40 protein-coding genes are annotated in these 41,342 nt (G+C 65.3%); 14 read left to right on the forward strand and 26 right to left on the reverse strand.

All coding sequences use genetic code 11. From position 1 onward, the window contains the following. From flgH to flgL, 6 genes are all read left to right on the forward strand, one after another. The coding region (gene flgH, locus ACTHNZ_RS09455; protein WP_440542245.1) for a flagellar basal body L-ring protein FlgH at positions 1–668 on the forward strand (668 nt) is incomplete at its 5' end. Continuing rightward, complete coding sequence (locus ACTHNZ_RS09460; protein ID WP_440542278.1) at positions 662–1,840, forward strand: flagellar basal body P-ring protein FlgI; 1,179 nt, start codon at positions 662–664, stop codon at positions 1,838–1,840. The genes flgH and ACTHNZ_RS09460, both read left to right, overlap by 7 nt. A gap of 15 nt (positions 1,841–1,855) precedes the next feature. Next, positions 1,856–2,866 carry a flagellar assembly peptidoglycan hydrolase FlgJ gene (flgJ, locus tag ACTHNZ_RS09465; RefSeq protein WP_440542246.1) on the forward strand — a complete coding sequence of 337 codons (1,011 nt, stop codon included), beginning with the start codon at positions 1,856–1,858 and terminating at the stop codon, positions 2,864–2,866. Positions 2,867–3,280: 414 nt separating this feature from the next. Further along, a complete protein-coding gene (locus ACTHNZ_RS09470) occupies positions 3,281–4,036 on the forward strand; it encodes a flagellar brake protein (RefSeq protein ID WP_440542247.1) in 756 nt (251 codons plus the stop codon). Positions 4,037–4,150: 114 nt separating this feature from the next. Further along, the gene (flgK, locus tag ACTHNZ_RS09475) at positions 4,151–6,148 is read left to right on the forward strand and encodes a flagellar hook-associated protein FlgK (RefSeq protein WP_440542248.1); all 1,998 of its coding nucleotides are present in this window, start codon (positions 4,151–4,153) and stop codon (positions 6,146–6,148) included. A gap of 14 nt (positions 6,149–6,162) precedes the next feature. Further along, on the forward strand, positions 6,163–7,401 hold the full coding sequence (gene flgL, locus ACTHNZ_RS09480) for a flagellar hook-associated protein FlgL (protein ID WP_440542279.1): 1,239 nt from the start codon (positions 6,163–6,165) through the stop codon (positions 7,399–7,401). 229 nt (positions 7,402–7,630) lie between these two features. Here flgL and ACTHNZ_RS09485 read toward each other — a convergent pair whose 3' ends face one another. The 17 genes from ACTHNZ_RS09485 to fliF form a co-directional block, all read right to left on the reverse strand. Further along, positions 7,631–9,115: a hypothetical protein gene (locus tag ACTHNZ_RS09485; protein WP_440542249.1), complete on the reverse strand. Its 1,485-nt coding sequence runs from the start codon at positions 9,113–9,115 to the stop codon at positions 7,631–7,633. 175 nt (positions 9,116–9,290) lie between these two features. Further along, positions 9,291–10,271 carry a hypothetical protein gene (locus tag ACTHNZ_RS09490; RefSeq protein ID WP_440542250.1) on the reverse strand — a complete coding sequence of 327 codons (981 nt, stop codon included), beginning with the start codon at positions 10,269–10,271 and terminating at the stop codon, positions 9,291–9,293. Positions 10,272–10,478: 207 nt separating this feature from the next. Continuing rightward, positions 10,479–11,648: a hypothetical protein gene (locus tag ACTHNZ_RS09495; protein WP_440542251.1), complete on the reverse strand. Its 1,170-nt coding sequence runs from the start codon at positions 11,646–11,648 to the stop codon at positions 10,479–10,481. A 37-nt stretch (positions 11,649–11,685) separates the two neighbouring features. Then, a complete protein-coding gene (locus ACTHNZ_RS09500; protein ID WP_440542252.1) occupies positions 11,686–12,765 on the reverse strand; it encodes a NucA/NucB deoxyribonuclease domain-containing protein in 1,080 nt (359 codons plus the stop codon). A gap of 208 nt (positions 12,766–12,973) precedes the next feature. Then, entirely contained in the window at positions 12,974–13,756 is a 783-nt protein-coding gene (gene fliR, locus ACTHNZ_RS09505; RefSeq protein ID WP_440542253.1) for a flagellar biosynthetic protein FliR, read from the reverse strand. Between the two features lie 53 nt (positions 13,757–13,809). After that, positions 13,810–14,079 carry a flagellar biosynthesis protein FliQ gene (gene fliQ / locus ACTHNZ_RS09510; RefSeq protein WP_440542254.1) on the reverse strand — a complete coding sequence of 90 codons (270 nt, stop codon included), beginning with the start codon at positions 14,077–14,079 and terminating at the stop codon, positions 13,810–13,812. Between the two features lie 66 nt (positions 14,080–14,145). Then, positions 14,146–14,907: a flagellar type III secretion system pore protein FliP gene (gene fliP / locus ACTHNZ_RS09515; protein WP_440542280.1), complete on the reverse strand. Its 762-nt coding sequence runs from the start codon at positions 14,905–14,907 to the stop codon at positions 14,146–14,148. Positions 14,908–14,925: 18 nt separating this feature from the next. After that, positions 14,926–15,519: a flagellar biosynthetic protein FliO gene (gene fliO, locus ACTHNZ_RS09520; protein WP_440542255.1), complete on the reverse strand. Its 594-nt coding sequence runs from the start codon at positions 15,517–15,519 to the stop codon at positions 14,926–14,928. Further along, a complete protein-coding gene (fliN, locus tag ACTHNZ_RS09525) occupies positions 15,516–16,007 on the reverse strand; it encodes a flagellar motor switch protein FliN (protein ID WP_440542256.1) in 492 nt (163 codons plus the stop codon). Before fliN ends, fliO begins: the two co-directional genes overlap by 4 nt. Beyond that, positions 16,000–17,001 carry a flagellar motor switch protein FliM gene (gene fliM, locus ACTHNZ_RS09530; protein WP_440542257.1) on the reverse strand — a complete coding sequence of 334 codons (1,002 nt, stop codon included), beginning with the start codon at positions 16,999–17,001 and terminating at the stop codon, positions 16,000–16,002. The genes fliN and fliM overlap by 8 nt, the downstream gene beginning before the upstream one ends. An 87-nt stretch (positions 17,002–17,088) precedes the next feature. Next, positions 17,089–17,586: a flagellar basal body-associated protein FliL gene (gene fliL / locus ACTHNZ_RS09535; RefSeq protein WP_440542258.1), complete on the reverse strand. Its 498-nt coding sequence runs from the start codon at positions 17,584–17,586 to the stop codon at positions 17,089–17,091. 259 nt (positions 17,587–17,845) lie between these two features. Continuing rightward, positions 17,846–19,378 (reverse strand): flagellar hook-length control protein FliK, encoded by a 1,533-nt coding sequence (locus tag ACTHNZ_RS09540; RefSeq protein WP_440542259.1) that lies wholly within the window; start codon positions 19,376–19,378, stop codon positions 17,846–17,848. 67 nt (positions 19,379–19,445) lie between these two features. Next, positions 19,446–19,898, reverse strand: a complete 453-nt coding sequence (fliJ, locus tag ACTHNZ_RS09545; RefSeq protein ID WP_440542260.1) for a flagellar export protein FliJ — start codon at positions 19,896–19,898, stop codon at positions 19,446–19,448. Between the two features lie 13 nt (positions 19,899–19,911). After that, positions 19,912–21,612 (reverse strand): flagellar protein export ATPase FliI, encoded by a 1,701-nt coding sequence (fliI, locus tag ACTHNZ_RS09550; RefSeq protein ID WP_440542261.1) that lies wholly within the window; start codon positions 21,610–21,612, stop codon positions 19,912–19,914. A 7-nt stretch (positions 21,613–21,619) separates the two neighbouring features. Beyond that, positions 21,620–22,288, reverse strand: a complete 669-nt coding sequence (gene fliH, locus ACTHNZ_RS09555) for a flagellar assembly protein FliH (RefSeq protein ID WP_440542262.1) — start codon at positions 22,286–22,288, stop codon at positions 21,620–21,622. After that, positions 22,281–23,276 (reverse strand): flagellar motor switch protein FliG, encoded by a 996-nt coding sequence (fliG, locus tag ACTHNZ_RS09560; protein WP_440536319.1) that lies wholly within the window; start codon positions 23,274–23,276, stop codon positions 22,281–22,283. Before fliG ends, fliH begins: the two co-directional genes overlap by 8 nt. Continuing rightward, positions 23,266–25,083, reverse strand: a complete 1,818-nt coding sequence (gene fliF, locus ACTHNZ_RS09565) for a flagellar basal-body MS-ring/collar protein FliF (protein WP_440542263.1) — start codon at positions 25,081–25,083, stop codon at positions 23,266–23,268. Before fliF ends, fliG begins: the two co-directional genes overlap by 11 nt. Before the next feature lie 270 nt (positions 25,084–25,353). Here fliF and fliE point away from each other — a divergent pair, with 270 nt between their 5' ends. The 5 genes from fliE to ACTHNZ_RS09590 all read left to right on the forward strand — a co-directional run bounded on the left by fliE (position 25,354) and on the right by ACTHNZ_RS09590 (position 28,747). Beyond that, positions 25,354–25,695 carry a flagellar hook-basal body complex protein FliE gene (gene fliE, locus ACTHNZ_RS09570; RefSeq protein ID WP_440542264.1) on the forward strand — a complete coding sequence of 114 codons (342 nt, stop codon included), beginning with the start codon at positions 25,354–25,356 and terminating at the stop codon, positions 25,693–25,695. A gap of 227 nt (positions 25,696–25,922) precedes the next feature. Beyond that, positions 25,923–26,360 carry a flagellar export chaperone FliS gene (gene fliS / locus ACTHNZ_RS09575; RefSeq protein ID WP_440542265.1) on the forward strand — a complete coding sequence of 146 codons (438 nt, stop codon included), beginning with the start codon at positions 25,923–25,925 and terminating at the stop codon, positions 26,358–26,360. Beyond that, the gene (locus tag ACTHNZ_RS09580) at positions 26,357–26,686 is read left to right on the forward strand and encodes a flagellar protein FliT (RefSeq protein WP_440542266.1); all 330 of its coding nucleotides are present in this window, start codon (positions 26,357–26,359) and stop codon (positions 26,684–26,686) included. The genes fliS and ACTHNZ_RS09580 overlap by 4 nt, the downstream gene beginning before the upstream one ends. A gap of 97 nt (positions 26,687–26,783) precedes the next feature. After that, entirely contained in the window at positions 26,784–28,361 is a 1,578-nt protein-coding gene (fliK, locus tag ACTHNZ_RS09585; RefSeq protein ID WP_440542267.1) for a flagellar hook-length control protein FliK, read from the forward strand. Continuing rightward, positions 28,358–28,747 (forward strand): EscU/YscU/HrcU family type III secretion system export apparatus switch protein, encoded by a 390-nt coding sequence (locus tag ACTHNZ_RS09590; RefSeq protein ID WP_440542268.1) that lies wholly within the window; start codon positions 28,358–28,360, stop codon positions 28,745–28,747. The genes fliK and ACTHNZ_RS09590 overlap by 4 nt, the downstream gene beginning before the upstream one ends. A gap of 98 nt (positions 28,748–28,845) precedes the next feature. Here the strand turns inward: ACTHNZ_RS09590 and ACTHNZ_RS09595 are convergent, their stop codons facing one another. From ACTHNZ_RS09595 to ACTHNZ_RS09630, 8 genes are all read right to left on the reverse strand, one after another. After that, complete coding sequence (locus ACTHNZ_RS09595) at positions 28,846–29,853, reverse strand: XdhC family protein (RefSeq protein WP_440542269.1); 1,008 nt, start codon at positions 29,851–29,853, stop codon at positions 28,846–28,848. Continuing rightward, on the reverse strand, positions 29,826–30,398 hold the full coding sequence (locus ACTHNZ_RS09600; RefSeq protein WP_440542270.1) for a CoxG family protein: 573 nt from the start codon (positions 30,396–30,398) through the stop codon (positions 29,826–29,828). Before ACTHNZ_RS09600 ends, ACTHNZ_RS09595 begins: the two co-directional genes overlap by 28 nt. Positions 30,399–30,652: 254 nt before the next feature. Next, positions 30,653–32,050 (reverse strand): amino acid permease, encoded by a 1,398-nt coding sequence (locus tag ACTHNZ_RS09605; RefSeq protein ID WP_440542271.1) that lies wholly within the window; start codon positions 32,048–32,050, stop codon positions 30,653–30,655. A gap of 154 nt (positions 32,051–32,204) precedes the next feature. After that, entirely contained in the window at positions 32,205–32,864 is a 660-nt protein-coding gene (gene rqpR / locus ACTHNZ_RS09610; RefSeq protein ID WP_440542272.1) for a response regulator transcription factor RqpR, read from the reverse strand. A 4-nt stretch (positions 32,865–32,868) separates the two neighbouring features. Next, entirely contained in the window at positions 32,869–33,849 is a 981-nt protein-coding gene (locus tag ACTHNZ_RS09615) for a sensor histidine kinase (protein WP_440542273.1), read from the reverse strand. 442 nt (positions 33,850–34,291) lie between these two features. Further along, positions 34,292–35,062: a ferredoxin--NADP reductase gene (locus tag ACTHNZ_RS09620; RefSeq protein ID WP_440542281.1), complete on the reverse strand. Its 771-nt coding sequence runs from the start codon at positions 35,060–35,062 to the stop codon at positions 34,292–34,294. Between the two features lie 270 nt (positions 35,063–35,332). Then, positions 35,333–36,142: an endonuclease/exonuclease/phosphatase family protein gene (locus ACTHNZ_RS09625; RefSeq protein ID WP_440542274.1), complete on the reverse strand. Its 810-nt coding sequence runs from the start codon at positions 36,140–36,142 to the stop codon at positions 35,333–35,335. Positions 36,143–36,175: 33 nt separating this feature from the next. Further along, complete coding sequence (locus tag ACTHNZ_RS09630; protein ID WP_440542282.1) at positions 36,176–36,607, reverse strand: hypothetical protein; 432 nt, start codon at positions 36,605–36,607, stop codon at positions 36,176–36,178. A 419-nt stretch (positions 36,608–37,026) separates the two neighbouring features. Here ACTHNZ_RS09630 and ACTHNZ_RS09635 point away from each other — a divergent pair, with 419 nt between their 5' ends. The 3 genes from ACTHNZ_RS09635 (at position 37,027) to ACTHNZ_RS09645 (ending at position 39,910) form a co-directional block, all read left to right on the forward strand. Then, entirely contained in the window at positions 37,027–38,004 is a 978-nt protein-coding gene (locus ACTHNZ_RS09635) for an AAA family ATPase (RefSeq protein WP_440542275.1), read from the forward strand. A gap of 260 nt (positions 38,005–38,264) precedes the next feature. Then, a complete protein-coding gene (locus ACTHNZ_RS09640; RefSeq protein ID WP_440542276.1) occupies positions 38,265–39,371 on the forward strand; it encodes an NAD(P)/FAD-dependent oxidoreductase in 1,107 nt (368 codons plus the stop codon). A gap of 224 nt (positions 39,372–39,595) precedes the next feature. Continuing rightward, the gene (locus ACTHNZ_RS09645) at positions 39,596–39,910 is read left to right on the forward strand and encodes a high-potential iron-sulfur protein (RefSeq protein WP_440542277.1); all 315 of its coding nucleotides are present in this window, start codon (positions 39,596–39,598) and stop codon (positions 39,908–39,910) included. 135 nt (positions 39,911–40,045) lie between these two features. Here ACTHNZ_RS09645 and ACTHNZ_RS09650 read toward each other — a convergent pair whose 3' ends face one another. After that, entirely contained in the window at positions 40,046–40,741 is a 696-nt protein-coding gene (locus ACTHNZ_RS09650) for a dienelactone hydrolase family protein (protein ID WP_440542283.1), read from the reverse strand. Positions 40,742–41,342: the final 601 nt, after the last annotated feature.

Raw genomic sequence — 41,342 nt, forward strand, 5'->3', positions numbered from 1 at the left:
TGACCTATGCGAGTGCGCTCGCAGTGGTGCTGACGGGCTCTTTCGCCGGTTGCGCGCAGCTCGAGCACCGCGAGCCGATCACGCAGCAGCCGATGACGGCCACGCCGCCGGTGCCGCCGCAATTGCAGCCGCCGGGGTCGATCTACAACCCGGGCTATGCCGGCCATCCGCTGTTCGAAGATCAGCGTCCGCGCAACGTCGGCGACATCCTCACGATCGTCATCTCCGAAAACATCAACGCGACCAAATCGTCCGGCGCCAACGCCGGGCGCAACGGCAGCTCGAACATTTCGGTGCCGACGGCGGGGTTCTTCAAGGCGCTGTTCAACCACGTCGATCTGAGCGCGTCGGGCGCGAATGCGTTCAGCGGCTCGGGCGGCGCGAACGCCTCGAATACGTTCAACGGCACGATCACCGTCACGGTGACGAACGTGCTGCCGAACGGCAACCTCGTCGTGAGCGGCGAGAAGCAGATGCTGATCAACCAAGGCAACGAGTTCGTGCGGTTCTCGGGCGTCGTCAATCCGAACACGGTATCGGGCGAGAACACGGTGCTCTCGACGCAGGTCGCGGACGCCCGCATCGAGTACTCGGCGAAGGGCTACATCAACGAAGCGGAAACGATGGGATGGCTCCAGCGTTTCTTCCTCAACATAGCGCCATGGTGATCGCGATGACGGCTTCGATTCACCGCGCCTGGCGCCGCTTGCGCCGCACCGCCGGCCTCGTGCTCGTCGGCTTGCCCGTTCTGCTGGCCTGCGCGGGCACGGCCCACGCGGAGCGGTTGAAGGACCTCGTGCAGATCCAAGGCGTGCGCGACAACCCGCTGATCGGCTATGGCCTCGTCGTCGGCCTCGACGGCACGGGCGACCAGACGACGCAAACGCCGTTCACGACGCAGACGCTGACGAACATGCTGGCCAATCTCGGCATCTCGCTGAACAACGGCCAGGCGAACGGCGGTTCGGCGTCGAACATGCAGCTCAAGAACGTCGCGGCCGTCATGGTCACGGCGACGTTGCCGCCGTTCGAGCGCCCCGGCGAAGCGATCGACGTCACGGTGTCGTCGCTCGGCAATGCCAAGAGCCTGCGCGGCGGCACGCTGCTGCTGACGCCGCTCAAGGGCGCTGACGGCCAAGTCTATGCGCTGGCGCAGGGCAACGTCGCCGTCGGCGGCGCCGGCGCGAGCGCCAACGGCAGCAAAGTGCAGGTCAATCAGCTCGCCGCCGGCCGCATCCCGTCCGGCGCGATCGTCGAGCGCGCGGTGCCGACGCAAGTCGCGCAGGCGGGCGGCACGATGCAGATGGAGCTGAACGATATGGACTACGACACGACGCAGCGCATCGTGGCGGCCGTCAACAATGCGTTCGGCGAAGGCACGGCCATGCCGCTCGACGGGCGCACGATTCAGCTGCATGCACCGACGGACCCGAGCCAGCAGGTCGCCTTCATGGCGCAGCTCGAGAACCTCGACGTGCGTCCGGCCCAGGCGGCTGCGAAGGTCATCCTCAATTCGCGCACGGGCTCGATCGTCATGAACCAGATGGTGACGCTGCAAAGCTGCGCGGTGGCGCACGGCAACTTGTCGGTCGTCGTCAACACGCAGACGGCCGTGAGCCAGCCCGGCGCGTTCTCGAACGGGACGACGGTGGCCACGCGGCAATCGCAGATTCAGCTGAAGCAGGACAACGGCTCGCTCAAGCTCGTGACGGCGGGCGCGAACCTGGCCGACGTGGTGAAGGCACTGAACGCGCTCGGGGCGACGCCGGCCGATCTGATGTCGATCCTGCAAGCCATGAAGGCCGCGGGCGCGTTGCGCGCGGATCTCGAGATCATTTAAGACGAAGGTGCGGCGATGAACCCGAACACCACCTACTCCGGCAAAGTCGATTCCGGCACGGACATTTCGCAGCGCTTCGCGCTCGACGTGCAAGGCTTCGACGCGCTGCGCGCCCAAGCGGGCGCCGATCCGAAGCAGGCGCTGAAGTCCACCGCCCGCCAATTCGACGCCGTGTTCATGCAGATGATGCTCAAGAGCATGCGCGAGGCGACGCCGCAAGACGGCATTCTCGATTCGAACGACAGCAAGCAGTACACCGCGATGCTCGACCAGCAGCTCGCGCAGCAGCTCTCGTCGCGCGGCGTCGGAGTGGCCAATCAGCTCATCACGCAGCTGTCGCGCAACCTCGGCGAAACGGCCGCGGGCGGAGCCGGCGGCGCGGGAACGATTCCCGGGGGCAACGCGATCGGCGGCATGCTCGGCGGCGGCGGGAACAATGCCGGCGACGCGGCGATGCTGGGCGCACTGGCCCGCGCCTACTCGAACGCGCAGGCGAACGGGGCGCTGGGCTCGGGCAAGGGCTACTCGGCGCAAAGCGCGCTGACGCCGCCGCTGCACGGTAAGGGCGAATCGGCGAAAGTCGATGCGTTCGTCGAAAAGCTGGCGGCTCCGGCACAGGCCGCGAGCGCAGCCACGGGCATTCCCGCGCGCTTCATCGTCGGCCAGGCCGCGCTCGAATCGGGCTGGGGCAAGGGCGAAATCAAGAATGCCGATGGCTCGTCGAGCCACAACGTGTTCGGCATCAAGGCGACGCCGGACTGGACCGGCAAGACGGTCGCCGCGGTCACGACCGAATACGTGAACGGCAAGGCGCGCAAGGTCGTCCAGAAATTCCGCGCGTACGGCTCGTATGCCGAGGCGATGACGGATTATGCGAGCATGCTGCGCGACAATCCGCGCTACGCATCGGTGCTGTCGACCTCGCACGACGCGGCCAGCTTCGCGCACGGCATGCAAAAGGCCGGCTACGCGACGGACCCGCACTATGCGAAGAAATTGATTTCGATCATGAAGCAGATGGTTTGACCGGCTTACGCTACGCAGGACTCGCTTTTGCGGGGCAAGCGAATGTGAATGTATTACGGGGAGCGCGGCTGAAGCGCGACGGGGCCAAGCAGAGAAAAGACGGCATGAAGGCCGGCCGCTCGTGAGAGCGGTCGGCCAAGCCGCATTGCAGCAGCACGCCACGATGGACAGAGCCCTATCTGTCGCACCATAATGGCGCAGTCATCGGCAAAGAGTTCGGATATGACGGTTGCCGGCGCGAGCCGATAACCGAGCAGTTGCTCGAAAACCAAAAAAATATTTCGAGAATGCCTCTAAACTTTACACGCCCGATGCCGCTAAATCAGACGAGACCCTGTTCGGATCGCCGAAAGGCGGCCGAAAGCTTTGGCGCCGGCGCGGAGTGCGCGCCGCGCAAGTTTGCATACCGAGCCCATGGATACCAATCAGTCGAATGGCCCGACGGAGGATTCCGCCGAAAGCGATCATGATTTCGGCCGCCGAAATCCGCTGGAAATCGGCGTCCAACTCCGCAATCTGGCCAATCGCGGCGATTTTCTGACCGTCCAGTACAAGGGCGGGCAGCTCGTCACGAAGATTCTCGACGTCGACGTGCGTGCGCGCCGCTTTTCTTTCGACTGGGGCGCGTTGCCCGAGCAGAACAAAGGCATGCTCGCGTCGCCGAGTTGCACGTTCCGCGCATCGCCCGATGGCGTGCGCGTCGAGTTTTCCACGTACACGCCGCAAGAAACCCAATTCGAGGGGTTGCCCGCTTTCGAAGCGTCGTTCCCCGAAGTGCTGTTCTACGTGCAGCGCCGCGAGTATTTTCGCGTCGATGCGCCCGTGCTCGATCCGTATTTCTGCCGCGGCAAGCTGCCCGAGGGCGACACGTTCCGCTTCGAGGTGCACGACCTCTCCCTCGGCGGGATCGGGCTGCGCACGACGGACGAACGTGTCGCCGAGCTGCCGATGGGCGTGATGCTGAGCGACGTCGAAGTGCACCTGAACGGGCATGGCATGCTCTTGCTCGATCTCGAGCTCGTTTCGATGCGGGCAACCGATCTGCCGAACGGCGGCCGCCGCTTCCAGCTCGGCATGCGCTTCGTCGCACTGCCCGGCAGCGCCGAAAACACGCTGCAGCGCCTCATCACTCAACTCGAAATGCGCCGGCGCTCGCTCGTCAAAGCGTAAAAAAATCGGGGCCGGCACATTCGGCCCCCTTCAACTTTTGGCCACGCGGCCGTTATACATGTGTTCCCTCAACGCGGCGGACGAGCCTATGGCGACCGCCCTTCAGGAAGACGCATGTCCAACGATATCTTCAACATCGGCTTGTCCGGGCTCAATGCCGCCCAATGGGGTTTGCAGACGACGAGCCAGAACATCAGCAACGCGTCGACGCCCGGCTATACGGTGGAGAACCCCGTTTATGCCGAGGCCAGCGGCCAATACACGGGCTCGGGCTTTCTCGGCACCGGCGTCGACACCGTCTCGGTGCAGCGCAACTACAGCCGGTACCTGAGCACGCAGCTCAATACGGCCACGTCGACGAACAGCGCACTGTCGGCCAACTATGCGATGGCCTCGCAACTGAGCAATCTCGTGGGCAGCCCGACGTCCGGCATTTCGGCCGCGATCACGTCGTACTTCACCGGCATGCAGAACGTTGCGAACACGCCGAACAGCATCGCCATGCGTCAAACGGCGATCAGCGACGCGCAAACGCTCGCGTCGCAGCTGAACGCCGCCGGTGCGCAGTACGATCAGTTGCGCACGAGCGTCAATCAGCAACTGCAGACGGCGGTCGCCTCGATCAACACCTATTCGTCGCAGATCGCGAACCTGAACAGCCAGATTGCCGCGGCATCCGCGCAAGGCCAGCCGCCGAACCAGCTGCTCGACCAGCGCGATCAAGCCGTGGCCAGCCTATCGCAGCTCGTCGGCGTCTCCGTCGTGCAAAACTCGAGCGGCTACAGCGTCTTCATCGGCAACGGGCAGCCGCTCGTCGTCGCGAGCAACAGCTTTCAACTCGGCACGGCCACGTCTCAGACCGACCCGAGCGAGCTCTCCGTGACCTACAACGGGCTCAAGGGTGCCACGACGCCGCCTCCCGTCGAATATCTGCCGTCCTCGGCGGTGACGGGCGGGACGGTCGGCGGTTTGCTGCAGTTCCGCACGCAGACGCTCGACCCGGCGGAATCGCAATTGGGCGCGATTGCGACGAGCTTCGCCGCGCAAGTGAACGCGCAAAACGCGCTCGGCCTCGATCTGGCCGGCAACAAGGGCGGCAACCTGTTCAAGGTCGGCTCGCCGACCGTCTACTCGAACCTCGCCAACACGGGCAGTGCGGCGCTGTCGGTCAGCTTCGCGAATAGCGCACAGCCGACGAACGACGACTACTCGCTCTCGTTTGCCGGCGGCACCTACACGCTGACCGATACGACGACGGGCACCGTCGTCGGCACGTCGGCCTCGGCCCCGAGCAACACGACGATCGGCGGGCTCGTGCTCAACATCACGTCGGGCTCGATGAACCCGGGCGATTCGTTCACGATCCAGCCCACGCGCGGCGCACTCGATTCGTTCGCGCTGACCACGTCGAACACGTCGGCGATCGCCGCATCGGCGCCGGTCCTGGCTTCGGCGCCGAGCTCGAACACGGGCTCGGGCTCGATCACGCAGGGCACGGTGACGGCCGGCTACCAGATCTCCACCACGACGACGCTGACTTACGACGCATCGACCGGGACGTTGAGCGGCTTCCAGCCGGGCACGACGATCACGGTGGCCGGCTCGCCGCCGACGACGATTCCGATTGCGTCGTCCGCCACGACCGTTCCGTACAACCCGTCACAGGGCGCGACGATGACGATCAACAGCACGACTTCGCCGCCGCCGGCCGGCATCACGAACGCCGTGACCGTCACGCTCACCGGCATTCCGGCAAACGGCGACACGTTCTCGATCGCGCCGAATACGGGGACGTTCGACGGCCGCAATGCGTTGGCGATCTCGAAGCTGGTGTCGAACGCGTCGCTCAACGGCGGCACCTCGACGATGACGGCCGCTTACGCGTCGTACGTCAACAACATCGGCAATGCAGCGGGCCAGCTCAAGGCGGCCAGCACGTCGCAATCGGCGCTCGTGACGCAGATCACGTCGGCGCAGCAGGCCGTGTCGGGTGTGAATCTCGACGAAGAAGCATCGAACTTGTTGCAATATCAGCAGGCTTATCAGGCGAACAGCAAGGTCATCCAGACGGCCGAATCGATGTTCCAGACCCTGATCGGCATCTTCCAATAAGGTGATCAGCGATGATGCGCATCTCGACCTCGCAGTTCTACGATCAGAACATCCAGACGATGGATAACCAGCAGAGCCAGCTGGGGACGTACTACCAGCAGCTCTCGAGCGGCACGGCGCTCACCACGCCCGCGGACAATCCGCTCGGTGCCGCGCAGGCTGTCCAGTTGACGATGGTTTCGGCCACCTACACGCAGTACCAGACGAACCAGAACACGGCGCTTTCGTCGCTGCAGCTCGAGGACAAGACGCTTTCGAGCGTCACGAGCACGATGCAGGCGATTACGTCGGAGATCGTGCGGGCCGGCGACGGCACGCTGAACGACTCCGACCGCGCATCGATCGCGCAGGCGCTCCAAGGCTATCGCAATCAGTTGCTGAACCTCGCGAACACGAGCGACGGTGCCGGCAACTATCTGTTCTCGGGCTTTCAAGCGACGACGCAGCCGTTCACGACGAACCCTGCCGGCGGCGTGAATTACCAGGGCGATAACGGCATTCGCGAAGCGCAGGTGGCGGACACGCGCCAGATCGCGACGAACGACAGCGGCTCGAGCGTGTTCCTGAAGGTGCCGGCGACGGGCACGTCGCCCGTTGCGGCGAGCTCGGTCACGAACACGGGCACGGGCAAGATCGGCGCGCCGTCGATCACGAATCCTGCCATCGCGACGAACGGCGACAACTACACGATCACGTTCGGCGGCACCCCTGCCGCGCCGACCTACACGGTGACCGACAACACGGTGGTGCCGGCGACGACGACGGCCGCCACCGCGTTCAATGCAAGCACGCCGATCGCGCTCGGTAGCGGCATGCAAGTGGCGATCACGGGTGCGCCCGCGCCGGGCGACACGTTCTCGGTCACGCCCGCGACGGCGCCGCAAAACAGCAGCGTCTTCTCGACGCTGGACTCGATCATTTCGGCATTGCAGCAGCCGGCGAGCAACAACCCGACGGCGACCGCGACGCTCGAGAACGCGCTGACGACGGGCATGTCGCGCTTCCAAAACTCGCTGACGAACGTGACCGTCGTGCAGGCATCGGTGGGCGGCCGCGAGCAGGAATTGCAGGCGCTGCAGACGACGACGCAAACGAACGTGACGCAGACGCAGAGCGATCTGTCGAGCCTCACGGGCGTCGACATGGTGTCGGCGATCACGAAGTTCGAGCAGACGCAAAGTGCGTTGCAGGCGGCGCAGCAGACGTTCGTGAAGATTCAGGGCATGTCGCTGTTCCAGTACATCGGGAACTAACGTTGCCTTTCGCTTCCGCTTAAATACCGTTTGACGAAGCCACACGCCCGCAAGGGCGTGCGATAAGGCCGAAGCTCCCACTCTCCTCGGGACTTCGGCCGTTTTTTTGTGATGGCGAAACGTCGTGTGGACGCGGACGAATGCGCGAGCGTTGCGCAGCCGAAGCGGCAACTACGCCGCGTCATTGCATATTGCTCTCGAGTCTCGCGCCTTGAATCCCGGCAGAAACCTACGCTAGCGACAAGTAATCGACGCACTCGCCAGCGGCGATCTGACCTTCGCCGTTGCGAATGGTCACCAACGCATTCGACGTCGCGAAGGCGTTCAGGCTAAGGCCCTCTTGGTCGTCGCTGACTTGAATGACGACGCGACCGCTTTCGTCGGTGTGCGCCACGCCCCAGAGAAAGCGATGCTCCAACGCGTGCCGCGTAATGGGGGATGCCAATGTGCCCTTCTGCCAAACCGGCCCCGGCTGCGCAACGCCTTCCATCGAATCGAGGAGGCGAGGGACGAACAATTGCATGACCGTGGCGACCTCGGGCGTGTGCCCCGGAACGTTGAGCACGATCGCCCTGTCGTAGCTGAACGAACTGTCGTACCGAGCGATTTCTGTCGACGATTCCGAGCGGTAAACGGGGTCACGCCGCTTGCTTATCACCGGAGCCGTGCGATCGTCACCGAGGCCGCAGATGAAGCCGCGGTCTTTCGTGTTGTCGAAATGGACGTGCTCTTGGCCGTGAGCAAAACAGGAAACGGGTCCGCCAAGCCCATTGGCGAGCATCGCCGCGTCCGCGGGCATGCCGACGCCGATCAGCAAGTCGTAGCGGGACATCAGATCGAGCAATTGCTCGCGATAGGCCTCTTGTGCCGCTTGTGGCTCTTGTTGCCCTTCTGTTTCTCGGGCCTCCGTTGCCTCCTGAGTCTTCCGAGTCGTATCCGACGAAACCATAGGACCCAGCGGAGCCAACCATTCGACTGAAGGCGTCGCATATCCCCAGCGCGCGAGCAACGAGCGCGCGTAGCCGCTCATCGAATCCGGCCGCTGCCACGCATGCTCCACGTTGGCGGGCGGCACGGCGTCGTAACTGCTCAACACCACACCTACCCGTGGGCGCCTATACACGGGGACCGTGAACACTCCGGCGGCAATCAGCACGGCGTGTATCTCCGGCGTGATGCGCGTGCCACGGGTGACGAGCGTGGCGCCTCGTGCATAGTCTTCGCCGGGTAATCGCGCGTTGTCGCCTTCGCGCACGGGGGCGGTGACTTTTAGTTTGTCGACTATCGGAACGGTGACTTCATCGGTCACCTCGGGCGGGGTGTAGCGCACTGCGTCGGCGTTTTCGGGCAAGGGGATGCCAGCGTGGACGGCTTGACATTCGCCCGGCCGCAACGGGTTTGCGGCCGGGTCCCCTCCGGTCTTACGATAGCCCGCCCTGCTTTCCTTTTGCAAATGGACGGGGTGGGTACTCGTTGCGCGTACGGTATCGACCGCACGCACTGCATACCCGCGGCGCAGAGAGTACGACACGCGCGGAACGGGCCCGGGTGCTTTCACGTCTTCGGCCGCGACGCGCATGCAGGCCTCCTCGACGGGTATGAGGTCGCTATGAGGATCGCCGCGGGCGGCGCCGCTTAAGTCGTAGTAAGCGTTGTCAAGCCACCGGGGATACCGACGAGGAGAGTGCTCTGAGTTTTTTGAAGAATCTGGCATGGGATGAGAAAGGGTGCGTTTGATGCGATAAGGCGGAAGTCCTCGCTGCTCGGGACGACAGCCGCAGTTTTGTCGATGGTGAAATGTCGCGCGGGGAGGCGGGTAGCGCCGTTAGCATGCCGGGTCCGAAGCGCCGATCGCGCGATGTCATGGGGTAGCGGGTTACCGCAACACGCTACTCGAGCGAGACGTAATCGACGCATTCGCCGGCGGCGACCTGACCGGCGCCGCTGCGGATGGCGACCAATGCGTTCGCTGTCGCGAAGGTGTTCAGGCTCAGGCAGTTTTGATCGTCGCTCACTCCAATGGCGACACGGCCGCTATCATCGATACGTGCGAATGCCCACAGAAATCGATGTTCCAAAGGGTGCCGCGTAATCGGGGACTGCAACGTTCCGACTCGCCAAACTGGACCGGGCTCTGCGACGCCTGCCAATGAATCGAGGGTGCGACGGATGAACAAATGCATAATCGTGGCAACCTCGGGCGTGTGACCTGGGACATTGAGCACGATGGGCCGATCGTAGTAGATATAACTTGCTGATCCTGCGAAGTGACTCAACGTTCCTGGGCGGTAAAACGTGTCCTTGACATGCACTGGAGGCGTCCGGTCGCCACCAATGCGGCATTCGAAGCCGCGTTCGGTCGTGTTATCGAAATGGATGCCGGTTTTGCCCTCGCCAAATGCGACCGATCCGCCTAGACCGGGAGAAAGCATGTAAGAGTCCGCCGGCATACCGACGCCTATCAACAAGTCGTACCGCGGCATTAGATCGAAGAAGCGTTTGATGTATGCCTTGCGCGCCTCGCGAAGGTCACTTGGAGCATTCTTCGAGTGTTCCGGGGCCAACTGTTCCACCGGGGGCGTCACATGCCCCCAGCGCGCGAGCAACGAGCGCACGTATGCGCTCGTTGAATCCGGCCGCTGCCACGCATGCTGGACCTCGCCATGAGGCACCGAATCGAAACTGCTCAATACCACCCCAACGCGCGGACGCCTATATACCGGGACCGTCAATATCCCGGCGGCAGTCAGCATGGCTTGAAGTTGCGGCGTGATGTGCGTGCCCTGAGCGACAAGCGTGGCACCTCGTGCATAGTATTCGCCGCGAAAACGAGAGCCGAGTGCTTTCACATCGTCCGAAGTGACGCGCATGCAGGCGTTCTCGACGGGTATGAACTCGGTGTGGATTTCGCCACGGACGCAATCAACGCTCTGGTCATAAGCCGTAGCAAGCCACGTTGGGCCGTTCGGCTCATAACGCCGAGGAAGCCACGATGGGCGTCGCCGGGAAGCGTTCGATGAGGTTTTCGAAGAGGTTGGCATGGATGAGAGTCGGTTGGAAGCAAGGGCATTCGGCCGTTAGTCAGTGATGTTCACGTCGAGCGAGACGTACTCGACGCATTCGCCGGCGGCGACCTGGCCTCCGCCGCTGCGGATGGCCACCAATGCGTTCGACGTTGCAAAGGTGTTGAGGCTCAGGCTGTTTTGACCGTCGCTGACCCGAATGACGACATGGCCGGTTTCGTCGTTGTGCGCCATTCCCCAGAGAAAGCGATGCTCCAAAGGGTGCCTCGTGATCGGAGACGCCAACGTGCCCGTTCGCCAAACAGGCCCCGGCTGTGCGAGGCCTTCCATCGAATCGAGGATTCGGCGGGCGAACAAATGCATGACCGTGGCAACCTCGGACGTGTGCCCTGGCAAGGTGAGTACGATCGCTCTGTCGTAGTAGGTAGAACTTGTGTGTATCGCCACGCGATTCAACGATCCTGGGTGGTAAATGCGGTGCTTAGCCTGAACGGGAGGCGTTCGGTCATCACCAAGGCCGCACATGAACGCGCGTTCTGCCGTATTGTCGAAGTGGATGCGCTCCTTGCCCCAAGGACAACAGCTAAACGGTCCGCGTGAACCGCTAGAAAGCACCCAGGGATCCGACGGCATACCGACGGAGATCAGCAAGTCATAGCGGGACATCAGATCGCGCACCCGCTCGACGTGGGCCATGTCTGCCTCGCGAATGTCGCCCGGAGACGTGATTTGGGGAATCGGAGTCAACCGTTCCACGGGTGGCGTTACGTACCCCCAGCGTGCGAGCAACGAGCGCACGTAGGCGCTCATCGAATCGGGACGCTGCCAGGCATGCTCCACCTCGGCGGGCGGCGCTACGTCATAACCGCTCAGCACTACCCCCACGCGCGGGCGCCTATACACCGGGACCGTGAGCACACCGGCGGCGGTGAGAACGGCCTGCTCCTGTGGCGTGATGCGTGTGCCCTGCGCGACGACCATGGCGCCGCGTGCGTAGCCTTCATTGCGCAAGCGAGCGCCCGGTGCTTTTACGTCGCCGGCGGTGACGCGCAAGCAGGCGTCTTCGATGGATATGAACTCGCTGTACGTTTCGCCGAGGATGCAGCCACAACTCCTGATGTAATTCGTAGCAAGCCACGGTGGGTCGCTCGGCTCGGAGATTCTGTGAAGCCACGATGCGCGGCGACGGGGAACTTTCGTTGAGGTTTTTGAAGAATTAGACATGCGATGAGAGTCGGTTCTATGCGAAGGCGGTCGGCCGTTAGTCGGTGACGTTCACGTAGAATGTGTCGCCCCCTATCACACGCTGTGACGTGAAAAAGTTGCCGAGGCGGGCGCCGGCTCGCTGATTGTCTTTGGCGTCGATGCGTTTGACCGAAAAGCGCCCTTCAAAGGCACCTTCGTACGTCGAGGCGAACGGGTACTCATCGCAGTTGCACGGACCCGGCGGGTCATCCGGGTCGGTTGTCAGCGTGCATACGGGTTCCTCCGCGTATTGCAATACATACTGCTTGCGCGCGGCTGATCGGTTTTTCGCGATCACATCTGGTTCACGCGTACGTGTCAACGGGCTGTCATTCGACGAGTCTTGAAGGATGCTCCCGTCACCGCGCCCCACGAATTTACCTGGCAAGTCGGCCGCTTGTGCTTCCCGGATGTGAATCGCCGACTCGTCGACATCGGGGTCGCTCATGCTGATTCCGCTGAATATCGCGGGCGCTTCGATATAGACACAACCCTTGGTGCCTCGGCGCGCGAGCCCCTCATCGCAGCGAATTTTCGGAATGTGTGCATCGCTGTGAAAGCGCGATATCGACTGGCCGTCTTCGAATGACTCTCCGGTCCGCACGATTCGATACTCGACGGTTGGCTGGAACGTCATGGGATTTGCACCGGCCATGGTCGGTGTCAGCGTAATGGTGGCTTCACTCGTGAGGCCACCGGGCATCAGATCGATCGTGGGTGCGGCGCTCACTGTGCATAGACCTTTGCAGTCGATATACGGCTTCACTTGTAGCGGCACCGATTCGCCAGCAACGGACTTGGTGCGAAAGCGCAATTTGATGTCCCACGACAATTGATTCAAGGCGTTGTCCGAGTACATATAGGCCTCCACGTCAGCGCGTGTCTCGGCAGTTCGCTCTGGGTTGCTGCTTACATGCTCCATGACGTTTGAGCGAAAGCAATACGAACCGCGGCCCAGCAGCGTTCTCGGACCGGCTTCGTTGAAGACCGTGGTGCATATCGGCGAAACGTCAGTCGCGCTTTCGGCGTGCGCGGCGGACGATGCGCCGATAACGACGAAGCATGCGGCCACGCGAGCAAAAAATCTTAGATTCATTGATCCATTCCAAGTTGTACGAGTTCGCGCAACATTTGCGCGGCGCGATCGTCGCTGTGAATGGACGGTTAATGCACAACTGGGGGGATTTTTCGGACGCTTTTACCGTGGACGCGGGGCGCCTGGTAATCCAGATGGAGCACCAGCCGAAAATGCAAGACGAATTGCCTGAGAAGCGGCGCAGGTCCGGGCTTTCCGGACGAACACCCTACCGCAACCCCGCGCTGATCCGCCCCATCTGATCGATGCCCGTATCGACGAGATGGGCGAAATAGGGAATCATGTTCGGCAGCATGAGCATCAAGAGCAGCATGCCGACCATCAGCGTGACCGAAAACCCGATCTGGAACACGCCGATCTGCGGCGCGGCGCGATTGAGAATGCCGAGGGAAAGGTTCGCGACGAGCAGCGCGACCACCACGGGCAGCGACAGCAAAAGCCCCGCCGTGAAAATCGCGTTGCCCCATTGCACGAGCGTGTGCAACCCGGGCGGCCCGAGCGCGGCCTGCGCGATGGGCACCGATTGAAACGATTCGATCAGCGCCGCCACGACTTGCAAGTGGCCGTTGTAGGCCAAGAACGCGAGCATCGCGATCATGTTCAGGAAGCTCGAGATCACCTGCTGCGACGCGCTCGAGCTCGGATCGAAGAACGTCGCGAAACCGAGCCCCATCTGCAGGCCGACGAGCGTGCCCGCCATCTCCACGGCTGCGAACACGAGCTGCATCGTGAAGCCGAGCGCCGCGCCGATCAAAAACTGCATGACCATGATCCAGACGCCGTTCGCCGAGAAGACGGTCACCTGCGGCATCGGCGCCAGCGTCGGCGCGACGATGAGGGCCATGAATGCCGCCAGCGCGATCTTCACGCGTGCCGGAATGCCCGTATGGCCGAGCACGGGCGCCGTCGCGATCAGCGCGGCGATGCGCGTGAACGGCCAGAGAAACGCCGTGAGCCAGGCGTTCAGTTGGGCGTAGGTGACGGTGAACATGGTTCGACCGAGGAGGGATATCGGCGAGCGTTAGCCGGATAGACCCAAGCCCCCTAACCCGCGAACGTGGGGATGCTGGTCAGCATCTGCCGCATGTAGTCGAGGATGATGGAAAGCATCCACGGGCCCGCGATCACGAGCGTGATCGTCACGGCCATGAGCTTCGGGATGAACGACAGCGTCGCTTCGTTGATTTGCGTGGCGGCCTGGAAGAAGCTCACGAGCAAGCCCACGACGAGCGAAACGATCAGCGGCGGCGCCGTGAGCAGCAGGGCGACGTACATCGCGCGGTGCGCGAGCGTCAGGACGGATTCGGGCGTCATGAGAGCAGGTCCTCGATAGCGTATGAAGCGGCAGCTAGAACTCGAGCTAAAGCCAGTAGCGCCGGCTCAGGTGAAGCTCTGCGCGAGCGAGCCGATCAGCAACTGCCAGCCGTCCACGAGCACGAACAACATGAGCTTGAACGGCAGCGAGATCGTCACCGGAGACACCATCATCATCCCCATCGACATCAGCACGCTTGCCACGACCATGTCGATGATGAGAAACGGGATGAAGATCGTGAAGCCGATCTGAAAGGCGGTCTTCAATTCACTGGTGACGAACGCGGGCACGAGCAGCGGAAGCGGCACGTCTTCCGGCCCTTGCAGCGGCGGCGAGTGCGAGATCTTCGCGAACAGCGCCAGGTCGGATTCGCGCGTTTGCTTCAGCATGAACTGCTTGAACGGCGCCACCCCGCGCGTCACGGCCGTTTCCATCGAAATCGTGCCGTCGGCGAACGGCTTGTAGCCGTCGGTGTAGGCCTTGTCGATGACGGGCGACATCACGAACAGCGTCAAGAACAGTGCGAGGCCCACGAGCACTTGATTCGGCGGCGTCGTCGTGGTGCCGAGCGCCTGGCGCAGCAGCGAGAGCACGATGATGATGCGCGTGAAGCTCGTCATCATCAGCACCATCGCCGGCAAGAACGACAGCATCGTGAGCAGCAGCATCGTCTGCACGCTCAGCGAATAAGTCGTGCCGCCGCCGGGGCCGGGGCTCGTCGTGAAGGCCGGCAGGCCGGCCGGAGCGGTCTGCGCGTGCGCGAACTGCGGCAACAGCGCGAACATCAAAATGGGAAGCAGCGGAGCCGCGGCACGCGCGAGCCGCATGATGGAACTGGACGACATTTACTTGCCTCCGCCCGAAGGACGAGAGAACCGCTTTTTCGCCTCGTCGGCGAGCGCCGCGCGAAAGCGCGCACCGAACGTGCCTGGCAGGGGGCCCGCGGCAGCTTGCGCATCGCCGCCCGAGCCACCGGGATCGCTGGGGCCACCGCTCGTGCCCGCCGTCGGTGCCGGCATCGTATGCAGCAGCCGCACGTTGCCGGGCGCCGCGCCGACGACGAGCCAGGTGTCGCCGATCTCGACGACGGCCACACGCTCCTTGCCGCCGAGCGACACGCCGCCGACGGTGCGCACGAGCTGCCCGCGCGCCGAGGGCTGCAGGCCGAGCCGGCGGGCGAGCCACGCGCAGGCGAACACGAGCGCGACGACGACGGCGAGCCCCACGAGCGTTTGCAGTACGGCGCCGACGCCGACGGAGGGCACGGCCGTGCCGGCGCCTACGTTCGAGGCGATTTTTGCGGCGTTGTTGACTGCGTTGATGTCGGCAGCCGCTGCCGCGGGCGCGAATGCCGCCGAGGTGAGGGCGGCGGCCGTTGCCGCCGCGAGAGTTGCTGCCACGCGCCGGCCGAGCGGCACACGGTGCAAGCGTGATTTCATCGATTCAATTTTCGAATGCGTTCGGCCGGCGTGATGATGTCGGTCAACCGGATCCCGAACTTGTCGTTGACCACCACGACTTCGCCTTGGGCAATCAAACAGCCGTTCACGAGCACGTCCATCGGCTCGCCGGCCATCCCGTCGAGTTCGACGACGGAACCTTGCGCAAGTTGCAGCAAATTGCGGATCGCAATTTTCGTGCGCCCCAGCTCGACCGTCATCTGAACCGGAATGTCCAGGATCATGTCGATGTCGTTGCGCGTCGAGGTGGGCTCGACCTTCGAGAGCGGCTGGAACACGCCCGCGGCGGCAGGCGCCGGCGTCGGGTTCGTATTCTGCTCGGCCAGCGCGGCGGCCCAATCGTCGAGGCTCGTTTCGTCGTCCGCCGCAGCGGGGGCGGCTTTGGCGCTCTCTGCGGCCATGGCGGCGGCCATTTGCGCGTCGATGTCGGCCATGCCTTCGCCCGGCGTAGCGTTCAGGTCACTCATAATCCGTTTCCTTAATCGTGTTTTCCGCTGCGCTGATCATTTTTTGCACGCGCAACGCATATTGACCATTGAAAATTCCGTAGCCGCATTCCATGACGGGCACGCCGTCGACTTTCGCGACGATGTTTTCGGGGATGTTGATCGGCAGCACGTCGCCCGCGCGCATGTTCAAAATGTCCTCGAACGTAACCGGGATATGCGCCAGATCGGCCGTCAGCTCGACCTCGGCCGCTTGCACTTGCTTCGACAACACGCGAATCCAGCGGCGGTCCACTTCGAGCGCTTCGCCTTGGATCGGCGAGGTCAGCACGTCGCGGATCGGTTCGATCATCGAATACGGCATGCAGATGTGCAGCGTGCCGCCGGTCGGCCCGAACTCGATCGAAAATTGCGTGACGATGACGATTTCGTTCGGCGTCGCGACGTTCGCGAACTGCGTGTGCATCTCCGAGCGCATGAATTCGAACTGCAGCGGACGCACGCTCTTCCACGCCGTCGTGTAGTGATCGAACACGAGGTTGAGCAGTTTGCCGATGATGCGTTGCTCGGTGGCCGTGAAGTCGCGCCCTTCGACGCGCGTATGGAATCGGCCGTCGCCGCCGAACAGATTGTCGACGACGAAGAACACGAGGTTCGGATCGAACACGAACAGCGACGTGCCGCGCAGCGGCTTGACGTGCACGAGGTTCAAGTTCGTCGGAATCGGCAGATTGCGCGTGAACTCGCTGTACTTGAGCACCTTGACCGGACCCACCGAGATCTCGGCGGTGCGGCGCATGAAATTGAAAATGCCGAGACGCAAGAGGCGCGCGAAGCGCTCGTTGATGATTTCGAGGCCGGGCATCCGGCCGCGAACGATCCGCTCTTGCGTCGCGATGTTGTATGGGCGAACGCTGGCCTTGTCGCCGTGTTCGGCGTCGGTGTCGGTGTCGCCGGTTACGCCCTTGAGGAGTGCATCGACTTCCTCTTGGGACATGAACTCTTCGTGGCCCATCGCTTTTGCTCGTCCCTGTATTGCGGTTGATGAGAAACGCCCGGAAGCGGCTCGAGGCCCGGCACCGAAGCGCCGGGCGCACGCGCGCTACTGGACCACGAATTCTGTGAAGAGCACTTCTTCGACGTGCACGGGCGGCTCGCCGGCGTCCGTCGGCTTCTCGATCAACGCTTTGAGTTCCTTCGCCAGCGTGTGCTTGCCGTCGAGCGTCTCGAGCTCCTCAGGATGCTTGTTCGACAGATCGAGCAAGATGCGGCTGCGAATCTCGGGCATGTGCAGCTGCAGCGCCTCCTGAATCTTGCCGTCGGCCAGCTTCAGCGACAGGCCGACGCGCAGATAGTGCTGGCCGTCGTCGGACAGCAGGTTGACCGTCATCGGGTCGAGCGCGAAGAAGACCGGCGGCGGGGGCGGCGGCGGCGCGGGCTTGCCGTTGCCCATGCCGTTCTTGAGCAGGAAGAAGTACATGCCGGCTGCCGCAACGCCGGCCGCGACCAGCGCGATCAAAACGATCAGCACGATGCGTTTGAGTTTGCCCTTTTTCGCGGGAACGTCGACGGTCTGCTGAGCTGCGGTCGTGGATGCCATGACAATGCTTTGCGTGAGTGCGGTAGGGTGAATTGTTGGCTATTGCGGGCGCGAGCGATAAGCCGAAAAGAAGGGACATTCGACGCCATCTCGTTCGTTTAGGGCGATGGCGTTCCAGCCGCGAGCAAAAAAAAGGGGCGCGAAACGGCCCGCACGTGCAGCGGATCCCTCCCGGTCCGGGGGATCAAGGGCTCGAGGGCGCGTGCCCGCCGCCGGTCAGGGCGGCGCGGCGGGTTGCCGGCTGCGGCCGGCTCCCGGGTTAGGCGAACGTATCGACGAGGCCGACCGTGCGGCGCGTCGGGATCGACGTGGCCGAGATCGCGGTATCGTCGGCGGTGCCCCCGCCGGACCCGCTGCCCCCGCGCCGGCCGTTGCCGCTGCCTTGATTGCCGGCTTGCTGCTGGCTCGCTTGGCGCGCGAAGCCGTCGCTGACGCTCGCGCTGCCGAGCCCCAGCCCGCCGGCCTCGAGCGCGTTGCGCAGCGTCGGCAGCGCGGCTTCGACCGCTTCGCGGACCTGCTGATGCTGCGAGACGAACAGTGCATGAGCGTGGTTGTCGGCCACCTGAAGGACGACTTGCAGCGGACCGAGATCGGGCGGATTGAGCGTCAACTCGGCGCTTTGCTGATGCGCATTCGACATGAACACGACCTTCTGGCTCAACGCGTCTTCCCAATCGGGCGTGCCGACCTGCGGGGCGAGCGAGGCCGCCACCGCGGCCGCGGCGGCGTTCGGGGAGGCGGCCGCCGCTTGAGCGGCGGCGCCGGCCGCGCCCGAGGCGGAGGCCGCCTGCGTGGCCGCGAGCGCCGCGCGCGCGGCCTCTGCGTTGTCTTTCAGCGTGGCGATCGCGGCCGTCGCATCGCCGCCGCCCGCCAATGCCTGTGCCGTTGCGGCAGCCGCGCTGTCGGACGAAGCCGGGCCGCCCGGCGCCGTCTTGGCGGCTTGGTCGGCCGCGCCCGCGACCGCCTGTGCGTTCGCGTTCTTGCCGTCTCCCGTCAGCGTGCTGATGAGCTTCGAGTTCAACGGCAAGGAACCCATGCCGTTGGCGATCGAGCTCGTGCCGCCCGTATTGCCCGAATTGCCGAGCACCTGCGTGTTCGTCGCGCCGCCCGTGGCGCCTGCCGCCGCACCTTGCATGCCCATCTGAGCGGCCAGCGCGGCTTCCAGCGCCGCGCGCACGGTTTTCGGTTCGGTGGCGCCTTTCGATTTGCCTGCGATGCCGCCCGCCGCTCCCGTTACTCCCGTTGCATCGACGCCGGCAACGGTCGTGCCGCCGGCCGTCGCACCGTTCGCGGCCGCCTGGGCTTGCTGCGCCACGGCTTGGGCGGCGGCTTGCGCTTGCGCCGCCGCATTGGCGGCATCGGCGGCCGCACTCTGCCCTTGGCTGACTTGCTGCTGCGAGTTCGAAGACGAATCGGCGTGCTTCGTGCCGTTGCCGGCTTGCGACGAGGCCGTGCCGTCGCTGCCGGCCGTGCTCGAGGCGCTCGATGCGTTGCTCGACGCCTGAGCGGCGCTATTGCCGTTGCCGTCCCCGTTGCTGCCGTTCGCGGCGTTGGCCTCGCCCGAAGCCGATTGCTGCGGCGCACCACTGCCTTGGCCGCCGCTCGAAGGGGATGCCTTGGCGTTCGATTGCGTGGATTGCGCCGATTGCGCGGCTTGCTGCTGCGCGTTCACGCTGTGCTGGAGCGTCTGCGAAAACGGCGTCACGGCCGGCGCCGTGCTTGGGCTTGCGCTGCTGCCGGGCGTGGCGCTCGGCGTACCGGAGAGAGACCCGAGGATGGAAATGGGCGACATGGCTCTGCCTTTGTAGGGTCGGCGGTGCCGTCACGGCGCCCGCCGATTCGATTCAATTCGATTCAGTTCAATTCAAGTTTTCGTGCCGCATGCGCAGCATTTTCGCCGCATGCTCGTCGGCGTCGCGCTGCTCGCGCCGCGCGGCGAGCCGGGCCTGCTCGGCATCGCCGCGCGCCTGCAGGACTTCGTACGAACCCAGCTTCTGCTTTTGACGCTGCCACTCGGGCTTGGCCGCCTCGACGCGCGAGGTGGCGGCCGTGAGCAGGCGCCGCTGCTGTTCGATCGCCGCGTCGAGCGTATCGATGAACGCCTGAAAGTTGCGCCAGTTGCCGGCGGGCATGCCGGCCTGGGCCGAAGCGGAGAAGTTCGCGTGATACTCGTCGCGATAGCGGACCAACGAATCGAGTTGCGCCTGGATGTCGGCGCGCTCGCGCTGCACGCGGCCGAGCTGCTTGGCCGCCGCGTCGACATCGTCTTGCGCGAGGTCGATCAGCGTCTTGATCGGAAAATGCTTCGCCATCGCTTAGAACTCCTCATTGAAACAACGCATCCAGCATATTGAGGCTTGGCTCGAACGGTGCACATTCGCGAAAGCCCTGCTGCAAGAATGCTTCGATGCGCGGATAGAGCGCGATTGCCCGGTCGAGCAGCGCATCGCGCCCGCTCGAATAGGCCCCGACGTTGATCAAGTCGCGATTGCGCTGATAACGGGACAGCATCTGCTTGAAGAGCCGCACGCGCTCCAGATGCTTCTCGTCGATGAGCGCCGTCATCGCCCGGCTGATCGAGGCTTCGATGTCGATGGCCGGATAATGGCCCGCTTCGGCAAGCGCGCGCGACAGCACGATATGGCCGTCGAGAATCGCACGCGCCGCGTCGGCGATCGGGTCTTGCTGATCGTCGCCTTCCGTCAGCACGGTGTAGAACGCCGTGATCGAGCCGCCGCCGGCCGGGCCGTTGCCCGTGCGCTCGACGAGCGCCGGCAGCTTGGCGAAGACGGACGGCGGATAGCCTTTCGTCGCGGGCGGCTCGCCGATCGCGAGCGCGATCTCGCGCTGCGCCATCGCGTAGCGCGTGAGCGAATCCATGAGCAGCAGGACGTGCTTGCCCTGATCCCGGAAATATTCGGCGAGCGAAGTGGCGTAGGCGGCACCTTGCATCCGCATGAGCGGCGAGACGTCGGCCGGCGCCGCCACGACGACGGAGCGGGCGAGGCCCTCCTCGCCGAGGATCTGCTCGATGAATTCCTTCACTTCGCGGCCGCGCTCGCCAATGAGCCCGATGACGATGACCTCGGCGCTCGTGTAGCGTGCCATCGTGCCGAGCAGCACCGACTTGCCGACGCCCGAGCCGGCGAACAGGCCCATGCGCTGGCCGCGCCCGACCGTGAGCAGCGCGTTGATCGCGCGCACGCCGACGTCGAGCACCTGCTGGATCGGCTCGCGCTTGAGCGGGTTGATCGAGGGTGCCGACAGCGGCGCGTCGGCGCGCGTGTCGAGCGGCCCGAGGCCGTCCAGCGGGCGGCCCGACGAATCGACGACGCGCCCGAGCATGCCCCAGCCGACCGGTAGGCGCTTGGCGCCGGCAAGCGGATCGGCGAGCGGCGCCGCCTCGCGCGGATAGACGCGCGCGCCGGGCAACAGGCCCGCCACTTCGGTCGTCGGCATCAAAAACAGCCGGTCGCCGGCAAAGCCGACCACTTCGGCCTCGGCCATGGGCAACGTGCTGCCGGGCGGCATTTCGATCAGACATTCGGCGCCCACGGCCATGCGCATGCCGATCGCTTCGAGCACGAGCCCCGCCGCGCGCGTGAGGCGCCCGCAAGCCGAGAGCGGGCGCGCGAGCGCGGTCCGCTCGCGCAGCGCGTCGAGGCGCGTGCGCCAAGCGGCCAGATGAGGGTTGTTCGCGAGCGCCGGATCGGGCGTGAACGCCGGATGCGGCGCGGCCGCGCGCGAGGCGCTCGCCGCGCTTGGGGCGGCATGCGCGCCAGGTTCCCGCCGGGCGGGCGCATCCTCGCCTGTGGCGGCCTTGGCAATGGCATCGATCGCGTCGATCGCGGCTAGCTGGTCCGCAGGATCGACGCCGGCCAAGCCCGCTTCCGTCTCGCTGGCGTTCGGATCGAGCGCGCGACGTGCCTCGGGCAACGCCTCGGGGCTGAACGAGGCGAGCGCCAGCTCGACTTCGAGCGGCGAAAGCCCGCTTGCACGCAGCGATTCGACGGTGGTTTCGTTCACGTTTCGCTCACCATTGGCTGACCTTGCCGAGGGCGGCTGCGACGCGCTGCCAGCGCGTGCCGACCGTGGCGTCGATCTCACCGGTGGCGGCCTGCGCGCGGCAGCCGCCGCGCTCGACCGCCACGTCGGTGCGCACGTTCCAGCCGAGCGTGTCGAGCTCGTCTTTCAAATAGGCTTCGACGATCGGCAGATCGGCCGGATTGACGATCAATTGCGGGGCGCCCGCGAGCGCCGGCTCGCCCGCGAGCACTTCGCGGGCGGCAGCGATGAGGGCGGCCGGATCGTGCGTGACGTGCTGGCGCACGACCTGCTGGGCAATGTCGATCGCGAGCGCGACGAGCGAGTCCGCCATTTCCGTTTGGGCGCCGTCGAGGGCGGCCTTGAACGCATCGGCGAGACCGGCGAGCCGCGCGGCTTCGGCATGCGCTTCCTGGCGGCCTTTTTCCAGCCCTTGGGCATGGCCCTGGTCGAAGCCGGCTTGATAGCCGATCGCCTGGCCGGCGACGTGCCCTTGGGCGAGCCCTTGGTGATGCGCAGCTGCGCGAATGCGCTGGATTTCGTGCGCGAGCTTGTTCTCGCGGACGGGATCGGGCGGGGGCGGCGGATCGAACGAAGCCATCTCCCAGCGCTGATACGCCGAGAGGGGCTTCTTGTCCGAGCGGCCTGAATCAGACATATGCATCTTCCGCCTTTCCGCCGATTACGATCTGGCCGCTTTCGGCCAAGTTGCGCACGATCTGCAGGATGCGGCGCTGCTGCGTTTCCACTTCCGAGACCCGCACTGGGCCGCGCGCATCGAGATCTTCCGCGAGCAGCTCGGCTGCACGCTGCGACATGTTCGAGAGGAACTTCTGGCGCAGCGCGGGCGGGGCGCCCTTGAGCGAAATGATGAGCGCTTCGGACTCGACTTCCTTGAGCAGCAACTGGATCGCGCGGTCTTCGAGGTCGAGCAGGTTCTCGAACACGAACATCTGGTCGATGATCTTCTGCGCGAGGTCCGCGTCGTACTGGCGCACGTTCTCGAGAATCGATTCCTCGTGCACGCTCGGCATGAAGTTCAGGATTTCGGCTGCCGTGCGGATGCCGCCCATCGGGCTGCGCTTGAGATTGTCGCTGCCCGAGAGCAAGCCCGTCAGGACGTCGTCGAGCTCGCGCAGTGCGGCCGGCTGAATCCCGTCGAGCGTCGCGATGCGCAGCAGCACGTCGTTGCGCAGCCGGTCCGTGAAGCAGGCGGCGATTTCCGAGGCCTGGTCGCGATCCAAATGCACGAGGATCGTCGCGATGATCTGCGGGTGCTCGTTCTTGATGAGCTCGGCCACGGCGGGCGAGTCCATCCACTTGAGCCCTTCGATCCCGCTCGTATCGCTGCCTTGCAAGATACGGTCGATGAGCACGCCGGCCTTGTCTTCGCCGAGCGCCTTCGTCAGCACCGAACGGATGTAGTCGTTCGAATCGAGCGACATCGCCGTGTGCTGCTCGGCTTCCTTGACGAAGTCTTGCAGCACGTGCTCGACTTCCTCGCGCGTCACGTTCTTGAGCGCGGCCATGGCGGCGCCGATCTTCTGCACTTCGCGCGGCGCGAGAAACTTGAATACTTCAGCGGCTTCTTCCTCGCCGATCGACATCAGCAGAAGCGCGCTCTTCGTGACCCCTTCAGCGCTCATCGGACACCCAATTCTTGACAACGGTCGCTACGATCTTCGGATCCTTGCGCGCGATCGTCCGCGCGTAGTCGAGGTTCCGCTCGAACTTGTGCTTCTCGCTCTCGAACGCAAGCAGGTTCTGCTCCATGTCGTTGTCGAGCTCTATCGCCGTCGTGACCGGCGACGGCGAGCCGCCGTCGAGCAGCACGGGCTCGCCGGGGCCGTCCAGCATCGAGCCCGACCCCGAGCCGTCGGCTGCTTGCCCCTCTAGCTGCGGCGGGAAAGCACGCTTCATCGCGGGCTTGACCATCATCAGGTAGAGGATCAGCGCGACGAGGCCGATGCCGAGCCATTTCGCCGCCTGGATCGCGAGCGAGATGATCTCGGGCTGCTTCCACCACGGCAGATTCGCGAGCGGGTCGGCTTCGGTCGTGAACGTCGCGTTGACGATGTTGACCGAATCGCCGCGCTTGGCGTCGTAGCCCATCGCATCCTTCACGAGCTGCGTGACCTGTGCGAGCTTTTCGGGCGTGAGCGGCTGCATCGTCGCGTGGCCCTTGGCGTCGACGACACGCTGGTAGTTGATGACGACCGCGGCCGACAGACGCTTCACGCCGCCCTTGGCCTGCTCCATGTGCGTGACGTGCTTGTCGAGCTCGTAGTTCGTCGTCGCGTCCTTGCGCTCGCTCACGGGTGTCGTCGTGACGCCCGTGGCGGACGCGCCGCTGGCGGCGACGATCGGCGCCGAAGCCGGCTGGGGCGGGGTGTTCGACAGCGCGCCGGGCACGCCGGAGGCGCCGCTTTGCGTCATCTCGGTCGCCTCGCTCGTTTGGCGGCTGCGGACCGACGCCTGCTGCGGGCTGCCGTTCGGGCCGTAGGTTTCGGCCGTCTGCTCCAACTGCGAGAAGTCGATGTCGGCGCTGACTTGCGAGTGCGCGTTGCCGTTGCCGAACAGCGGGGCGAGGATCGCGTCGATCCGCTGCTGCGTGTTGCGTTCGACTTGCTGGACGTACTTGAGCTGCGAGGCGTCGAGCCCCGAGCCCGTGGAAGGCTGCGTGAGCAGCGTGCCGTCCTGGTCGACGATCGTGACGTTCTTGACGGGCAGATCGCTGACGCTCGAGGCCACCATGTGCGTAATGGCGGAAACTTGGCCCTCGTCGAGCATCCGGCCCGGATACAGGTTGACGAGCACCGACGCCGTCGGCGCTTCCCGATCGCGGACGAACACGGAGGGCTTCGGGATCGCTAGGTGCACGCGCGCTTGGCGCACGACGGAGATCGACTGGATCGTGCGCTCGAGCTCGCCTTCGAGCGCGCGCTGGTAGTTCACTTGCTCGGCGAACTGGCTGATGCCGAACTTCTCGTTGTCCATCAACTCCATGCCGACCGAGCCGCTCTTGGGCAACCCTTGCGACGCGAGCTTCAAGCGTGTTTCGTTGACCTGGTCCGACGGCACGAGAATCGCGGAGCCGCCGTCCGAGAACTTGTAGGGAATGTTGGCTTGTTGCAGCGCAGCAAGGACGGCGCCGCCGTCCTGGTCCGACAAGTTCGTATACAGAACGCGGTAGTCCGGGGTGCGGCTCCAGAGCACGAGTGCGGTGACGACGGCGATCAGCACGGCCACGGCGAAGATGAACGGCGCGCGCGGATTGCCTCGCATTTGCGAGAGCGACGACAGCCGCTGGGCGAAGCCGCCGAACTCGGCCGCACCGCCCGCCGCGCCTACACCGGCGCCTTGCAGCGAGCCGGCCGCGGCGGAGCCGGGCTGCGCGCTGGCGAGGCCCATGCGGGCATCGGGGTTGATCAAAGAGTTAGCCTGCGAATCCATGCGTCGGGGTTCTCCGGAATGCGGGGTGTCCGGCCGGCGGGCCACAGGGGGCGAGCACTGCGCTCAGCCTCGCCTGGACGGGCGGGACACTTTCACGATGGGGATTATCCATACCGATGCGCAACTGAATCAGTCGAATAGAAGCGGGTTTTCCCCCTAGTTTCCCGGGTTTGCGAAAAGGGCCGCTGCTATGCTCACTCTCCGTGATGGGGAGGTGCGCCGCACGTTCGAAGTGGCGTCAGCCTTGCGCCCCTTTTTTTGGAGAAACCGATGACCGTCCCAGTCAATCCGCTCACCTCGGCGCTGCAGCAGATGCAGGCCATGGCGGCCGAAGCCGCCGGCGAGTCGAAGTCCGCCGCGCTCGGCCAGCAGTCGGGCGTGGCGACGGCCGGCAGCTTCGCCACCGCCCTGAAGAGCTCGCTCGACAAGATCAGCGGCGACCAGAACAAGGCCGTCGGCGAATCCCAGGCGTTCGAGATGGGCTCGCCGAACGTCTCGCTCAGCGACGTCATGGTGGATATGCAGAAGGCGAATCTCGGCCTGCAGTTCGGCTTGCAGGTGCGCAACAAGCTCGTCTCCGCCTATAACGACATCATGCAGATGTCGATCTGAAACGGCGGCCGTTCGCGGGGGCCGGCCGTGAGCCGAGCGTTCCCGCGGCCGGGTGGCTCGGGCGCCTAAAGCTTTGCCCGAGGCGATCCGATAACCGCGATATGACCTGCGCGTTTTGACCGAGCGCGCGGCCCGGCAGCGGCGGGCCAGGCAGGGCGGCGTGCGTTCGCGAACGCTGCCGTGCCGGTCGAATTGACGCACATTCACGATCACAAGGAGAAGCGCCGATGTTTTCCCAAGGACACGCTGGAGCGAGTGCATATGCGCGCGTCGGCGTCGAGACAGGGGTGATGGGCGCAAATCCGCATCGATTGATCCTGATGCTGTACCAAGGTGCGCGCAAAGCCATTGCACAGGCGCGCATGCATTTGCAGCAAGGCAACATCGGCCCGCGCGGCGAAGCGATCAGCAAGGCCATCGGGATCATCGGAAGCGGCTTGCAGGCATCGCTGAACAAGGATGCCGGGGGTGAGATCGCAGCTCGGCTCGACGCACTCTACAGCTACATGACGCGTCGGCTGCTCGAGGCGAACATCGCGCAAAGCGAAGCGATGTTGGTCGAAGTCGACGGATTGCTCGCGACGCTCGAGGAAGCATGGGTCGGTATCGGTATCGAGGCGGCACGGATCATGGCGCAGCAGGGGCAGGCGGACGCGCAGCGATGAACTCGAAAACCGACTATTTTGAACGCTACGAGGCGATCGCGGCAGTGTCGTCGCGGATGCTCTCGGCGGCCCGCAAGGCGCTCTGGAACGAGTTGATGGAGCTGCAGGAAGAGTACCGGGCGCTCGTCGATACGTTGCGCGACGCCGATACGAGCCTGTCGCTCGACGAGCACGACCGGCTGCGCAAGTACGACCTGATTCGCCAGATCCTGGCCGACGATGCCGCGATTCGCGATCTCGTCAACCCGAGCGTGGCGCGTTTGTCGGCATTTTTTTCGGCGCGGCGGCCCGCGCACGTGCTCAAGGAATTGTTCGGCGCGCGCTAGCGCGCGCACCGCGCACTCAACCCCCGACCTTTTTCCCGGCCTGCGGCATAAGCCGCTCCGAGTAGGGTAGGTCCGAACGACGGCGCAAGGACGCGGCATGACAGGAATCGACTCTGCTCTCGCCTCGATGCTGGTCAGCCGCATCGACAGTGTGCTCGACAGCGTCGGCGCAGGTTCACGCACGAACGCGGCGCAAGCCGGCGCCACGGGGCTCACCGTCGATACGCCCGCGCCGGCCGAAGGTGCGGCCGCGCTGCTTGATACGCCGCCTCCCGCTTCTGCCCAAGCCATTCTTTCCGAAGTCGCTCTGACGCTCGACGCCATTTCGCGCTTCGGCGGGGAGGCGACGCCTGCCGTCATCGGCCAGACGCCGATCTGGCCGTCGCCGCCCGCGATCGATACGCAGCAGGCGGCGGGCGGGCTATTTGCGGCCGGCAACGGCGCGGCCGCGGCCGCCGCGGCCGATTCGAGCGTGCAAGCCGGCTCGGCACAAGCGGGTGCCGCCTCGTCGGGGACGACGACGGGTGCGGCAGGCAGCGCCGCCGTGGGTGCGGCGGCCACGGCGATGCCCGTCGAGGCGTTGGCGGCCGCGCTCGAGCAGACCGTCAACGAATCCGGGTTGTTCTACGAATCGCATCTCGCTCAATGGCTCAGTGGCGGCTATACGGCCCAAGCGCTCGCGAACGAGCCGCAAACGCGGCTTGCGGCCGAATCGCTGCAACTGCCGCTCGATTGGGGCAATCCGGCGGCTAGCGCCGACGCGGCCGCCATGCCCAGCTGGCAAGCGGCCGGTGGTGCCGTGCCGGCGGGGGGCGGCTGGTTGCCGCACGAATTGCCGCCGCAACTGTCGCTGCCGGCGTTCGGCGCCGCGCCGCATGCGGGCGCGGCCCCCTATTCGGGGACGGCCGCCGACGGCACATCGTGGCGCGGAGCGCAGACCACGCTTCTCGAAGATGCCGCGTTCGGCGGCTCGTATGCCGGCCGCTCGGCGAGCGCCGACTCCGACGCGCGCTCATCGATCGCCGCATCGATTCATCCGGCGACGATTCCGCTCGTGCGCCAGCAACTCGACGTGCTGGCCACGCAGCAGTTCCGCTGGACGGGCGAAATATGGCCGGGCGCCAAGCTTGACTGGACGATCGAGCCTGAGCGGGAGCGGCGCGGCCGCTCCGGTGAAGCCGAAGACGATACGCAGCAGACGTGGCGCACGCGCGTGACGCTCGCGTTGCCGACGCTCGGCACCGTCGATGCCGAACTCGTGCTCAACGGCGCACAGTTGGTCGTGCGCGTGCAGGCGAGCCCGGGCGGCGCGGCGCGGCTGACCTCGGGCGGGGCGGCGTTCGGACGCCGGCTGCAGGCGGCCGGGATCGAGTTGGCCGGCCTGCAGATCCGCGAAATCGGCGGGACGGCGCCGGCGGCGGGTGCGGCCGCTTCGGCGGCGACGTCGGCCTATGCGCGTGCGGCGGCTCACGCGCAGGCGGAAGATCAGGCCCGAGAGGCGCAAGCGCAGGATGTGTCGGACGTCGAAGTGCGCGACGGCCCGCTCAATCCTTCCGGGGCATTCGGCACGTTCGGCGCATCGCTCGGCGAGACCGATGCGCAGGCCAAGCGCGGCCCCGTGCCTTCGCCGATCGATCGATTGTTCGACGATCCGTTCGAGTGGAGCGGATCATGAGCCGGCGCGCGCGACGCCAGAGCGCGGCGGCCCTCGCCTATGACGAGAAGGGGGGCGACAAGGCTCCGCGCGTCGTGGCGAAGGGCTATGGGCTCGTGGCGGAGATGATCATCCAGCGTGCGCAGGAGGCCGGGCTCTACGTTCATCGCGCGCCGGAAATGGTGTCGCTGCTGATGCAGGTCGATCTCGATGCACGCATTCCGCCCGAGCTCTATCAGGCCGTGGCGGAGCTGCTGGCTTGGTTGTATCGGCTCGAGAGCGGGGTGGTGGATGAGGAGGGGCAAACGGCAGCTTCAGGTGCGGCGTCGCCCTCCGCCAGTTCCGCTGCCGATATGGGCGACATATCTGCGAGGTCGCCTTCGACTGTTCCGCTATTGCCGCGCTAGCCGGCGCCAGAGGCGCACCATCCGCGCACGGTGCGCCAGTAACCGAATGGTGACCCGTCATTCAATCACCGGGGCATCGGAGGTAGGCCATTGCAACTCTACACTCCGCATGCGGCCCCCTCCCGCGCCGCCTTTGCCCCCTCCACTTGCAGCATCGTCGGCAGCGACACGCCGTTCTTCGCCGCGGTCAGCTCCGCCAGAATCGAAATCGCGATTTCCGGCGGCGTGCGGCTGCCGATGTAGATGCCGACCGGCCCGTGCAGCCGCGCCAATTGCGCGTCGCTCAAATCGAACTCGCGCAGCCGCTCGCGCCGCGCCGCGTTGTTGCGCCGCGAGCCCAGTGCCCCGACATAGAACGCCGGCGTCTTGAGCGCCTCCATCAGCGCCAAGTCGTCGAGCTTCGGATCATGCGTGAGTGCGATGACGGCAGAGCGCACATCGAGGTTCATCTCGAGCACCGCATCGTCCGGCATGGAGCGGACGACTTCCGTGCCGGGCACGCTCCACTCGTCCGTGTACGCCTCGCGTGGATCGCACACGGTCACGCGGTAACCGAGCCCAACCGCCATCGACGCCAAGTAGCTCGACAATTGCCCCGCGCCGATGATCAGCATTCGATAGCGCGGCCCGTGGATCGTCACGAGCCGCTCGCCGTCGAACCGGATGCCGTCGGTAGCGGAGGCCGGGGCGAGGCTGGCGCACCCCGTAGCCATTTCCAGCGTGCGCGCCACGAGCGCCCCCCGCGCGAGCGTTTCGCAGAGCAAGCCGATCCCGCTCTCGTTCGTCAGCGGCTCGAGCACGAGCTCGAGCGTGCCGCCGCAAGGCAAACCGAAGCGATGCGCCTCCTCGGCCGCGATGCCGTACCGAGCGACGCTCGGCCGCCCGAGGTCGATCTCGCCTCGCCGCATGCGCTCGATCAAATCATCCTCGATGCAGCCTCCCGACACCGAGCCGACGACGAGACCGTCGCCGCGAAGCGCGAGCATCGCGCCCTCGGGGCGTGGCGAGGAGCCCCACGTGCGCACGACCGTCGCCAGCACGACCGGCTTGCCGTCGGCGAGCCAGCGCGCACTCGTCGTCAGGACTTCGAGGTCCATGCCTTCCACGATTTCCCCCCCTTGCCCGACGGCGCCGATTCCAGCACCGCCGCATGCTGCATCGACGCCCCGGCGGGCTGCGGCGCATCGCTGGGCAGCGGCTGGTCCAGCGCGCTCAAACGCGCGGCGAAGCGCTTGAAGAATTCATCGGCGACTTTGCGCACGACGTCGTCGGCTGGACTTTCGCCATCGGCATGCAGCGTCTGCGCGTAGGCCGTGTAAAGAAGCGTGCTCGACGCATCGCCGTCGGCTTCGAGCCGCAGCCGCGCGCCGTGCGGGCCCCCGCCATTGGCAGCGCCGGGCGGCGGTGCATCGAGTTGGAACACCAAGGTGCGGGCGCCGGGGGTGTCCACTTCGGTCAGCCTGACGCGCCCCTTGAAGCGGGAACCGACCCCGTCGGCCCCGAGATTGACGGCCAATGCGAAGCCGTTTTCCCCATCGGCTTGGATGTCTTCGCAGCCGGGAATCGACGCGCGCAGGATCGCGGCATCGGTGAGTGCCTCCCAAGCCCGTTGCGGCGGCACGGGCAACGTGTAGCTCTCCGTCAATTCCATTGCATTGCTCCTCCTTTAAGAGGGAAGGACCGGCGCCCGCCCATTCGAACGTCGGACGTTGTCGACCAAAGCGTGATCATTATGGACCGCGCAGCGCGAGCAAGTTCACCGGCTGTTCCGCAAGACGATCTGAGCAAGCCGTATGCAAAAGAAAACGGCATCGCGGCGCGATGCCCGAGATGCCGTCGAATAGGCCGTCGAGTACGCGGGCCGCGCCGCGCGTGCACGCCGGCGGCCCGGGGAACGAGCGACGCTTACTGTGCGCCGCGGCCCAGCAGCGAATTGCGGCGCGAATAGCCGAAGTAGACGACGAGGCCGATCGCGAGCCAGACGAGGAAAGCGACCCAGGTGATCCACTGCAGGTTCACCATCAAGAACAGGCAGGCGGCGACGGCCAAGAGCGGCACGACCGGCACGCCTGGGCAGCGGAACGCGCGCGGCAGATGCGGGTGCGTGCGGCGCAGGATCAGCACGGCGATCGACACCATCGAAAACGCGGCCAGCGTGCCGATGTTGATCAGCTCGGCCAGCACGTTCAGCGGCACGAGCGCGCCGATGAGGCCGAAGAACAGGCCGACGAGCCAAGTGGTCAGGAACGGCGTGGCAAAGCGCGGATGCACGCGCGAGAGCGTTTTCGGCAGCAGGCCGTCGCGCGACATCGCGAAAATGATCCGCGTTTGGCCGTAGCTCATGACGAGGATGACGGTCAGCATGCCGAGCACCGCGCCCAGATCGATGAAGCCGGCCACCCAATTCTGCCCGGCCACCTGCAGCGCATACGAGACCGGGTGCGAGACATCGGCGAAGCGCGGCGAGGGCACGATGCCGGTGACGATGGCGGCCACGGCGACGTAGAGCACGGCGCAGACGGAAAGCGACGCGATGATGCCGATCGGCAGGTCGCGCTTCGGGTTCTTGACTTCCTCGGCCGCGGACGAGACCGAATCGAAGCCGATGAACGCGAAGAACATGACGGCCGCGGCACCGAACACGCCGTGCCAGCCGTTCGGCATGAACGGATGCCAATTCGCCGGCCGCACGTGAAACACGCCGACCGCGATGACGGCCAGCACGACCGCGACCTTGATCGCGACCATCAGATTGTTGATGCGCGTCGATTCGCGCACGCCGATCGAGAGCAGCGTCGTGATCACGATCATCACGAGGAACGCCGGCAGATTGAACAGGGTGGTCACGCCCGCAACGGCGCCTGGGGCGGCCGTCAGCGCCACCGGCAGCTGCAAGCCGAAGCCGGCCACGAGCGATTGCAGGTAGCCGGACCAGCCGACCGAGACGGCCGAGGTGGCGAGCCCGTACTCGAGCATGAGGTCCCAGCCGATGATCCACGCCACGAGTTCGCCGAGCGTGGCGTAGGAATACGTGTAGATGGAGCCGGCGACGGGGATCGTCGACGCGAATTCCGCATACGCGAGGCCGGCCAGCGCGCAGGCGACGGCAGCGATCAGGAAGGCGATCACCAGCGCGGGGCCGGCCTGAACGGCGCCCGTGCCCGTCAGCACGAAGATGCCGGTGCCGATGATGGCGCCGATGCCGAGGAACGTCAGATCGAGCGCGCCGAGGGCTTTCTTCAGGCCGGTGCGCTCGGCCCCGGCGATCATTTGCTCGACGTTTTTCTTGCGGAAGAGGGACATGGAATCAGGGTCTCCTGATGGTTGCACCCAGTGGTGCAACTCAGTGCGGAAAAAAACCGTAGATTCTAGCCCAAACGGCCAGCCAGACCGGTTGCGACGGTGCAACTCAGAATAATCTGAGGGATTTTTCAGGAGGGGATGATGTCGCCCTATTTCAACCCGTCATCACCGGGTTCAGGTCGACGAGCCGGTTGCTCATGACGTAGAACGTCAGCTCGGCGTTGTTGCGTAATTTCATCTTTTCGAGCAGCCGAGCGCGATAGACGCTGACCGTCTTGACCGACAGCGAGAGCGCATGGGCGATGTCGGTCAGCCGCTTGCCCGAGGCGAGCATGCATAGCGTCTGGTACTCGCGGTCGGAGAGCTTTTCGTGGGGCAACTGGTCGCTGTCGAACGAGACGTAATCGGCGAGCGCCTCGGCCAGCGCGGGGCTCACGTACTTGCGGCCCGCCGCGACTTGGCGGATCGCCTCGATCATTTGCGCGGCCGTCACCGTCTTCGACAAATAGCCGGCCGCACCCGCCTTGAGCGAGCGCACGGCGTACTGATCCTCGCGGTACATCGAAAACATCATGACGGGCATGCGCGGCGCGCGGCGCTTCACGCGCTTGAGCACTTCCACGCCGTTCATGTCGGGCAGCGAGATGTCGAGCAAGATGATGTCGAACGGATCGCCGTCGTCGAGGCTGGCGAGCGCTTGCGCACCGGTATCGGCTTCGACGACTTCTCGCGCGACGCCGTGGTTCAGCAAGAGCTGCCGAACGCCTTGACGAACGATGGCGTGGTCGTCGACGAGCAGGATCCTGAACGTCATCGCCTCACCTCGCGCGCATGACGCGCGGGGGCCGAGCGCTCGTCGCGGCATCGCCCGCGTGCGTCATCGCTGCCCACAGAACGTGCGCGCGCACGGTCGTGCCCGAGCGGCTCGCCGGGGCGCCGGCATCGGCCGGCCAGGCGCCGTAGGGGCTCGACGTCTCGTCGCGCAGCCGCGAGGCGATGCGCACCGCACCGCCGAACCGTTCGCAGCGCGCACGCATGCCGGGGAGCCCGAAGCCGCGGGCGTTGACCGAATCCGGTGCGCCCGCGCGGCGTGCGCGGGGCGGCATGCCGCGCCCATCGTCCTCGATGACGAGCACCAGCCGTTTTGCGTCCGTCTGGATGCTGACGTCGGCGCGCGACGCATCCGCGTGCTTGGCGACGTTGTTCAGCGCCTCCTGTGCGACGCGCATGACGGCGAGCGCGGCGTCGTCCGGCAACTGCGTGAGGCGCACGTCGGCCGCGCAGACGAAGCTCGTGGCGAGGCCCGTGCGTTCGGAGAATGCGCGCGTCCAGTCGGCGAGCGCCGACACGATGCCGCCTTCGACGTTGGGCGTGTGCAACTCTTGGATCAACCGGCGGCCTGCTTCGCAGGCGGCATCGAGCGATTGCTGGGCCAATGCGAGCGCGGCGCTCGCCGCGCTCGCGACGTCGCCTCCCGCATTGAGCGCATGCTCGACGTTGGCCAGCGCGAAGCGCGCCGCCGTCAATTCGGCGCCGAGCCCATCGTGCAACTCGCGAGCCACATGCTGCTTGATTTCCTCGCGTGCTTCGTCCAGTTCGGCGGCGTGCTCGCGCCGATGCCGTTCATCCGCGCGTCGTTCCTGCGAGCATTCCAACGGGGCGGTTGCAGACGCGGGCGACCGAGCGCTGCGTGGGAGCGGCCGCTTGGCGGCGGAAATCGCGCCGGCGACCAGCGGGACGACCGTCGACAGATCCAAGTCATCGTGCTGCCGAGCGGAATTAGCCAGACGTTCACTCATCGGTAAGACCACAATCTCGAATTTTTACGCATCGACGCCGGAAAATAGGACGCGTCTGCGTAACGCCATTTACATCTCGTAACACCTACGCTGCTGGGACAAAACGTTTCCATTCGACCCCGTTTGGGGCGGATCATATCTCAAAATTAAGGAAAATGGCGGCGCGACGCGCCGTAAACGGCCTTGACATGTCCGAATTGACAGTTCGAGATTTTTGGTTGTAGGAAAAATTCCTACGAAGAAAGGGCGGGAGTGGAACGGATAAATGTAACGGCAAGGCAGACCGATTCGATGCGATAGCGTCAGCGCCGACGCCACCGATATCCGGCCGCCAGGCGAAAAAAAACCGAAGCCCGAAGGCTCCGGTTTCCTTACCGCTGGCGCGCTGATGAGCCGCGAGACGCCGGGCATCGGCCCGCTACGGCCCGGGGCGCGGTGGCGTTCAGCCGACGAACGCTTTTTCGACGACGTAGTGTCCCGGCTCGTTGTTGCTGCCTTCCTTGAAGCCGAGCCCGTCGAGCAGCTCGCGCGTGTCGCGCAGCATGTGCGGGCTGCCGCAGAGCATGACGCGGTCGTTCTCGAGCGAGAACGGCGGCACGTTCAGATCTTCGAACAGCTTCTGCGTATCGATGAGCTCGGTGATCCGGCCGCGGTTCTGGAACGTTTCGCGCGTGACGGTCGGATAGTAGATGAGCTTCTCGCGAACGATCTCGCCGATGTCCTCGTGAGCCGGCAAATGCTCGGTGATGTAGTCCTTGTACGCGAGCTCGTCGACGAAACGGCACGTATGCGTCAGCACGACCTTTTCGTAGCGGTCGTAGACGGTGGGGTCCTTGATGATCGACATGAACGGCGCGAGGCCCGTGCCCGTCGAGAGCAGCCAGAGCGTCTTGCCCGGCAGCAGGTTGTCGGCCATCAGCGTGCCGGTCGGCTTCTTGCCGATGAGAACTTGATCGCCGACCTTCAAGTGCTGCAGGCGCGAGGTGAGCGGGCCGTCTTGCACCTTGATGCTCAAAAATTCGAGGTTTTCCTCGTAGTTCGCGCTCGCCATGCTGTACGCACGGATCAGCGGCTTGCCGTCCACTTCGAGCCCGACCATCGTGAATTGCCCGTTTTCGAAGCGAAACGACGCATCGCGGGTGCAAGTGAAGCTGAACAGGGTGTCGGTCCAGTGGTGGACGGAGAGGACGGTTTGCGGGTTCAGATTGCTCATGGCTGCTAGAAAGTGCGAAGGGATGGTCACCAAAGCGCTCGGCACACGAACGCTCCGGCCGGCGGGGCTAGGGCGAAGGGCTGTCGCGAGGCAGCGTCTCGCGACGCTGGAAACCCGCTATTTTACCGCGCTTGGAACATCACCGCGCCGCGTGGGGTTTTTGCGTCCGAGACAGGCCTTCGCGAGGCCAACGGCCAACGGGCCGGCGGGCGAACGTCGACGCGGTCGCGGCCCCCACTTCGGTTGCCGAGCGACGATCCGCCCGTTCGCTCAGTCTTTCAACTCGAGCTGCGCAATGTAGGGCAGGTGATCGGAGAGCCAGGCCGTTTCCTGCGTGGGCTGCACGCAGGCGATCGGCTGCATGCCGCGCACGAACATCTTGTCGAGCGCGAGCGCCGGCGAAAACGCGGGAAACGTGCGTGCCGGCTGCCCGAGCAGCGTGGCGACTTCGACGAGCCCGTGTTCGCCGAAGATGCCGACGGAATCGTTGCGCCAGTCGTTGAAATCGCCGGCGAGCACGAGCGGGCCTTCCGGCGCCTCACGCGCGATCCAGTGCGCGATCCAATTCATCTGGCGCACACGGGCCGAGCGCGTGAGCGCAAGGTGCGCGCAAAGCAGCGTGACGGATTGCCCCGCGAACTGCGCGCGCGCAACGAGCAGGCCGCGCCGCTCGAACCGATGCGCTGAAATGTCCCAACGCCCGCCGAGATCGAGCGGATGCGGCGAGAGGATCGCGTTGCCGTGGCGCCAGGACGGCTTGAAGACGTTCGGCCCGAGCGCGATGTCGAGATCGAGCGCATGCGCAATTTCGGTCGCTTGGCATTCCCAGACATCGGCAAGCGGCTCGTGCACGGGCGTGCCGAAGCTCGTCGCGAGCATCGGGCCGGGCATGCGCCGCGCCATGGCTTCCTGTAGAAAATAGACGTCGGCGTGCGTCGATTCGACCCAGCGCTGCATCGCTTTCCATGCGGTGAAGCCGAGCGGCGAGCGGCCCTTGTGCAGGTTCCAGCTGACCGCGACGAATTCCTTTTTGTGCGGGGCAGCCGCGGCTGCCTGGGTCAGTTCTTCGGGGTTTCGCATGCCGCGTCGCTTCCGCTTCGATTCAGTCGTTCATCAATGAGACGCGACGCTCGCGCGCACGCGATAGACGAGCGTCGGATTCTTGTCGATCAGCGTCCAATCCGCCGATCCACCGATCGGTACGACGAGGCCCGGGTGGCTCGCGTTCACGCGCCGGGGCTGCGGCGGTAGCGCGCAGCCTTCGGGCGTCGTCGGGGCCGAATCGTCCTCGATGGTCTCGTCGGCGTCGATGGCGAGCGTGACGCCGCCGACATCGGCCGCAACCGGGGAGACCGATATCGTCCGCGCAAGATCGATGCCGCCTGCCGGATTGTCCTTGCAGCCAACGCGATGCGTGATGGGGTGATGGTGGGTGGCACTGAACGCTTGACCGACCGTCGTCGTGGCGTGGAACGTGTCGATCGTTTGCCCGTTGCGCAGGACGTCGAGCTGCCAGGTGACGGCCGGTGGTTCGTCGTCGGGCATGGACGCGCCGGGCGCGATGGGTGCCGGCGCGCTTGCGCCGGCGGCATCCTGTGCGGCGGCGGCATCGCTGGCCAGCGCGAGCACGGTGAGCATGCCGAGTAGGCCGAGCCAACTGGCGACGATGCCGCCGAATCCGGCGGCGCTGCGGGTAACACGCCTCATCGAACCGTTCTCCTTCGCGCCGGCGAGTACCGCCGCGCGACACGACAAGCGCCCATCTTACGCCTAACGCTGCGCGGGGCGCGGGCTATTAGCAGCACGCGCACGGCGCTGCTGGCTTTTCGCATGGAACTTGCTTGGCTACACTGAAACGGCAAAGTAGTGAACGATGCGCCGCCTGCGGCGGGACGCATGCAATACCCGGTTTGCACGGGGCGCTCGGCACTCATGCGCTTGGCAACGGCATGCAAGGGGGCGCGATGACGACGGCAGTGGTGAAACAGGAAATTGCGGTGGCGTCGTTCAGCAAGGTGTACGACCTCGAACGGGTCGAAACGGCGCTGAACGAACTCAGTGAAGGGGCCAACGAGGCGCTGCGCACGACCTACGAAAAAATGCTGAAGGTGGGCAATTTGCGGTTCTGCGTGAAGCCGAACCGCATGCCGGCGATCGATGCGCTCATCGACGCCCTCCCGAATTTCGCCGACCCTTTGGAAGACGTGCGCCGGCAAGTCGCCCTTTGCATGGAGACGGAAGACCGGCTCGAGTTGATGCCGATGCTGCTGCTCGGCGATCCCGGCATCGGCAAGACGCATTTCGCCAAAGCGCTCGCACGGCTACTCGGCACGTCACACCATTACGTGGCGATGAGCTCGCTGACGGCGGGGTGGATTCTTTCCGGGGCTTCCTCGCAGTGGAAGAACTCGAAGCCGGGCAAGGTGTTCGAGACGCTCGTGAACGGCAGCTATGCGAATCCCGTCATGGTCGTCGACGAAATCGACAAAGCAGGCGGCGATGCCCAATACGATCCGCTCGGCGCGCTCTACGCGCTGCTCGAATACGACACCGCTCAGACGTTCATCGACGAGTTCGCCGAAATCCCGATCAATGCCGGCCAGGTCATCTGGGTCGCGACGGCCAACGATGAACGATCGATTCCCGAGCCGATCCTGAGCCGCATGAGCGTCTACGAGATCGCGCCGCCCGATCGCGACGGCGCGCGCCGCATCGCGCAGACCATCTATGACGAAGTGCGCGCCGCGCACTATTGGGGACGCCGCTTTCCGGAGCAACTCGCCGACGACGCGCTCGAAGCCCTGTCGCGCGCTTCGCCGCGCGACATGCGCCGCGCGATTCTCCACGCGTTCGGCGAGGCGCGCATCGACGGCCGCGACTTCGTGCGTGCCGACGACGTCCGCCCCGAACGCGGCGCGCGCCGACGGCCGATCGGATTCTGAGACAGCGGGCGCCCGGCAGTCTGGAGGCGGGGCGATCCCGTTGGGGTACGTTTCTTTCGGCCTTAAGGACGGTGTTTCGCTCTCGGTGAGGGGGAACGGCGCGCGATGGCATCGTACAATGAGCTTACGCATCGTCACCGTGACGCGCCGCGTCGATACGAACGGAAGGTTCGTGACGCTTCAGGCGCGGGCGTGGACGCAGACGTTCCACCGAGCAGTTGGACGGAGAAGCGCGGCCCAGCGGGTCGCGACCAAAGAACATGGATGAGATCGAATGTGTAGTGATCGGCGCGGGCGTGGTCGGCCTCGCGATTGCGCGCTCGCTCGCCGAACGCGGCCGCGAAGTGATCGTGCTCGAAGCGAGCGAAGCCATCGGCACGGGCACGAGCTCGCGCAATAGCGAGGTCATCCACGCGGGGCTCTACTATCCGCGCGGCTCGCTGAAGGCGACGTTATGCGTGCGCGGCCGCGAAATGCTTTACGAATATTGCGCCGCGCGCGGCGTGCCGCATCAGCGTTGCGGCAAGCTGCTCGTCGCAACGGCGCGTAATCAACAGGCCCAGTTGGCGGCGATCGAGGCGCGCGGAAAAGAGAACGGCGTGCTCGACCTCATCCGGCTATCGGGTGCCGACGCCCAGGAGCTCGAGCCGGCTTTGCACTGCGAGGCAGCCGTCTTCTCGCCACAGACGGGGATCGTCGACAGTCATCAGTTGCTGCTCGCTCTACAGGGCGATGCCGAGCGCGGGGGCGCGGTCTGCGCGTTTCACTCGCCCGTGGAATCGGTCGAGGCCCGCGGCGGGCGTTTCATCGTGACGGTGGCCGGCGAGTCGCCCACCACGCTGTCGGCCGCGAGCGTCGTCAACAGCGCCGGCCTGCACGCGAACGCGCTGGCGCGCAAGATTCGCGGCCTTGACGCGCGTCATGTCCCGCCGCTCTATCTGGCGCGCGGCAATTACTTCAGCATTTCGGGGCGCGCGCCGTTTTCTCGGCTCATCTATCCGATGCCGAACGAAGCCGGCCTGGGCGTGCATTTGACGATCGACCTCGGCGGCCAGGCGCGCTTCGGCCCTGATGTCGAATGGGTCGACACGATCAACTACGACGTCGATCCGCGCCGTGCCGACGCCTTTTACTCGGCGATTCGCGAGTATTGGCCGGATTTGCCTGACGATGCGCTGCAGCCCGCCTACGCGGGGATTCGGCCCAAGCTGTCGGGGCCGGGCGAGAGCGCGGCCGATTTCGTGATTCAGGGGCCGGCCGCGCACGGCGTGCGCGGGCTCGTCAACTTGTTCGGCATCGAATCGCCGGGCTTGACCGCCTCGCTTGCGATTGCACAACGCGTTTGCGACCTGTTGGGTCGCGCGTGACGGAGCGGTGACGGAAGGGGGGGCGATCTTGCGGCGCCGCCGCTACGCGTCGCAGCTACGAGTCGCAGCTCCGGGCCGCAGCTGCGGGCCGCAGCGACGAATCGCTGCCACGACTTATCCGCGACATTTCGTCATCCTGGCTGCGCTCGCCGCACTTCGTTGCTATGCTGGCCACTGCTGCCGAAAGAAGCAGCGGTGAGCCAGACATATAAAGGAGATTCCCCATGAAATCGTCCCGTCGCACGTTTTTGATCACGAGTCTCAGCGCCGTCTCGGCGTTGGCACTGGCTTCGCGCGAGGCGCTGGCCGATGCGCCGCACGTTGCGGAAAACGACCCGACCGCCGTGGCGCTCGGCTACAAGATGGATGCGACCAAGGTCGATAAAGCCAAGTATCCGAAGTATGCCGCGGGCGAGAAGTGCGCTAGTTGCCAGTTCTTCCAAGGCAAGGCGACCGATGCATTCGCGCCGTGCCCGATGTTCGGCGGCAAGCAAGTGGCGAACGGCGGCTGGTGCAGCGCCTACTCGAAGAAGGCCTGATAGAAGGCCTGATAGAAACCCTGATACCGCGCGGCATTGGGCCGAGCGCGGGCAAACGAAAGCACGAACGAAACGGTAAGCGGAGTATCGGCGCGGCCTGGATGGGCCACGCCGATTCGCTATCGTTCGAGGCGCTCAGAGGTTCGACGACAAGAACTCGAGCGTGCGTCCGTGTGCGAGTGCCGACGCGTGCTGATCGTAGGCGGAGCGGTCCGAGCAGTTGAAGCCGTGGCTCACGCCCGCGTAGTCGAAAAATCGCGCGTTGGCATGCCCTGCGAAGCGCTGCTTCACTTGCTCCACGGCCGTTTGCGGAATCGACGAATCGTGCTCCGCATAGTGGAACAGCATGGGCACCTGGACTTTATCCGCTTCGTCGAGCTTGTTCTGAATGCCGCCACCATAGTAGGCGACAGCGGCATCCACGTCGCCGCGCGCCGCCATCAAGTAAGCGAGTTGGCCGCCGAAGCAGAACCCGGCCACGCCGATCTTGCCTGTCGTTTCGGGCTGGGCGCGCAGCGTCGCGGCCGCCGCGCCGAGATCGCCCACGGTTTTCTGCACGTCGACGGCTTTGAGTAGCGCGAGCGCCTTGTCCCGGTCGGCGCCTTCGTAGCCGAGTTCCACGCGCCGCTCGCTGCGCCAGAAGATGTCGGGGGCGAGCGCGACATAGCCTGCAAGCGCATACTGCTCGGCCACTGACCGGATGTGCGCGTTCACGCCGAAGATTTCCTGAACGATGATGACGCCCGGGCCTTTGCCGGCACGCGGCAATGCCAGGTAGCCGTCGTAGCGCTGGCCTTCGCCGGCGTCGATTTCGATCCATCGAGTCGTCAGGCTCATTGGTTTGCTCCCGTCTCAGAGTCACAAGGGCTGCCAGTTTGGCATCGATTCGGAACCTTTGCTGACGGCGCGGCCGGGGAGGGGAATCTCGCCTGCGCACAGGGCGGGGCGGCTCGTCGACGTACAGCGTCTGTGCTTCGGTCTCGCCGATCCCCCGATCCACCGATCCACCGATCCACCGATCCACCGATCCACCGATCCCCCGATCCGCCGATCCGCCGATCCGCCGATCCGCCGATCCGCCGATCCGCCGATCCGCCGATCCGCCGATCCGCCGATCCGCCGATCCCCCGATCCCCCGATCCCCCGATCCCCCGATCCCCCGATCCGCCGATCCGCCGATCCGCCGATCCGCCGATCCGCCGATCCGCCGATCCGCCGATCCCCCGATCCCCCGATCCCCCGATCCACCGATCCACCGACTCACCGACCCACCGACCCACCGACCCACCGACCCACCGGCCCACCGCCCCGTCGCCCCGTAGCCCCAGCGCTGGGGCGTTCATTGAATGCGAACGGAACAATCTCGATAATTCATTTTTCGGATGGAAGGCCTCGGCGTAGAGTGGGGCATCCCCATTGCCGGGCATTGCCG

Origin of the sequence: Trinickia sp. (assembly GCF_051953955.1) — a bacterium.
In the GTDB taxonomy this organism is placed as follows: Bacteria; Pseudomonadota; Gammaproteobacteria; order Burkholderiales; family Burkholderiaceae; genus Trinickia.

Coding starts and splice junctions, on each gene's coding strand:
- ACTHNZ_RS09460 (WP_440542278.1), top strand. CDS start 662: ATGGTGATCGCGATGACGGCTTCGATTCACCGCGCCTGGCGCCGCTTG.
- flgJ (WP_440542246.1), top strand. CDS start 1,856: ATGAACCCGAACACCACCTACTCCGGCAAAGTCGATTCCGGCACGGAC.
- ACTHNZ_RS09470 (WP_440542247.1), top strand. CDS start 3,281: ATGGATACCAATCAGTCGAATGGCCCGACGGAGGATTCCGCCGAAAGC.
- flgK (WP_440542248.1), top strand. CDS start 4,151: ATGTCCAACGATATCTTCAACATCGGCTTGTCCGGGCTCAATGCCGCC.
- flgL (WP_440542279.1), top strand. CDS start 6,163: ATGCGCATCTCGACCTCGCAGTTCTACGATCAGAACATCCAGACGATG.
- ACTHNZ_RS09485 (WP_440542249.1), bottom strand. CDS start 9,115: ATGCCAGATTCTTCAAAAAACTCAGAGCACTCTCCTCGTCGGTATCCC.
- ACTHNZ_RS09490 (WP_440542250.1), bottom strand. CDS start 10,271: ATGCGCGTCACTTCGGACGATGTGAAAGCACTCGGCTCTCGTTTTCGC.
- ACTHNZ_RS09495 (WP_440542251.1), bottom strand. CDS start 11,648: ATGTCTAATTCTTCAAAAACCTCAACGAAAGTTCCCCGTCGCCGCGCA.
- ACTHNZ_RS09500 (WP_440542252.1), bottom strand. CDS start 12,765: ATGAATCTAAGATTTTTTGCTCGCGTGGCCGCATGCTTCGTCGTTATC.
- fliR (WP_440542253.1), bottom strand. CDS start 13,756: ATGTTCACCGTCACCTACGCCCAACTGAACGCCTGGCTCACGGCGTTT.
- fliQ (WP_440542254.1), bottom strand. CDS start 14,079: ATGACGCCCGAATCCGTCCTGACGCTCGCGCACCGCGCGATGTACGTC.
- fliP (WP_440542280.1), bottom strand. CDS start 14,907: ATGCGGCTCGCGCGTGCCGCGGCTCCGCTGCTTCCCATTTTGATGTTC.
- fliO (WP_440542255.1), bottom strand. CDS start 15,519: ATGAAATCACGCTTGCACCGTGTGCCGCTCGGCCGGCGCGTGGCAGCA.
- fliN (WP_440542256.1), bottom strand. CDS start 16,007: ATGAGTGACCTGAACGCTACGCCGGGCGAAGGCATGGCCGACATCGAC.
- fliM (WP_440542257.1), bottom strand. CDS start 17,001: ATGGGCCACGAAGAGTTCATGTCCCAAGAGGAAGTCGATGCACTCCTC.
- fliL (WP_440542258.1), bottom strand. CDS start 17,586: ATGGCATCCACGACCGCAGCTCAGCAGACCGTCGACGTTCCCGCGAAA.
- ACTHNZ_RS09540 (WP_440542259.1), bottom strand. CDS start 19,378: ATGTCGCCCATTTCCATCCTCGGGTCTCTCTCCGGTACGCCGAGCGCC.
- fliJ (WP_440542260.1), bottom strand. CDS start 19,898: ATGGCGAAGCATTTTCCGATCAAGACGCTGATCGACCTCGCGCAAGAC.
- fliH (WP_440542262.1), bottom strand. CDS start 22,288: ATGTCTGATTCAGGCCGCTCGGACAAGAAGCCCCTCTCGGCGTATCAG.
- fliG (WP_440536319.1), bottom strand. CDS start 23,276: ATGAGCGCTGAAGGGGTCACGAAGAGCGCGCTTCTGCTGATGTCGATC.
- fliF (WP_440542263.1), bottom strand. CDS start 25,083: ATGGATTCGCAGGCTAACTCTTTGATCAACCCCGATGCCCGCATGGGC.
- fliE (WP_440542264.1), top strand. CDS start 25,354: ATGACCGTCCCAGTCAATCCGCTCACCTCGGCGCTGCAGCAGATGCAG.
- fliS (WP_440542265.1), top strand. CDS start 25,923: ATGTTTTCCCAAGGACACGCTGGAGCGAGTGCATATGCGCGCGTCGGC.
- ACTHNZ_RS09580 (WP_440542266.1), top strand. CDS start 26,357: ATGAACTCGAAAACCGACTATTTTGAACGCTACGAGGCGATCGCGGCA.
- fliK (WP_440542267.1), top strand. CDS start 26,784: ATGACAGGAATCGACTCTGCTCTCGCCTCGATGCTGGTCAGCCGCATC.
- ACTHNZ_RS09590 (WP_440542268.1), top strand. CDS start 28,358: ATGAGCCGGCGCGCGCGACGCCAGAGCGCGGCGGCCCTCGCCTATGAC.
- ACTHNZ_RS09600 (WP_440542270.1), bottom strand. CDS start 30,398: ATGGAATTGACGGAGAGCTACACGTTGCCCGTGCCGCCGCAACGGGCT.
- ACTHNZ_RS09605 (WP_440542271.1), bottom strand. CDS start 32,050: ATGTCCCTCTTCCGCAAGAAAAACGTCGAGCAAATGATCGCCGGGGCC.
- rqpR (WP_440542272.1), bottom strand. CDS start 32,864: ATGACGTTCAGGATCCTGCTCGTCGACGACCACGCCATCGTTCGTCAA.
- ACTHNZ_RS09615 (WP_440542273.1), bottom strand. CDS start 33,849: ATGAGTGAACGTCTGGCTAATTCCGCTCGGCAGCACGATGACTTGGAT.
- ACTHNZ_RS09620 (WP_440542281.1), bottom strand. CDS start 35,062: ATGAGCAATCTGAACCCGCAAACCGTCCTCTCCGTCCACCACTGGACC.
- ACTHNZ_RS09625 (WP_440542274.1), bottom strand. CDS start 36,142: ATGCGAAACCCCGAAGAACTGACCCAGGCAGCCGCGGCTGCCCCGCAC.
- ACTHNZ_RS09630 (WP_440542282.1), bottom strand. CDS start 36,607: ATGCCCGACGACGAACCACCGGCCGTCACCTGGCAGCTCGACGTCCTG.
- ACTHNZ_RS09635 (WP_440542275.1), top strand. CDS start 37,027: ATGACGACGGCAGTGGTGAAACAGGAAATTGCGGTGGCGTCGTTCAGC.
- ACTHNZ_RS09640 (WP_440542276.1), top strand. CDS start 38,265: ATGGATGAGATCGAATGTGTAGTGATCGGCGCGGGCGTGGTCGGCCTC.
- ACTHNZ_RS09645 (WP_440542277.1), top strand. CDS start 39,596: ATGAAATCGTCCCGTCGCACGTTTTTGATCACGAGTCTCAGCGCCGTC.